This window comes from Bartonella fuyuanensis (assembly GCF_014197255.1).
GTDB lineage: Bacteria > Pseudomonadota > Alphaproteobacteria > Rhizobiales > Rhizobiaceae > Bartonella > Bartonella fuyuanensis.
The window spans coordinates 173,014-230,684 of record NZ_JACIFE010000001.1 but is presented as its reverse complement, the minus strand read 5'-3'; the positions used below and the strand labels follow the sequence as shown (position 1 = coordinate 230,684).

Genomic DNA, 57,671 nt, shown 5'->3' with positions numbered 1-57,671 from the left:
GGACTATGAACACGAATAGCTTCATGCACTGTTTTTGTATTTTCTGCCGAAACCCCTTTATAGTTTTCTGGTGATTCAAAAACAAGATCAACGCTTTTAAGAACATCCGCTGTAGAGCGAAAAGAGTAATGCAATTGTATTTTTTCAAACTGCTGATTTGTTTGCTGCACTTTTTTTTGAATGATTCGTCCATTTGCAGCAAAATTTTCTGGAGCAGCGCCTTGAAAAGAATAAATCGATTGCTTCTCATCTCCTACAGCAAAAAGAGTACGTATATTTGTTCGCTGGCTATAGCCTGAAAAAAACTCTTGTACCAACAGTTGAATAATTTGCCATTGCTCAGGGTTGGTATCTTGTGCTTCATCAAGTAGAATGTGATCAAGCCCATGATCAAGTTTATAATGCACCCATTGGCTTGCACCTTTGCGCTGTAACAAATGAAGCGTACGTTCAATAAGGTCGTCAAAGTCTAAGAAACCATTGGCCTTTTTTAAATTTGTATAGATTTTAAGATAAATAGCACATAGCTGAAAAGCAGCCATATTGAGAGTGGCGACTTTTGCGCACTGATATTTCTCTAAAAGAATAGAAAGCTTTCTTTGTTTATCTTCAAACGTTTGTTGAATAAAAGGCCAAATTTCGTCTGATTTTTTACGAGATAAATGTGAAAAATTCCGCGGCTCACCTTTGGTTGTAAAATAAACATCAGAAATAATATTGAGAATTTTTGTCTCATCACGCATTTTTTCTAATTGGGAAAGTTTTGCCACCATATCCTTGAAGCTTTGACTGCCTTCTGTTTTACAATGTGTAAGAATATAAAGAGGAAGGCGCGCTGTCTGTTGAATTTGTTCCAAAAGGCTTTGGTTTGTTTCATCAGGCGTTAAGTTAAAAAACGCGCGTAATTTTCCTTCTCCATTGTCACATAAAAGAAAAGATAAAAAATCAGACAGTTTATGTTGCTTTTCCGTTGCTTCATAGAGTAATTGATTAAACGTATGTTCCCCGATAACTTTAAATAACTGTTGTAAAACAGGTTTTACATCATGACGAGCTAAAAGTTGGCGGCGAGATTCTTGTAGTAATTTTTTTCGACTGATATCATCAGGAATTTCGAAATGCCCTGCAATATTGGCTTCTAACATAAATTGATGCAAAAGAGATTCACAAAAAGCATGTATCGTTTGGATTTTTAAGCCACCAGGCGTTTCAAGAGCACGAGCGAAGAGTTGTCTTGCATAAGTTAATTTTTGCGCATTGACGGGCTTATTTTCAAACCGTGCTAAGGTTTTTTGAAGCTGGGCATCATTGAGTTCATTCCAACTGGAAAGCGTATGAACAATTCGTGATTGCATAACAGCAGCGGCAGCCCTTGTATAAGTAAGGCATAAAATACGTGCTGGAGGCGTCCCGTTTAAAAGCAAACGTATAACACGTTCACTTAAAACATGCGTTTTTCCAGATCCAGCATTCGCAGAAACCCACACGTTTTTTTGAGGATGTGTTGCCGTTGCTTGTGCATCAAGAGCTGCTTTAGGAATAGAAAAAAAAGTCATGATTTCTCTGCTTTATGAAGATCACTTGACCATTCCCATAACCGTGCCAAATGGTCGTAATCACCTTCAGATCGTTTTAACATTGGGACAGCATGTGAAAGATAGCCTTGTTGTGGATTTTGATAATAAGTTATGAGTGCGATAAGTTTTTCCCACGCAATTTTACCAAAATTAACAGCATTTAAGTGAGTTTTTACTTCCTTTTTCTTTAAAAGAATGGATTGGGATTTAATTTCACCTTTTTCGTTAAGAGGAATATAAAATAAATTTGAGGGAATAAGATCTTGAAAATCTGGAAAAGCCCCTTTTATAAGCAAAGCTGTTTCTAAAGCCAACTGTGGAAACAATAATTTACGAATCTGTTTTGATGAAGGAAGTGTACTGGTTTTAAAATCTAAAATTTCAACTGTTTTATCTGGCAAAATATCAAATCGATCAGCACGCCCTGAAAGGGTTACTCCTGTTGTACCTATAGGAATTTTTTGTGATACAATTTCAGCATATCGCTCTCGCGGTCCTAAACTTTGTTCCCATTGAATCAGGCGTGGAGCAAGATCTTCAAAACTAGTCCACCAAATTACTTCAATATCGGACGGAAAATTGCATTTATCAAATTCCTTACGGCCAATAGCGAGAAGCATATTTAATGCATTTGCAGCATTTGGATTTTTTATTTGTGTGCAAAAATCTGCAAGAATAGCGTGATAAAGTATTCCACGTTCAGTAGCACCAGGATCATGAATAAGTGCTTTAAGTGGTTTGAGCCTTAAGATTTTTTTTGCATAAATAGCATAAGGATCATACCGCAATGTTTCTATTTCAGTGACTGAAAAATGACGTGGGCGCATCTCAAGGGGTGGTACAGGGCAAGGACGCTCAACCCCTGAAATCAAGCTCGTATGATCAAGCAGTTTTGCCCAATGGAGTAGTATTTCACCTCGCGCACGAATTTGTTTCCAAATTTGTTTTCCTACAACTGTTTCTATGCGTTGTAGCCAACGTGAAGGAATGGAAGGCGTATGATTAACGCGCAATGCGCGACTCATAACCACTTTATCCATTCCCATCGCCCATTGAAAATCATGTGCGGAAAGACCAACGCGCTGCTCTGCTGGTTCCAAAGTTAACATCATTTTCATTGATCGCGATAAAAAGGCATCATTTCGGGTTGACATCGGCCAGGATTCTTCATTAAGACCGCCGATAACCACTGTATCAACCGTTTGCAAACGTGATTCCAAAGTACCCCAGATGAATAAACGCGGATGTCCTCCAGGAGAAGGTGTGACAGAACGGGTAGCTATTATGGCAGAAAACATAGCAGGCCATTCGTAAAGATGAAATGTTAATCCTGATTGATCACTGACCAATTCACGCAAAAAATTTGATAAGGCTTGCCCTGCTTCGTGTTGATAAAGATGTGCAAGAGAATTATCCTCATTGCGACCAAAATTTTCAAAAACCTCAACAGTTGCTATTGCAGCCTCATTGATAGTACATTCTTTCTCTTGTTTTATAAGAAACGTTAAAGGTTCAACAGCTTTCTTTAAAAGATGACAAAGGAAACGTGCTTCTTCATATTTTTGCTGATCAAGGGGGTTGATTTCAGAATCATGATGAGTATATGTCTCAATCCATTTTTCAAGAAATTGATCACATTCGCAAAGACTGATACGCCCCGTATTCCCTCGAAGAACAAAAAGTTCAAAATTTTCTGCCATTTCCCGTAAACGATAACGGTTTTGTTGGAGTGCTGTAAGTGGATGTTTGAGAAGAGAAAGAAAAGCTATAGGATCATTAGGCTGCAACACATTTTCTAAGATAAGTCGTAAGAGAGTTACAGGCAATGTTTGTGCAAGCGGTATTCCACCCGAATCATTTGCTTCAATTCCAAACCGCTGTAATTCTGCAGAAACACGGCGTGCTAAATTACGATCATTTGTAATAAGAGCTGCAGTCTTTTTTGGTTCTTCAATAGCTTTGCGTAAAGCAACAGCAATAGCCAGAGCCTCTTCATGTTCGTTTATAGCTTCAATAAATGACCAATCTGCACAAAGACTCTCATAATCATCACGGACAATTTGTATCCATTTATCTGTCGTAGAAGCCGGTCGGAGTGCTTCTGATAAAAGAGCCATCCGCCTTTTCTTTGTTGCACTTTGTTGGCCAATTTCGCAAACATGATGACGTTGACACTCCATAAGAGTAAGGAGCTTTTTTAAATGATATTGAGGATGGCTAAAGACATTTTCTGCATGATCAAAAAAATTACAAGCTGTTTTTTCTTTATTGCTACTACTTAGTGCATCCCACTGCTCTTCATCCATATGAAAATCAAGTCCAGGAAGAACAACAGCCCCTTTTGGCAGAGAGGATATAACCTTTAAAAGATGAGAAACTGCAGGAATAGAACCTGACACACCAGCTGCAATGATAGGCTTATCAGGTTGTGTTCGTCGTAAAGTTTCTGCATGCATGGTGAGTACTTGATTACGCCATTCTGCGGGATTACTTCGTTTCCTTTCTTGTAGGATTTGTGGCCAATTTTGCGTAACAATAGTTAAGAAATCGAGCGTTATTTGCCACCATTCAGCGACCATATCAGGAGCAATATCTTTAAGTTTTGACCAATCTGCTCCTTCCGTTTCGATTTCATCCATCAAATGTGCTAAATCTTGAGCAAGCCAAATCGCATCAGCACTATGAGCTGGAATAAGCACATCTTCTGTATCAAACATAGCACGTAGATGCGCAGGCAAATTTTCACGCCATGGACGAATAAGGCGCGCTAAAAGAAAAAGACGTTCACTTTCTCCAATGGGTGAATCTAAAGCATTAATCTGATTTTCGATAAAAAGAAAACTGTCTTCATCTACATCTCCCAAAGCACGAATGGTTGGCAAGAAAGTTGATTGTGTATCGCTTCTTTCAACAAAAGCTAAACGCAAAGTACGAGCAGCACGACGTGTCGGCACATAAATAAGGCTATCAGCAAGGGCAGTCTGAATGTCTCCATTGGGAGCAAAATTATCAATAAGCATACCAGAAAGCAGTGCATCAACAAAATGAGGCAAAAAAGCAGTTCCTGAAGAAATAGAAAAGACACGCGGTTTATAGGCCATATGATCTCGTATTTGGGATAACAAATTTCAGCTTATTAATTATGTGCATAACTATAAATGTATACAATATTTACAAAAGGAAAAACTGAAAAGCTATATTTATACAGAAGATTTTTAGCTTAGATTAAAAAATCCTGAAATACACTACATGTCTTAAATAACCGCGAAAACATAGATAAATTTTTCCTGATACTTTTTAACGAAGAATTGATTATAGTTTATTATCTAATTTAAATAGGTAATATAATAAATTTATCGTATTCTTTATATAGTGCAATCTGAAAATACCTTTTACATACTCTATCATTTTCTTTACAATTGCTCGTTTTTTGGTGAGACTTGGCTATGTAGAAGCTTTATAAGTTTTTTTATTTAAGTGTTTTTACACATTCCAGTAATTATATTTATGATGTGCAAATAAATGATTTTGATTGCTTTAAGATGAGAAGCTTCTAGTATTCAAATCTCTTAATTATGTAAAAAGTAATAAATTATCATTACAAATCAAATTATTGCAGAAAAAACTTTTCTTTATTTTTAAGAGCGTATTTGATAATTTTTAAAAGTAGAAAATTTTATTTTAGGTGCCCTTTCTGCTTCATAATTCAGCGAAAAATGGTTCTCCGCTAAAAAAACTGGATCACCTTCTAAATCATACGCAATAGAAGAGCGGTGATTACTGAGAAACTTTTGCAACTCATCTTTACTCTGCGCTGAAATCCAACGGCATAAATTAAAGCGTGCAGACTCAAAATTAACTGGTAAAGAATATTCTATTTTCAATCGTTCTTTTAAAACATCAATTTGCAAAGCACCAATAACACCAATGAAAGAAGGTCCTCCATCATCAGGAATAAACAATTGAACAACCCCTTCTTCAGCCATTTGTTGCAAAGCTTCTTTGAGCTTTTTAGCTTTCATTGGATCCCTCAAACAAACACGACGCAAAATTTCTGGTGCAAAATTTGGAACTCCCTGAAAGAGGATATCTTCTCCTTCAGTCAAAGTATCACCAATACGCAATGTTCCATGATTAGGAATCCCTACAATATCACCAGCATAAGCTTGATCAGCAATTTGGCGTGAACGCGCAAAGAAAAATTGTGGAGTCGAAAGTGTTATCGATTTTCCTGTTCGGACTAACTTTGTTTTCATACCACGTTTAAGTGTTCCTGAACATACCCGAAAAAATGCAATACGATCACGATGATTAGGATCCATATTCGCTTGAATTTTAAAAACAAACCCTGTCATTTTAGATTCAGTTGCTAGGATATTGCGTTGATCTGCACTTTGATCACGAGGACTTTGACCAAAATCAATAAGCGCATTGATCAAATCACGCACACCAAAATTTCTCAGAGCTGAACCAAAATAAACCGGAGTCATATGACCTTCACGGAAAGCTTGAAGATCAAAATCTTTGCAAACACTTTGAGCGAGTTCTACTCCTTCAATAAAAGTTGAACGTTGATATTCAGGAAGTAAATGGGCAACCTCACTGGGATTTGAAACTATACGCTGTATTATTTCATCATCTTTTTGTCGAAAACAATTATGATCAAGGTCATAGGTACCAATAAAATCTTTCCCCAGACCAATCGGCCATGTTATCGGCGCAGTATCAAGCGTAAGTTTTTCTTCAATTTCATCTAAAAGCTCTATAGGATCACGTACCTCACGATCCATTTTATTGATAAAAGTGACAATAGGAATATTTCGCATTCGACACACTTCAAATAATTTCAGTGTTCTAGGTTCAATTCCGCGGGCTCCATCCAACACCATGACAACGCTATCAACAGCTGTGAGGGTGCGATAAGTATCATCTGCAAAATCTTCATGGCCTGGAGTATCTAAGAGATTAAAAATATGATTTTCATATTCAAACGTCATCACCGAAGTCACAACCGAAATACCACGATCACGCTCAATATTCATCCAATCAGAATGGGTTAGAACACGACCTTCTTTGGCTTTTACTTCTCCAGCAAGTTGAATAGCCCCACCCAATAATAAAAGTTTTTCTGTTAATGTTGTTTTCCCAGCATCTGGGTGAGCAATAATCGCAAATGTGCGACGTCGCTTTACTTCTTGCCCTCTTCGTTCCATTATTTCTCCATAGGTCGGGCAAGCACTTCAGCAATCAGTGTACGCATTTCTTTAATCCCATAAAGCGCTATAAATGATCCCCACCGTGGACCTCGCTCTTGTCCCAGAAGAATTTCATACAACATTTGAAAAAAACCATTGGAAACACCAGGACCACCTTTAGGGCTTTGTTTGCTATGATCCTGATAACGTTCTGTTAATCGCGCAACATCAAGAAGCATATTTTGTAGCGTATCTCCATCAACAGTCTCAGGTAAATTGGCTAATTTTTCGTAAATTTCTGCTAATGTTGCTCGTTCGCTATCATCTGGTATACGAAATTTCTTGTTTGGTTTAACAAAAACATCAAAATATTTAATGGCATACTTCACCAGCTGATCAAGTTCTGGATAAGTTTGTGCGTTTACTCCTTTAGCATAACGAGAAATAAAACCCCAAAGAACCTCTGCATTCTCTGCATTTGAAGCACTTACCAAATTTAAAAGCATCGCAAAGGATACAGGCAAATCAACTCGTGGTGGACAACCACTATGTATATGCCATACAGGATTATTAAGCCGTTCTTGCCACTTTTGACGACCATAAGCTGAAAGATGTGCATAATATTCATCCACAGCTTTGGGAATAACATCAAAATAAAGTCGTTTTGCTGTTTTGGGCTTTGAAAACATATAAAGCCCTAAACTCTCTGTTGGAGCATAAGTAAGCCATTCATCAATAGTTAAGCCATTTCCCTTAGATTTGGAAATTTTCTGCCCCTTTTCATCTAAAAAAAGCTCATAGTTAAATCCCTCTGGAGGTTTTCCACCCAAGACTTTACAAATTTTAGAAGAAAGATTTGTGGAATCGATAAGATCTTTTCCTGCCATCTCATAATCAATGCCAAGCGCTGTCCAGCGCATTGCCCAATCGACTTTCCACTGACACTTTACTTTGCCCCCTGTGACTTCCATTTCTATAGCTTCTCCTGTTTCTGGCTCAATATAAGTAATTGTACCTTTTTCAACATTACGCGCAATCATCGGTACCTGTAATACTTTCCCAGAAAAGGGAGAAATCGGTAAAAAGAGAGAATAGGTTGCCTGTCTTTCTTCACCCAATGTTGGTAAAATAATTTCCATCACCTTGTCATAACAGGCAAGGATTTTTAAAAGCGTTGCATCAAAACGACCAGAACTGTAATAATCTGTAGCACTTGCAAATTCATAATCAAAACCAAAACGATCAAGAAAAGCGCGTAAACGCGCATTATTCGCCGCTCCAAAAGAAGGATAATCACCTCCAAAAGGATCAGGTATACGGCTCAGTGGTTGACCAAGATAATATTCCATCTGCTCGCGATCTGGTATATTTTCAGGAACCTTGCGTAAACCATCCATATCATCAGAAAAACAGAGCAGTTTTGTTTTTACTTTATTCTCTGTGAGAATATGAAATGCATGACGCACCATAGTTGTACGTGCAACTTCTCCAAAAGTTCCAATATGCGGTAAACCAGAAGGCCCATAACCTGTTTCAAATATCACAATATCTGGATAACCGATCTTTTCATACCGTTTGATAATCTTACGCGCTTCTTCAAATGGCCAAGTTCTCGATTGAATAGCCACCTCTTTTAAATCAACCGTAAAGCTAAGGGCATCACACTGATCATGCATCATTATTTATCCTAAAAATTATATTCTTTCAAAATAAGGTGTATGATTCTTGAATTCATCCGTCAATAATCGTAATCAAAAAGATAATAATTTCTTTATACTTTTAGTTACAAAATAAAAACCCACCTCGCTGTAAACATATTTTATTCTGATAGAAATCATTATAAATTATTTTGCTTATTGAAACCTGCATTTTTATCATTATAGGTATTGCTTACGATATTTATTAAACAAAAGCAAAGTCGCTAATATTGAACGAAAGAACTGTAAAAACAAACAGAAAAAAGTGTTTCATACAAAAGCGCTGCACCGCTATTCCGCTTATCAAAGTAATTTCTATTTTTTTTCCTTATCACCTTGATAACGCATTGCTAATGTACGCAAACGTAGAGCATTTAATTTAATAAAACCAGTTGCATCACTTTGATCATAAGCACCTTGATCATCCTCGAAAGTTACCAATTCACTAGAATAAAGTGACTTTTTACTTTGACGCCCTTCGATGATCACATTCCCCTTATAGAGCTTTAACATAACTTCACCTTCAACATGTTCTTGAGATAAATCAATAGCTGCCTGCAACATATTACGTTCAGGTGAAAACCAAAAGCCATAATAAATGAGCTCTGCATAACGTGGCATTAATTCATCTTTTAAATGAGCTGCACCACGATCTAATGTTAAAGATTCTATAGCTCTGTGAGCCTTTAAAAGAATGGTTCCACCTGGTGTTTCATAAATACCTCGAGACTTCATACCCACAAAGCGATTTTCTACCAAATCTAACCGACCAATACCATTAGCGCGCCCATAATGATTTAATTCTGCAAGTAAAGTTGCAGGAGATAAATTTTTTCCATTGATTGAAATAGCATCGCCTTCTTTAAAACCAAGAGTGATTCTTGTTGCTTGATCTGGAGCATCTTCCGGCGAAAGAGTACGCATATGCACATGTTCAGGAGCAGGAAGTGCCGGATCTTCTAAAATTTTTCCTTCTGATGAAGAATGCAATAAATTTGCATCTATTGAAAAAGGCGCTTCTCCTTGCTTATCTTTTTCTACAGGAATTTGATGTATACGAGCAAACTCAAAGAGATCTGCCCGACTCTTAAAATCCCAATCACGCCACGGAGCAATAATCTTTATATCAGGATTGAACGCATAAGCAGAAAGTTCAAAGCGTACCTGATCATTGCCTTTTCCTGTTGCTCCATGAGCAATTGCATCGGCCCCTGTTTCTTTAGCAATTTCAACCAAACGCTTTGAAATAAGTGGACGGGCAATGGATGTTCCTAAAAGATAACTCCCCTCATAAACAGTATTGGCTCGAAACATCGGAAAAACAAAATCACGCACAAATTCTTCACGCAAATCTTCAATATAGATTTCTTTAACACCTAGCATTTCAGCTTTATGACGAGCAAATTCTAGTTCTTCCCCCTGCCCTAAATCTGCTGTAAAAGTTACAACTTCAACACCTAGCGTACTTTGCAACCACTTGAGAATAATTGATGTATCCAATCCCCCTGAATAAGCTAAAACAACTTTTCTAATGTTTTGCCACTTTTTCATTTCAAAGTTCTATATTAAGTTGCTTTTTTTATTTTCTACCCAAGAAATCAAAATGATGCAAGAAATATAAAAATAAATTCTCTTTACATAACATTAAAAAGACGCAAAAAACGTAGATAAAGGTGGATCCAAAATATATAAAGTGAATAATGCTGTTTTTAAAAATAAGAGGAGATTTACGTGTCATTTCTACCGGAGTGGTCTATTGTTTTACAATTTGCTTTAGCATCGTTGATTTTAGCGCTTATTCCAGGACCTGATATGATGCTTTCTATAGGACGGACCATTACACAAAATAAAAAAGCTGGAATTATGTGCGCCTTGGGAAGTGCAACAGGGTTTGCCATTCAAGTTACCGCTGTAGCACTTGGTTTATCAACGCTTATTTTCGCTGCACCACACACGTTTGTTCTGCTGAAAATTGTTGGCGCCTTTTATCTCTTATGGTTTTCTTTTCAAGCATTACGTAGAAACCAGACTTTTTCCTTTGAATCTAAAACTTCCGCATCTCAAAGTTCTAAACGTAACTATCTTGCTGGTGTTGGAATTAATCTTTTAAATCCTAAAGTCATACTTTTTAATGCAACATTCTTACCACAATTTATCAATGCAAATGATTCTATGGCAACACAAAAGTTATTTTTTTTAGGACTTTCCTATATTCCTATTTCTTTTCCTATTACAATTTCTATCGTTTTTACAGCGCATAAACTTACTAAAATTCTCAAAAAAAACCCTCTTTATATTCGTTTTCTCGATTGGCTTATTGCTGGTGCTTTTACCAGCTTTGCTCTCCATCTCCTCATAGTTCAAGATATTGATTTATAAATGAAATGTATTGTTTTTAATTTAAATAAAAAAACCAGATATTATAAGTTTCCCTTATTTTAAAGCTGTTTAGATTTAATCAAAACTTTTCTCTTGTACCTCACAAGTAAAGTTGAAGTTTTCATGTAGATAAAAACCCCTAAAAAAGTAAAAATACCTTTTATGAATCATCTCAAATGCAAAAAGCTGTGATAACATCGAAAATTGAAAAACAGAATGGTGATACCAGCTTACATCGTTATTAAATGTAAAGGTGGTGGAGTATCAAACATTTCATAGAAACTTTTATATTATATTCCTCATAGACATTGTCGTAAGATGGGGAGCACGTTAAAAGATACTTTGAAAAGCATGTTAATGGACAACATTATGGCCTTTATATAGATCCTCTGTTTTGTATGTAAAGCCTGATCTTAATCAAGAACATAAATAAAAAAGCATGAGGCAATGAACAAGCTCCTCCCTTTTAAAGATATTGCCATAGATGCTTTAAAAAATCACAAAATCGAATTAAATAATACAATAAATAAGGTGGAACTGTTCATCTAGTACTAATCCATCTTAATATCCATCTCATACATGCTATCGCATAAGGGTTTGATATATTAATTTATAAAGCTTTATGTCTCTATAGAGCTGAAAATGACGTTAATTAATGACCAACAGCATCTTCAAGTCGTAAACGTTCAGATTTTCGTAAGCGTTCTGAAGCCGATTTAAGTTGCCCACATGCAGCCAAAATATCGCGTCCACGTGGTATCCGAATAGGAGAAGCATAACCCGCCTGATTAACAACATCAGCAAAACGCTCGATTTGCTCCCAATCAGAACACTGATAATTACTCCCTGGCCACGGGTTAAAAGGAATTAAATTGATCTTAGCAGGAATTCCTTTCAATAACTGAATCAATCGTTTAGCATCATCTAAGCTATCATTAATATCTTTTAGCATAACATATTCAAATGTGATTCGTTTTGCATTAGAAAGACCTGGATAATTACGGCAAGCATCCATTAATAAAGCAATCGGATATTTTTTATTAATAGGAACAAGCATATCCCTTAGTTTGTCGTAGACTGCGTGGAGTGAAATCGCCAACATAACACCAATTTCTTCTCCAGTTCGGATAATTCCAGGAACAACCCCACTGGTTGAAAGCGTAATTCGACGTTTTGATAAAGAAAGTCCATCGCCATCAGAAGCAATCAATAAAGCTTTTTTTACCGCTTCAAAATTATAAAGAGGTTCCCCCATTCCCATCATAACAATATTGGTAATTTTGCGCCCTTCAATAGGAATAATTGCGCCATTAGAGGTATTCTTATCAGGAAAATCACCCAAACAATCACGTGCAACCAATAATTGTGCCAAAATTTCTTCCGCGGTCAAATTGCGAACAAGCATCTGCGTTCCCGTATGGCAAAAAGAGCACGTTAACGTACACCCTACTTGCGATGAAAGACATAAAGTACCGCGTCCTTCTTCAGGAATATAAACCGTTTCAATTTCAACAGGCCTTCCAGCTCCACGTGCAGGAAAACGTAAAAGCCATTTACGCGTACCATCTTTTGATATTTGCTCTCCAACAATTTCTGGGCGCGAAATAGAGAAATAACACTTAAGCATTTCCTGCATTGTTTTAGAAATATTCAGCATCTCATCAAAATTTGAAACGCCACGCACATAAAGCCAATGCCAAAGCTGACGTACACGCATACGCGTCTGATGTTCTGGTACACCAATTACCCTTAAAGCTTGCACCATTTCATCTTGCGATAAACCAATTAGAGAAAGCTTAGAACTCTCCTTAATGAACACAGTATCGGTTTTTCGTGCTGAACATGAGTCAACAGATCTAAGGTCATAGGAAATGGCCATTTTTTTCCAATTTATATCACTATTTTAGAAGTTATCAAAACCTTAACGGCACTTTTGCACTGCGTTTAATGCAGCAGTGATCCCTTTTAAGGAATAGGTATAAGTGGTATGCGTTCCCCGTTTTGATATCGCTTGCACTGTCATATTATATCCTGCACGCATAGCAGAAACAAGCTGCTTTTCTAGTTCTGATGACGCCAACCAAGCTGAAGAATCTTTCGTGAAAAAATCAAAGTCCTTATCTCCAATGGTCACTGTCACTCTTGACCCTTCTTGAAGCCTATAACCAGCCATGAACTGTGGTTCAAACGAAACAGGTGAATGAGAACGCTTAGTAACTAAAAAAAAGTTATCGCCATGATTAACGGTCGTTGGAAGAGCCTTCAAAGGTACTGACAATACATAGCAAATCGTATTTTTTGGTGATTTATAAGAATAGGCTCCCCATGCTTCAAATTGGTTTAAACGATTTGGTGTTTGTGCACACGCTGCCCCTGCTGTAACTAGAACAATTACAGATGCAGTAATAACAGTCTTTTCAAACATTTTAATTTAGCCCACTTCTTTTAATCTTTAACAAGATTCTCTTCATTGAAAAAGTTTAATTAAAATTCCCCCATACATATACGTATTTCTGTCCTTATTCCTAAGGGAAATATTTTTAAACCAATCAGAATAGACTCTTATGTTTCATTGTAACCCTTTAGTCGTTACCAAAATATAAACTTCTTATTCAATAACCACATTTAAAAATAATATTGTCATTTTACGCTACTTATTTCATTTTCATACAAAAATGATTTTTAAAACAATAGAATCTCAAAAATAAGATAAAAATACACCACCACTCTGTTAAGAAATAGATCAAACTCTCTCTATCACAAGAAATCTACTGCAAAATTTTGAAACCACTCTCTATACTCTCTAAGAAATCTCACAGCTTTGTGACTAACATTTCTCAACTTTACACACACCCATACGCTTATGTTTGTAAAATCGGAAAATACTCGATCATTTATCCATTATAGTACATTCATATTTAGTATTCAATATCATCCCGAAATTACATTTTCATAATCTTCAAAATATCTTGTAAAAATAATAAAATATTATCAATATATTAACTATGGAACATAGAAAATTTAGATTCTGTTTCAACAACTACATACAAATGTGTTTCTTTTGTTCCTATATCTTTTATCTTTCTTCTCCAATTGTTAATTTCTAAAATGGTTTTAAAAGCTTATAATAAATTAAACACAATATTTTAATTATATTAAACAAGACCTTTATTTCTGTTATCAAAAAATTCTTAAGAATTTTTTGATAAGTTTTTTCGTCCTATTTAAGTGATTTATAAAAAAAAAGATAAAACTTTTTTCTATAGCAGTTCTAACATTATCGTGTTTTCAAAAACATTTTAATCAATTAAATCGCACTTATAAATTTTCTCATACACAAAAATCCTTCACCCAACCTAAAGGTATAACTTTCATTCTTACCGTAAAAAATTATTTTTTAGCATGAACTCTATACAACAGCAGACAGTTAAACCATACCTATTAAAATAATTGATCTCATCCTTTATGAATAAGCAAGCTGGTACCATCATTATATTTGCCAGCCCCCAATGTTGCAACAGACCTTGCATTAAGACGGTTCATAAGAGCCATTTTTACTCCTTTCTTATACAAATTTGATCCACACACTCATTCCACCTGTTATGTGCAAATGAGTGGTTTTAATTGATTCAACATAAACAGATTTGAAACGAGAGAACCTTACAATATTCATGCCCCCCCATTCAACATACAAAACAATTAATTATCTTTATAAATCATTATCTTAATACATACATAGAACACTATTTTTTCTTGAAACTTAATAGTATTATCCTTAAATACTCGAACTCAACTTACTAAAAAATTCAATGCACAAATAAACTTTTCTGTTGATTTTTTCCCCACTCTCAAAAGATAAGGATTTTTAACCTAACCTGTCAACAATTCAGATCCTTGTTAAGAAGGCTCTTCTTGCCCTCCAAGTTATGTGTGCACTTCATTAAAGACTCCACAAGAAAGTTCTCCTTCAGAATATTTACTCCACATTCTAAAAGCATTTAACATCTTAAGAAGACGATAACCCTTACCTTACCACACCTCAAATGATAATATTTTACAGCACAACAGAATAAATAAATCCACAAACATAATAACTGAATGTTTTAATATACGAAAACAAGAAAAGATAAGTACTGCATTTTGTTTCCTGCTTTTTTAAAAAGGTTTGTTTAGAAACAATTTTTCAAAATCGTATGACACAACCTTTTATTATTAATTTTTTAAGACACAAATTATATTATCTTCTGTGCTCCGTGGCATATACCTCATAACCCATATACCTACATATTTTTTAAGCCGCATTTGTTTCTGAAGTTTGAATTAATAAAGCATAAAGCGCATTAGCATTGTGCGTATTGCGCAATTTTTGCACAACCTCAGCATGACGCAAAACACGTGCAATCTGTGATAAAGCTTTTAAGTGATCTGCACCAGCATTTTCAGGCGCTAAAAGGAGAAAAACTAGATCTATAGGCTCGTCATCAAGAGCTTCAAAATCTATAGGACTTTCAAGCCGTGCGAATATACCAATAATCCTATTAATATCAGGTAATTTCCCATGAGGAATCGCAATACCACCACCTAAACCCGTTGAACCGAGCTTCTCACGTTGCAAAACAACATCAAAAATTATATGCTCACTAAGACCTGTTAGCTTAGAAGCCTTCTCAGCTAAAATTTGTAGAACTTGTTTTTTCGAATTAGCCTTAAGAGCTGGAATAATTGCTTCCGGTGCTATTAACTCACTCAAATTCATCCTTTAATTTTCCTTTTACACGCTCAAATGCTCACCAATAAAACTTATAAACGATATAGATACTTAAAGTTCTTTAACTTTCGTGCATCATCGCATGTATTTTTATTTTTTAATTTATAATGGATGATGACTTAACACATGTCATAATCACTTTTAACACAACAATAAATCATATTTATCTCCTCATTAACAGCATGAGAAAAGAAAGAAATGAAATTGTTCATAAAATCAATTTCCTTAAATCTCTATAAAAGGTCATTATTCATAAATTTATTAAACTTTTCACAAGATTTAATGTATAGTTCCCAATTAGATTTTTCTTTCTTTTAAAACAGACTCTTAATAGAATGAGAAGCATACTGAACAAAAGATATCTTTACTTTGACGATTATTGGATAAATTGAACATCGCTTTAGAACAAGAATATCAAGGCTTTTAGAAATTTAATGATTACTTTAAAAGATTTATAAATTCAGCCTGATACCCACAACCGCGTTCCTATCAAAATACCTGAAATAGCATCACCGATATGTTATTTGATTCGACAGAGGAAAATATGATGAATAGCCATACCTTTCAATAACACACACATTTATTTACAGCTTCATTTATCACTCATTATTAAGTTAATCCAGTGATATCTTTTCTATGATATAATCATGAGGAAGCCAAACCAGTAAAATAACAAACTCATCTTATAGTGATTAAATATTTTTCACTATTCAATAGCTTTAAGATTATAGTGATAAAAAAAGTTTTGGCATAAATAAGGAAAGTTTCAGTCATAATGTTCGATTAAACTTACTGGAAACTCATGAAAGCTGTAAAATCAAAGAGAAAACTGATTTCCCAAATAAATCCTGCGGACATCAACGTTGTTGATAATATCATTAGGACAACCGTGAACTAACACTTGACCTGTGTAAATAATATACGCACGATCAACAAGTTCTAATGTTTCGCGGACATTATGATCTGTTATTAAAACACCAATGCCACGTTGTGTTAAATGACGAATAAGTTGCTGAATATCGGAAATAGCGATAGGATCAATTCCTGCAAATGGTTCATCAAGCAACATAAAATTGGGACGAGAAGCTAAAGCACGCGCAATTTCAAGCCGCCGACGTTCACCTCCAGATAACGAAAGTGCAGGCATTTTACGTAAATGATCAATTTTAAATTCATATAAAAGGCTGTCTAATTCTTCACGTTGTTTAAGGCGATCTTTTTCAACCACTTCTAAAACAGCTTTAATGTTATTTTCTACTGAAAGACCACGAAAAATTGAGGCTTCCTGCGGAAGATATCCAATACCTAAACGTGCACGGCGATACATCGGAAAATGCGTAATATCAAATCCATTAATTTTAATGGATCCTCCATCAGATTTTATGAGCCCCGTAACCATATAAAAACAAGTTGTTTTACCAGCTCCATTGGGACCTAAAATGCCAACAGCTTCTCCTGTATGAATGCCAAAAGAAACACCATTAACCGTTCGTCTTCCTTGATAAACTTTAATCAAATGACTGGCAATCAAGGTCCCTTTTAAGCGTTTTTTTGACTCTTCACTTATAAAATCATATTTATCAATCTGCTTTTCTCTTTTGATTCCAAACATGAAATCTTAATGACCATTCTTTTGATTTTGTTTTAAAATAATAGAAACACGGCCTTTTTTCTCAGGCGTCTCACAACCTTCTAAAAAAGCCTTTCCGCTTTCTATATTTGCCGTTAGTTTGCACCCCGTTGCCACATTGTCACCATCCATTAACACAACACGGTTCCCTGTCAAACTCATCATTTTTGACTTTCCATCAAAAACACCTTTATCACCCGTAGCAACTTGCGTAGCAATTTTTATATAGACGTTTCCTAAAGCTTCCATTTTTTCTATGCTTGACGAACCAAATAAAACAACAGGTGACGCTTTTGTATATTCCTTGCTTCTACCAGTTTCTTTATATGCTTTATCGTAGTAAACAACTAATTTTTCCGTTCGTAAAAGACGTTCACCTTGCACTACGGAAACATCACCCTTAAATAGCGCTATCCCCTCTTTATCACGTATTTCTAAAGAATCTGCATAAAGTTCTACTGGTTCTTTATTGTTTGATAAATTTATTCCCAAATGAGCCACTTCAGCATATCCTAAAAGCACCCCGCCTTTTAACATTCCCATGCTAAAAGCTAATGTCATACTTATCCATTTTTTGTATGATCTCATCCTTTATAATTCTTCTGTTTATATATAACCATATTTCTCTTTAGATCCACTTTAAAGATTCGTATTGATATCCGTCATTTCTTTTTAAGCACTAAATGCACACCACCATGAAGATATATGTTTTTTCCTTTTTCTCGAATTTGCAAGGCATTTGCTGCAAGATGTAAACCGGCTCGTTGAATATTAACACGTTGATCTGTTTTTAACTGTCCCTCGGATAAATCAATACTAGCCGACATAAATTGTACCATTATTCCATCATTTGTTGTAACGGTAAATGGCTTATCCAGCTGTAAAAAACCATTAATGTTATCGTAAACTCCCCTTTGCGCTGCGAGAAAAACCTGCCTTTGTTGGCCCATAAACGCTTTAGCTGTAATGTTTTTCAACCCAATTATCCCAGAATGCGTAGGATCTTGAAATGCCTTCTCTGCTTTAAGCCAATAAGGTTCATGAGCACGTGCATATCCTTCCAATTTTGGATTGAGCATTGTCAAATTCATCACTTCATTCTCTTCATTATTCAAAGACATAGAATCAGAAGTAGCGGGAACTAAGAAAAACGTAAACCAGCAAAAAACCAGCGCTGAAACCAACGCCAAAAATGGTAAAAAAATTTTTAATATGCTAATGCGACGCGAATGGCGGGATGCTTTTTTAAAAACATCTCCAAAAGATGATTGCATGGAAAAGACTTCAGAATGTTTGCGTACGGACATACTCTCCTAATCTCTTATACTGTTCTACATTTTTAATCTGTATAACCTTTATAAGAGGTATTTTCAAATTTTGTTTCTTGCAATTTGTTTTTTCTTGGTTTTATTTTACTTTTATCCGTCTATATAATGTAATATGCATGGAGTTTATAATTATAATAAAGTTTTTTGTATATAAAGTGAGGATATTGTGGTTAAATCAGAGCTTGTGCAAATTATTGCTCGTCATAACCCACATCTTTTTCAAAGAGATGTGGAAAACATTGTAAATGCTATTTTTGAAGAGATTTCAACAGCACTTGCAAATGGCAATCGCGTTGAGCTTCGTGGATTTGGAGCTTTTTCTGTAAAAAGCCGTTCAGCCCGTAATGGACGTAATCCACGAACCGGTGAAGCTGTTGCTGTTGAAGAAAAGTGGATTCCCTTTTTTAAAACTGGCAAAGATTTACGCGATCGTCTTAATCAGTGAGAAACTTATGATAATTAAACGTATCCTTTTAACAATGATCTGTGTGATTCTCACAGTGTTTTTAATTGGTTTTATTGTAGCTAATCGTCAAGTGGTCACGTTAACGCTTGATCCTTTTCGAGAAAATTCTGAAAGTTTTACTTACCAAGCTCCCCTCTTTATATGGCTCTTTATTTTTTTTGGTTTTGGTATTTTATTAGGAAGTTTGATCAAGTGGTTGTCCTATCTGAAATGTAAAAAAGCCCTAAAAAAAAGCAATGCTGAACTTGAAAAGTTAAAAATATCAATCACAAATATAGTGTAGTGATATTTTAAAGAAATTCCTTTCTCTCTATATTTTATATTCGATACAGAATTAGAAATGCTTTTTTTATACATGTTTTAATTGATTTTAATTCTTTTGCGCTTTTACGAAACAATTAAGAGCTTTATAATATTTTTATACATAATGTACCACGATAAAAAACATGCCTGTACAATACTTTCAATCCTCTCAAAACAATAGATATATACAGGAAAAATTACCTCTTATCTTAGAAACAACGATAAGTGAAAATTATGCTCTCATTGATTCTGGTTATGGACAAAAGTTAGAGCGTTATGGGACCTATCGAATTATTCGACCAGAAAGTCAAGCACTATGGAAACCCGCTTTATCGCAAAAACAATGGGCTAATGTAGATGCTATTTTCACAGGAAACCGTGATGAAGAAGGGGTTGGTCGTTGGCATTTTCCTAAAAAATCACTGAATGAAACGTGGCCCCTTTCTTGGAATGGGCTGTCTTTTCTAGGCCGTTTTACTTCCTTTCGTCATGTGGGAGTTTTTCCTGAACAAGATGCTCATTGGCGCTTTATGGAAGAACAAATTGTTAAAGCAGCGCGACCTATAAAATTGTTGAGTCTTTTTGGCTATACAGGTGTTGCCTCTTTGATTGGAGTACGTGCGGGTGCAAGCGTTACCCATGTTGATGCCTCTAAAAAAGCTATTATGTGGGCAAAAGCTAATCAGGAAAGAGCAGGGTTACCAGATCATTCTATTCGCTGGATTTGCGATGATGCTGTGAAATTCGTCGAGCGTGAACTGCGTCGCAAGAAAAACTATGATATGATTCTCCTTGATCCCCCTGCTTATGGGCGTGGACCTCACGGTGAAGTTTGGCAGCTGTTTGATCATTTACCAGCTATGATCACAAATTGTCGTAAACTTCTCTCTGATAAACCACTCTCTGTTATTCTTACAGCTTATTCTATTCGTGCTTCCTTCTTTGCACTTCATGCTTTAATGCGTGATACATTTGCAAGTCTTGGCGGTACAATCGAATCAGGAGAACTCATTTTGCGTGAAGAAATTGCAGGACGCGCTCTTTCTACTTCTCTTTTTAGCCGTTGGATTGCTTGAATATGTGTAGACCTAAAACTGGTAGAGTAAAAGAAATTACGTCCCTTAGCAATCCGATCATAAAAGATCTTAAAGCACTTAGCCAAAAGAAAAACCGCAATAGAGAAGGTCTTTTCATGGCGGAAGGATTAAAATTGGTAATTGATGCTCTCAATCTCGGCTGGACAATACAGACGCTTATTTTTTCTAAAAGCAAAATCGGTAATGCTGCTATAGAAAACACTGCTGCACGAGCTGTAGCTAATGGTGGTTTTGTTATTAAAGCCTCACAAAAAATTATGGAAGCACTTACCCAACGCGATAATCCACAAACAGTTATTGGTATTTTCAAACAAAAATGGCAACCTCTTGAAATGATAACTGAACAAGTTAAAGATGTTTACATCGCGCTTGATCGTGTCCGTGATCCTGGAAATCTTGGTACCATTATTCGAACTGCTGATGCCGTAGGTGCTAAAGGTGTTATTTTAATTGGCGAAACAACAGATCCCTTCTCGCCTGCAACAGTTCGAGCAACCATGGGATCAATTTTTTCTATACCACTTTATCGTTTTGATGAAAGCGCTTTTTTAAACTGGTCTTCTCATTTTAAAGGCATGATCATTGGCACACATCTCAAAGGATCTCTAGATTATCGGACACTTGATTTCAAAAATGGCCCTATCATCCTTTTAATGGGAAATGAAAAACAGGGATTATCAGATATTCTTAAAAATCGGTGCGATAAACTCGCACGTATTCCACAAAATGGACGCGCTGACTCGCTTAATCTAGCAATAGCAACAGCCGTTATGCTTTATGAAATCCGTCGTCCTTATTTAACACTGCAACCATACAAGGAAAAATATGATACGTAAAACTTTCCCTTTTCTTCTCCTCGGATTGGCCTTTACAGTAGGGCTCGATCAAGCTGTCAAGTACTGGATTATGCACAATATGCCTTTAGGAACAGAGATCTCACTCCTTCCTTTCTTCTCACTTTATCATGTGCGCAATTCTGGTATTGCATTTTCGTTTTTTTCTTCCTTTTCTCATTGGGGAATCAGCACTATCATAATCTTTGTGATTATCTTCCTTTTATGGTTATGGAAAAATACTGAATATAATAAATCTTTTATGCGCTTTGGTCTGATCTTTATTATTGGAGGAGCAATCAGCAATCTTGTTGATCGTATTCGCTTTCATCATGTCACTGATTATATACTCTTTCATATTGATGATGTATTTTATTTTGCTATTTTTAACCTTGCAGATAGCTTTATCACTCTCGGTGTTATTGCCATCCTTAGTGAAGAATTGCGTACTTGGATGAAAGCAAAACATCCTGCCAACCGTACGTCTTCTCATTGATGTTTTCATTACCTTAAAAATCAGAGATTCTTGATCACTAGAAGTCTGATTCTAGATTGATTTTTCTTGATTTGTTCTTGCTATGAGATATTTCAGATGTTTCTCTTTATGAGATTTTACTTTTCTACACTTGGTCAGTGTAAAAGAAATTAATTCAAATAAAAATTAATATTTTTCACCCATATGTCTGAAGATCACATTCTGAAGAGAAGTATTTTACAGCATTTAAAGTTTTTTTCATTTGCTCAAAATAATTTTTTTCGTATGTTTTTTAGTTTTTTCAAGTATCATTTCTTACAGTAGTTTTCTTAAGTACTTCGTTTTTAAACACTTTAATTGTTTTATTTTTATATAATTTTTAATAAAAAGTATTTTAAAACTATTTTCAATGTTGTTTTTGTAAAACAACATATTGATTTATAATTATAATTTACTATCTTGCATATTGAAGCAATTCAAACCTTGTCTCCTCTTGCACGCCAATCTTCTTTGTATTATTCAAGCAAATGAAGACTCTTTATTGATTTAATAATAAGTAGATTTATAAACAGAGAATCTTACGCTATTCGGAGTGCCATTTAACATACAATATATAAAAAATTTCAATTCAATAGATCTTCTTCCCCTATAAAACTAGGTGTAATATTGGCGGTTGAAAATGGTATGATGATGTTTGCCTCTATCTTTACCAACACAAATATAGGGGATTAGATTATGTGATTTTTTAATATAGCCTTTGTTATATGATAAACATAAAACTATTTTTTATCAAAATAAACTATTTTCTTACCAATTTGTAAGATTCCTTCGGCAGATAAATCTCTTGTAATTTTAAAATAAATCTCCATAATTAAGAGAAGATATGTTGGAATTCTGCTAGTGATTCTTAGGGGAGTTGTATTAGTCAGTTTAAGGCTTAGAGGAGGTTTATGTATGTAATGACAGAGATGCTTTGAAAACCAAATATCTGACGAAACATATACTAAAGGATTTTATATTATGGCTAATTTTAAAAATTTACGTTCGGCGCCTACTTCTCATGCCGACGCATCAATTGATCAAGGATTGCGCGACTATATGTTGGGTGTCTACAATACAATGGCTATAGGTTTGCTCATTACAGCTGCTGCCGCCTACGCAATTGTATCATTAGCAACAACAACAGATATGAGTCAGGCAGCAGGTCAGATCAATAATAGTGTTTATTTAACATCTTTTGGAGTAACATTTTATACATCACCATTTTCTTATGTTGTTATGTTTGCACCACTTATAGCAGTTTTATTCCTTAATTTTAAAATTAATACATTGAGCACTGATGCTGCTCGTAGCCTCTTTTTTTGTTATGCTGCTCTAGTTGGACTTTCGCTGTCTTCAATCTTTTTGCGTTATACAACAGAAAGTGTTGTGCAAACTTTTGTTATTTCGTCTGCAGCTTTTGGAGCTCTTTCACTTTATGGATATACAACAAAACGTGATCTTACAGCTATTGGTTCATTCTTGTTCATTGGATTGATTGGCTTGTTTCTTTCTACAATTGTAAACATTTTTCTTGGATCAAGTGCTTTGCAATTTGCTATTTCTGTAATTGGTGTTTTTATCTTTGCTGGTTTAACAGCTTATGATACCCAGAATATTAAATTGATGTATTATGAAGGAGATGGAAGTGACACTCGAGGGCGTAAAGTTATTATGGGTGCGTTGAATCTCTATCTTGATTTCATCAATATGTTTGTCTTTTTACTACAGTTTCTTGGCTCAAATCGTGATTGAGTGCAGAAAATAGCTTAATTTGAAAACCTTGTTTCTTTTAGAAACAGGGTTTTTTGTTTTTAGTGTGAGTTTTTACCCTTTACCTCTTAGGTACTATTCTTTCTGCAAAATGATAAAAATACCTTACAAGCAAAAGTTTCCTTGGTTTACTGATTTTATCCAACAAAAACTTCATAACTCTCTTTTAAATGCAATCTATAACCATTATCATTATCAACCGAATGTCATTAACCAAAATAATAATTATGACCTAACCGTTGCTTCCTATAATGTGCATAAATGTATAGGTGTTGATAAAATTTTTAATCCTACACGTATTGTACGTGTTATTGCTGAATTACAAGTTGATATTCTTGCTCTTCAAGAAGCTGATAGACGTTTTGGGGAACGCATTGGTTTGATTAATCTGCAGCTGTTAAAATCTGAAACCGGTTTGTTTCCTGTTCCTCTCAACACCATGTCACCTCATGGTCATGGTTGGCATGGTAATGCTCTTTTTTTGCGAAAGGGATATGTATACGACACTTTACAAGTCACTCTTCCTGGTCTTGAACCACGTGGAGCTGTAATTGTAGAGTTGGAAATGGCAACAGGACCTATTCGTATTATTGCAGCTCATTTTGGCTTATTACGTTATTCTCGTAAACAACAAACAAAAATGCTCCTTGCAATTTTACAAAAACGCTCCCTTATGCCTACACTCCTCATTGGAGATTTTAATGAATGGCGAATGGGAAAAAGCTCATCCTTAAACCATTTTTCGCCCTATTTTGATAATACACTTGAAATTGTACCAAGTTTTCCCTCTCGTCTTCCCTTTTTAGCTCTTGACAGAGTTTTTGCTTTTCCCCACCAATTGGTAACAAGGATTGAAAACCATCATTCTCCGCTTGCGCGCATTGCCTCAGATCATTTGCCTATAAAAGCTTATCTTAATCTTGCAAACGCAATGAGCGCCCTTAAAAATAAATGAAAAAATTAATGTGCCTCATCCCAATTTTGAGCCGTCATGACTTTTACTTCAAGTGGTACAGACAAAGATAAAACTGGCATTGTAGCATTTTCCATAACATTTTTAACAACAACCATGGTTTCTTTACTCTCTTCTTTGGGTACTTCAAAAATCAGTTCATCATGCACTTGTAGCAACATTTTTGCCGATAGATTTTCCTCTTTTAAAGCATCTTCCATCTGTATCATAGCACGACGAATAATATCTGCAGCAGAACCTTGAATTGGAGCGTTGATAGCTGCTCGTTCATTAAGAGAACGAATTTTTACATCCTTTGCGTTTATTTCTGGATAATAAATACGACGTCTAAAAATTGTTTCTACATAACCATTTTCACGGGCAAAGATTTTTGTTTTTTCCATATAATCTTTAATTCCTGGAAATCTTTCAAAATATAACTGAATATAACGACCCGCTTCTTGACGTGAAATTCCCAATTGATTAGCTAACCCAAAAGCTGAAATACCATAAATAATCCCAAAATTAATTGCTTTTGCACGCCGTCGTATATCTGAATGCATTCCCTCTACTGCAACACCAAACATTTGTGATGCCGTTATAGCATGAATATCATGCCCTTTCGCAAAAGCTTCTTTTAATGCTTTTATATCTGCAATATGAGCAAGAATGCGCAATTCAATTTGGCTATAATCAGCAGAAAGCAATACATATCCTTTGGGAGCAATAAAAGCTGTTCGGATTTTACGTCCTTCAGCAGTTCTTACTGGAATATTTTGTAAATTTGGCTCTGATGATGATAACCGCCCTGTTGATGTTATTGCTAAAGAATAATTCGTATGAACACGCCCTGTTTTTGGAAAAATATAAGAAGGCAAAGTATCTGTATAAGTAGATTTTAGCTTTGTAAGTTGACGCCACGCAATAATTTTACGCGGTAAAATATGACCTTCAGCAGCTAACTCTTCCAAGGTCTGTGCAGAAGTTGACCATTGTCCCCCTTTAGTTTTAGCACCTCCAGGCAATCCCATTTTGCCAAAAAGGATATCACCTAATTGTTTTGGCGAAGCAAGATTAAACTTTTTATCAGAAAGTTGATAAATTTCCTGTTCTAGAATCAAAGCAGTTTGCGCCAATTCTCCTGAAAGGCGCAATAAAATTTGCCTATCAACAAGAATCCCGCGCTCTTCCATTCTTGCAAGAACTTCTACGAGTGGTCGATCAAAGCGTTCATAAATTTTCACCATGCCTTGAGCGACAAGTTGCGGTTTCAAAATTTGCCAAAGGCGGAGTGTTATATCAGCATCTTCTGCTGCATAAAGAGTTGCTTGTTTTAAATCTACTTGTGCAAAAGAAGTAATTTTTTTTCCTTTATGCGTTAAATCCTTATAGGCAATTGGTTTATGTCCAAGCCAACGTTCAGACAAATCATCCATATTATGAGTTAAAGTTCCAGCGTCCAGAGCATAGGACAAAAGCATTGTATCATCAAAAGGATGTATAACAATATCGTATTGCTTCATCACCAACCAATCATATTTTATATTCTGACCAATTTTTAACACCCCTGAATCCTCTAGAATCGGTTTTAAAAGTTCTACGGCTTTTTTTGTCTCAATCTGCAAGGCAATGCGTCCGTCCCTTAAAAGGTCATTTTTTTCTTCAAAATGTTCAAGAGGTATATAAGCTGCTTTTCCCGGCTGTAATGCAAGTGAGAAACCAACAAGCTTTGCTTGCATCGGATTAAGAGATGTTGTTTCAGTATCAAAAGCGAAAAAACCCTGTTCTTGTGCTTGCCATAACCACTCTTTTAAAACTTCCGTATCAAGAATTGTTGTGTAAGTATCTCTTGTAATTTTTTGAGTTAGTGCTTGATTTTTACGTTTTTGTGCAAAATATTGTGGCGAATTTTCAGAAAAATTATTACAAGATGCGCCTTCAGTGTTTTTGATATCAGAATCATGCCCATAACTAGTTTTTTTCCATTCAACATCTATATCGAGAGCATCAATAACAGCTGCATCACATTTCGTTGCCTCTGCCACGCGACGTGTTAATGTTGAAAACTCCATTGCTTTCAAAAAAGCAATTAAGCGTGGCCCATCTTGTGGTTCTAAAATAAAGTCATCTAAATTACTATCTATAGGAACATCTGTTCTAAGCCTAACAAGTTCACGAGAAATTTTAACTTGTTCTTTATAAGTTTGAATGTTTTCACGTCGTTTGGTTTGTTTAATTTCCGTTACGTGTTGAAACAAAAGATCAAGAGAACCAAATTGATTTAACAACTGAGCTGCAGTTTTTGGACCAATGCCGGGAATACCTGGTACATTATCTGTTGAATCTCCAATCAAAGCTTGTAAATCAATCATTTTTTCAGGGGTAACACCCCATTTTTCTATAACTTCTGATATGCCTATATGTTTATCTTTCATTCCGTCATATAAGGATACACGTGTATTTACGAGTTGCATAAGATCCTTATCAGAAGAGATAATAGTCGTTTTTACTCCAACCTTTGTTGCTAATTTTGCATAGGTAGCAATTAAATCATCTGCTTCAAAACCTTCCTTTTCAACACAAGGCAAATTAAAAGCCTTGGTTGCTTGACGTATCAAAGAAAATTGAGGAATTAGATCTTCTGGAGGTTCAGCGCGATTCGATTTATATTGAGGATAAATTTGTTTTCGAAAAGTATCAGATGAATAATCAAAAATAACAGCAAAATGTGTTGGAACAATCCCTGTCGTTGTATTACGAGCATCACAAAGTAATTTCCATAGCATATTACAAAAACCAGCTACTGCCCCTACAGGAAGTCCATCTTTTTTGCGTTTTAAAGGCGGCAAAGCATAGTAAGCACGAAAAACGTAGCCTGATCCATCGACCAACAATAGATGATCTGTTGTTTTCATGACAATTTTATTTCTCCATTTCAGCTAAAAAACAAATTACTTTTATATATTTTTTTCATTTTTATTTTAATTTTTTCATTTTGCCTCTAAAAAGCCATTTTTTCTTTTCATAAAGCACGGTGTCGTTGCACTTTATGTTAAGTACCTAGAGCTTTTCTTTGCTGTTACAGGATTAATAGCTTTCATTTTGCTCCTCCTATGATAGCTGAGGTACAATGTAGCGACAGGGTCGTTGTGGTGTTCCCCTCCCCACAACGGCCATTTTTTTTTCATCCATATTTTTATCTAAATCTTCAAGTAACTTTTTTAGCGAAAAGATAAGGTATATTATTCATAAACTTTGTAGTTATTCCACAGAGCCTTTTTACCAATTTTATTGACAAAATCAGCATGCAACCTTTTTTCTTGCACACTCAATCTTGAAGGTAAAGCCTGGGGGCGAAATTTAACTGCATAAGACGTATCTTTGTTACTTTGTATATATTGTTCATCAATACTCTTTCTGTTATCAAAACCCAATACGCCCTGCTTTCCACCAATTAGTTCAATATAAACGTCGGCCAAAATCTCTGCATCAAGTAAAGCACCATGAAGAACACGATGGCTGTTATCAATTCCAAAGCGTTTACATAAAATATCAAGAGAATTAGGACCCATAGGAAATTTACGACGTGCTATAGCCAATGTATCAAGAATATTATCAATACTGATAAGCGGCCTATTAACGCGCTTTAATTCTGCATTAATAAAACCAATATCAAAACTCGCATTATGTGCAACCATTGTTGCACCCTTAATAAATTCCAAAAATTCATCGACAATATCACTAAAACTTTTCTCGTTTTTCAGGCGTTCATTAGTTAATCCGTGAATTGCCGCAACTTCATCAGGAATAATAACACCTTGTGGATTTAAATAAACATGGAATTGACGCCCCGTAAGGTAACGATCAACCATCTCTACACAACCAATTTCGATTATGCGATCTTTTTCTTTATCTAAACCTGTTGTTTCTGTATCAAAAATAATTTCCCGCATGATTTCAATTCTTTAGTAATTTTTTTATTACATCAAAAACCTGTTGACGTGTATTCTCCAAATCTTTCCCTGTATCAATAATAAAATCAGCGCGTTCACGTTTTTTTTCATCAGGTATTTGTTGAAAATTGATAAAGGCAAATTTTTTCTCATTCATACCTTGGCGAATCATTGCACGTTTTTTTTGTATTTCTGGTGGTGCAGAAACAACAATAACACTATCTACACGGCTTTCACCATTCTTTTCAAAAAGAAGTGGAATATCAAGAATAATTAATTTTTTCCCTTGCTTGCGGGCCGTATCAATAAACTCTCTTTCTTTTTCTCGTACCAAAGGATGAATTATTTTTTCTAATGTTTGTAACTTTTTATTATTATCAATCAAAATTTCAGAAAGTTTTAAACGGTTAACTTCATGGTCTTCAACAACACCGGGAAAAACATTTTCTATGAGTGATAAAGCTGGTTCGCTTTTGTAAAGTTGTTGTACTATCTCATCAGCACTAAAAACTGAAATACCCATTTGCTTGAAAAAATTAGCAACTGTTGACTTTCCCATAGCAATTGATCCGGTCAATCCTACAATCTTCATTCTCTTTCTTCACTCATATCCTCTAAAATGGCTGTCCGTAATGCTTCTGTTACCTCTGGTCTTATTCCAAACCACCGTTCAAACCCTAAAACAGCCTGATGTAGAAGCATTCCAAGACCATCAACTGTCTTTAGGCCACAAGCTTTTGCCTGTTGTAAAAAAGGAGTTATCAATGGTGTATAAACAATATCTGTTACCAATGCCGTTATTTTTGCTTTATGGAAATCCCAAAAGAAAGAATCACTTTTTTCTTCTAGATTTTTTATGCCTATAGAAGTTGTATTAACAATCAAATCAGCTTGATAAAGTATTTCGTGAATCTTACACCAATCATAGACTTTAATATTTTTGCCAAAATGCTGAGCTAAATTCTCAGCGCGTTCTTTTGTGCGGTTAAGCAAATAAATATGTTCAAATCCGCGTTTTTTTAAGGCATATAAGATCGCTCGTGCAGCGCCCCCTGCTCCAAAGACAAGAGCTGTTTCTCCTCCCCAATCCGGTGAAAAATCATCAAGGTTAGCATTAAAACCATAGGCATCAGTATTTGTGGCACAAAGTTTATCTCCTTCATACCAAAGCGTATTAGCAGCACCTATCATTGTTGATATCTCATCTTTATAATCTGCTAAACGAAGGGCTTCCTGTTTATAAGGCAAAGTAACATTTCCTCCACAAAAACCCATTTCTTTTAAAGAGCCAATGAAATGTCTAAATTCTTCAAACGTTACTTCTTGTGCAAGATATTCTCCTTGTAAACCATATTGTTTAAGCCAAAAATTGTGAATTCTTGGCGATTTCGAATGGTGAATAGGAGAACCAACAACAAAAGCACGAGGATACTTTATCTTTTTTTCTTTTGTTATTAAGTCAACCATCAATAATACCCAAATGACGTAGTTTTACGAGTAGAGGAAGCAAAGGTAAACCAACAATAGTAAAAAAATCTCCGTCAATTTTTTCAAAGAGATGAATTCCTTCCCCTTCAATTTGATATACTCCTACACTATTTAGAACATCTTTTCCTACACGTGCTAAATAACGTTCAATAAATTCTGACGAGAGAAAACGTACGGACATATGTGCACTAAAAGCTTCAAGCCAAATTTTTTGCCCATTTCTAAATAAAGTTACTGCGCTATGAAGAGAATGTCTTTTTCCTGACAACTCATGTAAACGTTGATGTGCTTCATTAATATTTGTTACTTTATGAAAAACTTTACCTTCTAAATCAAGCACTTGATCACAACCAATAACGAAAGCATCAGGAAAACGATCTGAAACATTTTTTGCTTTTGCACTCGCGAGAAAACAGCTGAGTTCTTTAGGTGTTTTTTCTTTTCCTGTTTTTTCTACTACTCTTTCATCAAAAGAAGCCCCTTCAATGAAGAAATTTAAACCTGCCTTTTTCAATAATTGTGCACGATAAAAACTAAGAGATGCTAAGATTAATGTATTTTCGCCCATGAAGATTTCTTTCATTTTTCTTCACGAAATCGTGATAAAAGTTCAAATACTGCAGCGGCAGTTTCTTCAATAGAACGTCTCGTGACATCAATAATAGGCCAACCAAAACGTTCGCAAATGCGTTTTGCGTAAATTAATTCTTCGGCTATGTTAATACGATTAGTATAACTTTCAAGAGAAAAACCTTCTCCCAAATTCCTATTTTGGCGAATATGTGAGATTCTTTCAGCTGAAGCAATTAAACCAATAATTAAAGATTTTTTTGCCTTTAAAAGGGATTCTGGTAAATCAATATTAGGAATAAGAGGAACATTAGCCGTTTTTATTCCTCGATTTGCTAAATAGATACTTGTTGGCGTTTTAGAGGTTCTCGAAATTCCTACAAGAATCACATCTGCTTCGGTTAAGCTACTGGAAGATTGTCCATCATCATGCTCTATTGTAAAATCCAAAGCCTTAATACGACGAAAGTAATCTGCATTGAGATCATGTTGTGCACTAACACGTAAATGAGTTGGCATTCCAAGGTAAGACTGAAAAGCATTTAAAACAGGATACAATATATCAATACAGGGAACCTTTATTTTTTTACATCTTTTTTGAAGGAGAAGTTTAAGTTCTTCATCAATCATTGTGTAAAGAACAATGCCTGGCTCTTGTTGTATCTCATCAAGAGCTTTTTGTAACTGGATTTTATTACGAATCATAGGATAAATATGCTCTATTTCCTGACTCATTGCATATTGGGATGCTACAGCTCTTCCTAAAGAGATTAAGGTTTCTCCCGTTGCATCAGAAAGCATGTGTAAATGAAAGGATTTTTTTTCTTTTATCACAAAAATTTTAACTCCTTGTTAAGACATGTGTATATATTTTTGATGGTTTTTATAAAAATAAAATTTAAGAAAAATCTTTTATTATTATGCACAAATTAAACACTTTTGATAATCAAATGCCTATTGTAAAAAAAGAGGGGATAATATCTTTAAGATAGTGTTATCTTTATTATTTTTTTTTCTCTTTTGTGGATAAACTTGAGGATAAATAAGGTATGAATAATAATTCACATTAAACACAGTTTTAAATAAAAAGAATCCTCTTTTTTTAAAAATATATTAATAAGGATTTTGTGAAAAATACTTTTTTCATACTATAAATTTAAAAAATAGTTAAATACTGTTCAGATTTTACGTTTTTTCAAATTTTTCATATAATTATTTAATATTACACAAATAAATTTCATATAAATGGCACTTGCAGATTAACAAAATTGAGTGTAAAATGGTCCTTTCTTAAAGAATATTCCATTCACAAAAATCTCCATAAATTGTTTAGGGTGATCCTCTCCTTAATTTAAAAGAGCATATTTCATGCAGAAAATGAAACTACAAGAACTTAAAAGTAAAAATCCAGTTGAACTTGTTTCTTTTGCTGAAACATTAGAAGTTGAAAATGCTTCTCTTATGCGCAAACAAGAATTAATGTTCGCAATTTTAAAAAAACTTGCTCTACAGGATGTAGAAATTATAGGTGAAGGTGTCGTTGAAGTTTTGCAAGACGGGTTTGGATTTTTGCGTTCTGCTGATGCTAATTATCTTCCTGGACCTGATGATATTTATCTTTCACCTGCACAAATTCAGTCATTTTCTTTGAAAACAGGTGATACTATTGAAGGTCCTATACGTAGTCCAAAAGAAGGAGAACGTTATTTTGCTCTCCTTAAAATTAATACAATTAATTTTGAAAGACCTGAAAAGATTCGTTATAAAATTCATTTTGATAATCTTACGCCTCTTTATTCAAATGAACGTTTTCAAATGGAAATACAAGATCCTACAGAGAAGGATATGTCATCACGCGTAATTGATTTAATATCTCCTTTGGGAAAAGGACAAAGAGGATTAATTGTTGCGCCACCTCGAACAGGAAAAACAGTTTTACTTCAAAATATTGCTCATTCTATTACTACTAATCATCCTGAATGTTATCTTATTGTTCTTTTAATCGATGAACGACCAGAAGAGGTTACCGATATGCAGCGTTCAGTAAAAGGAGAAGTAGTTTCTTCTACTTTTGATGAACCTGCAATACGTCATGTACAAGTAGCAGAAATGGTCATTGAAAAAGCCAAACGTCTCGTTGAATATGGACGCGATGTTGTTATTCTTCTCGATTCTATCACACGTCTTGGGCGCGCATATAATACGGTTGTTCCGTCTTCAGGTAAAGTTTTGACAGGTGGGGTGGATGCAAATGCTTTACAGCGTCCAAAACGTTTTTTTGGTGCAGCGCGTAATATTGAGGAAGGTGGATCTTTAACTATTATTGCGACGGCTTTGATTGATACAGGAAGCCGCATGGATGAGGTTATTTTTGAAGAATTTAAGGGAACAGGTAACTCAGAAATTGTGCTTGATCGTAAGGTTGCTGATAAGCGTATTTTCCCTGCTATGGATATTTTAAAGTCAGGAACGCGTAAGGAAGAGCTTTTGGTAGCACGACAAGATTTACACAAAATTTTTGTTCTTCGTCGTATTTTAGCTCCTATGAATGTAACAGATGCCATTGAATTTTTGATTGATAAATTAAAACAAACAAAAAATAATATTGATTTTTTTGATTCAATGAATACGTAGAATCATTAAACTTTTATTAGGAAAAAACCTGTGGATACAATCTTTGCTATTTCGAGTGGATTGTTACCTTCAGGGGTTGCAGTGATTCGTCTTTCTGGTCCTCATGTTGTGGATATAATCAAAACGCTTTGTGGTTGTTTGCCTAAAGCTCGTTTTATGCATTATGGGAATCTTACTGCTCGTGATGGTAGTTTTTTAGATTCTGCTTTAACTGTTTTTTTTCCTGCTCCTCATAGTTTTACGGGGGAAGATTGTGCAGAATTTCATTTGCATGGAGGAAAAGCTGTTGTTAATCGTTTTCTTGATGAATTATCAACATTTTCTGGATGCCGTATTGCAGAGGCAGGTGAATTTTCACGTCGTGCATTTATGGAAGGAAAACTAGATCTTGTTCAAGCAGAAGGTCTTGCTGATTTAATAGAGGCTGAAACGGAAAGCCAGCGTCGTTTAGCAGTTATGGGGGCACGTGGACACTTAACAATGCTTTATCGTGATTGGCGCCATAAGCTGATAAAGGTTCGTGCTTTTATTGAGGCAGAACTTGATTTTGTTGATGAAGCAGATATTCCCCATGCAATATCTGATAAGGTTTGGAAAGATGTGGAAGAACTTTGCACTTCTCTTCGGGAACATATTGCTGAGGGAGAACGTGCAAGTATTTTACGTGACGGATTAAAAATCGTCATTGCGGGTGCTCCAAATTCTGGAAAATCAAGCATTATAAATCGTCTCTCAGGAAAAGCTGTTGCTATTGTGACAGAAGAAGCAGGGACAACCCGCGATGCTTTAGAAATTAGACTTATTCTTGGTGGTTTACCTATTTTTTTAACGGATACTGCTGGTCTTAGAAAGACAGAAAACAAAATAGAACTATTGGGAATAGAAGTTGCTAAGCAGCATATTAGGGAAGCTGATTTGGTTATTTTGGTTTATGATATAGGAAATCCTAAGAAAGTTGATTTACCAGAAACGTCAGCTGAAATATGGCACGTTGGTAATAAGCTTGATCTTTATGAAGAAAATAATCGGTTTTTATCTATACAATTTTCTGCATTAACTGGTCTAAATTTTGATTATTTTATTAAAGAACTTGAAACATTTTGCCATCAACGCTTTTCTGAAATTGGTAATCTTGTTCCTGTCCGTAAAAGGCAACTTCAATTATTAAAGGAAACTGTTAAAGAACTTGAATTTTCTCTTAATTTCCATTCGATTGATCTCAGTTTACGTGCAGAACATCTTCGTCGTGCAAGTGATTTTCTTGGAAGAATTACGGGAGATATTGATGTTGAAGATTTGCTTGATATCATTTTTTCAGAGTTTTGTGTTGGTAAATAATGATTCACGTGAAACATTGATTATTTCATAGACAGATTATAAAAAATATGTAAATTATCTTCTGTTTCACGTGAAACTTTAGAGTATTCTCTATGGAATGAATTAAATGCAATCATATGATGTTGTCATTGTTGGTGGTGGTCATGCTGGATGTGAAGCAGCTTCGGCTTCAGCACGTGTAGGAGCACGAACAGCGCTTGTTACACACAAAATATCAGCGCTGGGAACTATGTCTTGTAATCCTGCTATTGGTGGTCTTGGAAAAGGACATTTAGTTCGTGAAATAGATGCGTTGGATGGTCTCATGGGAAAAGCGGCAGATGCTGCTGGAATTCAGTTTAAATTACTTAATAGACGTAAAGGACCAGCAGTGAGAGGTCCACGAACACAAGCGGATCGAAAACTCTATAAAGAAGCAATCCAGAAATTCTTAAAAGAACAGGAAAATCTTTCTCTCATTGAGGATGAAGTTGTTGATTTAATTGTTAGAGATGATTATGTATCGGGTGTTGTTTTAAAAAAACAAGGAGAAATTTTTTCTGGTGCTGTTGTTTTAACAACAGGTACATTTTTAAATGGTTTTATTCATATTGGTGATAAAAAATGGGCTGCTGGTCGTATGGGAGACCAGTCTAGTGTGAAACTTGCTCAACGTTTGAGAAATTATCATATAAAATTCGGGCGATTAAAAACAGGAACACCTGCTCGTTTAAGCAAAAAAACAATTGCTTGGGAATCTCTTCCAAAACAATTAGCAGATGAAAATCCTGTTCCCTTTTCTCTTTTGACAGAGAAAATTGAACAGCCACAAATTGAATGTGCAATAACACGTACAAATGCACGAACACATCAAATTATCCGCGAAAATATCTGTAGTTCTGCTTTATATTCTGGAAATATTGAAGGATTAGGGCCACGTTATTGTCCTTCAGTTGAAGACAAAATTATTAAATTTGGGGAACGTGATGGACATCAGATTTTCCTGGAACCAGAAGGATTAAATGATGATACTATTTATCCGAATGGTCTTTCTACTTCTCTTCCTGAAAATGTACAAATTTCTCTATTGAAAACCATTGAAGGATTAGAAAATGCTACAGTTTTGCAGCCTGGTTATGCTATTGAATATGACTTTGTTAATCCACAACAATTAACAAGAAGCTTAGAATTACGCTCTTTACCAGGTTTGTTTTTAGCAGGCCAAATTAATGGCACAACAGGATATGAGGAAGCTGCAGCACAAGGTCTTTTGGCTGGATTGAATGCTGCACGTAAAGTAGGTAAATTAGATGAAATATTTATAAGTCGTTCTATCGCTTATATTGGTGTTATGATTGATGATTTGGTTTCACGTGGCGTTTGTGAGCCTTATAGAATGTTTACATCGCGTGCGGAATTTCGTTTATCCTTACGATCTGATAATGCTGATATGCGTTTAACACCCTTGGCGCATGAGTGGGGGATTGTGAGTAAAATACGTTGGGAGTATTATCAGAAAAAACAACAACGTCTTGATCAAGCACGATCAATATGTCAAAATCTCTTTTTTACACCTACTGAAGCTTCTGCTCATGGATTACACGTTAATCATAATGGAATTCGGCGTTCAGCTTATGATTTTCTTGCTTATCCTCATATGACTTTAAAGCGTCTTTCACATTTTTGGCCACAATTAAAAGAAATTGACTCTAAAACAGTAGAATCTTTAGAAATTGAAGCACAATATGCAGTTTATTTAGATAAACAAGCACAAGATATAGCCTCTCTTCAGAGAGATGAACGTTTAGAAATTCCTTCTTCTCTTAATATTCAGGCAATTTCAGGTCTTTCAAATGAGCTTAAATCAAAAATTAAAGAAATATCACCTCGTTCAATTGCTGAGGCACAAAAAATTGATGGCATGACACCTGCTGCATTATCGCTTATTATGACATATATTCAACGTCAACGACGTGAAAAGGCTAAAACAGCTTAATGGATTTTTCTACAGAAAAAAAATATCAACAATTGTTAAGTATTGTTCCTTCTGTTTCACGTGAAACGATGGAAAATTTAATTCAGTTTGAGTCTTTAATTATTCAATGGAATGCGCATATTAATTTAATATCTGCTACAACAATAAAAGATTTATGGAAACGACATATTTTAGATTCAGCACAAATTTTTCCTTTGTATGATCATTCTTTACACTGGTGTGATTTAGGATCGGGAGGAGGTTTTCCTGCAATTGTGATTGCTATTTTTCTGAAAGAAAAAAAAACAGGTCATATTAATCTTGTTGAAAGTAATGGGAAAAAAGCTGCTTTTTTGCGAACAGTCGTTGCCCAGCTTAATCTTCCAGCAACGGTTTATCATGCTAGAATCGAAGATTTATATCAAAAAATTCCCATATCTGATATTATCACAGCACGGGGATTAGCACCACTCAATACTCTTTTTCAGATTATTTTTCCTTTATTAACAGAAAAAACAATAGCCCTTTTGCAAAAAGGTCGGGATTACGCTACTGAAATAAAAAATGCCTCTGCCAATTGGCAATTTGATCTGCTAAAACATAAAAGTAAAGTTGATGAAAATTCTGTTATTTTAGAAATTTCTCATATTCGATCATATAGAGGGTAAAGCAAAATGAGCGAAACACGAATTATCGCTATGGCAAACCAAAAGGGTGGAGTCGGAAAAACAACCACAGCAATTAATCTCGCAACAGCTTTAGCAGCTATTGGTGAAAATGTTCTTATTATGGATGTTGATCCACAAGGTAATGCGAGTACAGGTTTAGGAATTGATCGTAATAGCCGTCCTTTATCTTCTTATGATGTTTTAGTTTCGGGAGTTTCAATTACACGAGCAGCTTTAAAGACAGCAGTCCCTAATCTTTATATAGTTCCTTCTACACTTGATCTTTTAGGTGTGGAAATGGAAATTTCTTCGTCGCAAGATCGCATACAACGCTTACGCAAATCTCTCTATGATGATCTGGAAATGGAAAAAAAATTCAATTATATTTTAATTGATTGTCCACCATCTCTTAATCTTCTTACACTTAATGCTATGGGGGCTGCAGATTCCGTTCTGGTTCCCATGCAATGCGAATTTTTAGCACTTGAAGGTTTGAGCCAATTACTTGAAACAGTAAAACAAGTGCGATCCGTACTTAATCCATCTTTAGAAATACAAGGCATTGTTTTAACAATGTATGATGGACGTAATAATCTTTCAAATCAAGTTGTTGAAGATGTACGCTCTTTTATGGGAGATAAAGTTTATCGTACTGTTATTCCACGAAATGTAAGAGTATCAGAAGCTCCCTCTTTCGGTAAACCTGTATTGCTTTATGATCTCAAATGTGCTGGTAGCCAAGCTTATTTGCGTCTAGCATCTGAAATGATTCAACGTGAAAAACAAGCACGCGCTGCTGCTTAGAAATATAAAAATAATCTAAAAACTCAAAGAGTAAAGTTATGAATGATGATCTATCAAAAAAAAGATTAGGACGTGGATTGGCAGCATTGATTGGAGATATAAATTTAAAAAACGATCTTGCTCGTTCACCAAGTTTTGATAAATTGACTGTATCAGGTAAAATTTCTGAACAATTTGTTCCTCTTGAATCTATTTCATGTAATCCTCATAATCCGCGACGTTATTTCACTGAAGCAGAGCTTGATAATTTAGCACAGTCAATTCGTCAGCATGGTGTAGTTCAACCTGTCATTGTAAGACCTTTAAAAGATCATCCTCATCGGTTTGAATTGATCGCTGGTGAACGACGTTGGCGAGCTGCACAACGTGTAAATTTAAGTCAATTGCCGGTTATTATTCGTGATGTGGATGATAAAACCGCTTTGGAATTGGCTATTATTGAAAATGTTCAGCGTGCTGATCTTAATCCTATCGAAGAGGCAAAAGGATATGAGATGCTTTTAAATGAACATGGTTATACGCAGGTAGATTTAGCACAAGTTATAGGAAAAAGTCGTAGTCATGTTGCAAATACGCTTCGTTTGTTAAAACTTCCAGAAAAAGTACAACAACTTTTAACCGATGGGCAACTTTCCGCAGGTCATGCGCGTTGTCTTATAACCGTTGATAATCCACAAAATTTGGCTGAAAAAATTATCCGTGAAGGGCTTTCAGTACGTCAAACAGAAATACTTGCATATGAGCAAGCTGATCATAAAACTAAAAAACGTACTATTATAGAAAAAGATGCAGAAACAAAATCTTTAGAAAATTTACTTGCAGATGTGATCGGAATGAAAGTTATTATTCGGCATAATAAAAAAGGTGGAGATTTAAAAATACATTATTCTTCATTAGAACAATTAGATGAAATTTGTCGACGTTTACAAAATTAATCAGTTTTTCTAAAAAGAATTTTTAAACAATTAGCTTTATTATGTAAAAGTAAAATGTTTTTTTAATAAGTGGAATTTTCTTCATCTGCAAGAATGTTTAATGTTTCTTAAAGTGCCAAGTAAGAAACAATAGAATCTTTTTGTGTGAGATTATTCTCTTTTTTAATATTTACGAGTTTTTGTTTACGAAAAATGTAGAAGGATGACTAAAAATTATCTTTTCTTTTTCGAATTTCAGCAAAAACTTCTTCATCTGTAGCATTGTTCATTGAAAGTTTTTTTCTTATTGCGTGATTATCCCAACGAAGAAAGGGATTTGTTGTTTTTTCTTTCCCTAGAGTGACAGGTAAAGTCATGGCGTTTTCTGCACACAATAAAAAAACATCTTCGACTCTTTGGTGGAGTTTTTTATTATGCGGATCAATTGTTAATGCGAAGAGAGCATTGTTTTTTGTGTACTCATGTCCACAATACAGGAGTGTTTCATCGGGAAGTTTACGAAGTTTTTTTAGAGAATTTAGCATTTGTGCAGCTGTTCCTTCGAAAAGACGTCCACAACCAAGTGAAAAAAGTGTATCTCCTGCAAACAGTAATTTTTTTTCAGGAAAATAATAGGATAGAGCTCCTAGCGTGTGGCCAGGTGTTGAAAGAGCTAAAATTGCATGAGAACCAAAAAAGAGCTTTTCATCAGGTTGAAGTGTTTGATCAAGATGATGAATTTTTTCTTTTTCTTTTTCTGGTCCGATAATTATAGAATTGTAAACTTGTTTTAATTCTGCTAAAGCTTCTACGTGGTCGTGATGATGGTGAGTCACAAAAATAGTGTTAAGTGTCCAATTATGATGCTTTAAAATATTGTGAATTGCTTTGCTTTCAGGAGCATCTATTGCGGCTGTTATCCCGCTTTTTTCGTCATGAATAAGTACAGCAAAATTATCTTCTCGACAAATAAACTGTTCAATCAACATATTTTTCTCCTGAACAGGGCTTGGTGATAAATTTGTAGAAACAATCTATAGTGGTGAATTTTTTAAGAATTAGATTTGTCCTTTTCTGTCAGAAGTTCTTTTGAATGTTTTATGATGAGAGGCATTTGGGTAAGCATGAAAAGGATTGTTATAGGCATAACACCAAATACTTTGAAGTTTGTCCAAAAATTATCGCTGAAATTTCGCCAAATAATTTCATTCAAAAGAGCGAGAAAAACGAAAAAAAATGCCCAACGATAAGTAAGTTTTTTCCAGCCTAAATCATCAAGTTTTAAGGTAGAATCAAGAGCATAACGTAAAAGTGATTTTTTAAAAAACATTCCACTAAAAAGTATAAAAGCAAATAAGCTATTGATGATTGTTGGTTTCATTTTTATGAAATTTTCATTATGAAGCCAGAGAGTTAGAAAACCAAAAACTAAAACAAATATTCCTGAAATAAGAGGCATAATAGGAATTTGTCTTGCAAGAATCCATGATAAGCTTAGAGAAATAATAATCGCTACCATAAAAATAGCTGTTGCAGGGAAAATAGGTTTGTCAAAGTTTTGAAAAAATTCAACGTTTTTTATCAACCATTCTCCTTTATAATTGGCAAAAAAGAAGGTAACCAATGGACCCATTTCCAAGAGAAACTTAAGTGTTGGAGAGATAGGGATTTTTTTATTATCATTCATATTTTTTTCAGAATTATTGTGTGAATTAGGATTAGATAAAGGCAATTTCATGCATGTTTTCCTGCTATAGTTTCGGCAAAGTCAGAAGCAGAAAAGGGTTGAAGATCTTCAACATTCTCTCCTATACCGATAAAATAAATGGGTAATTTATATTTTGCTGCGATAGCAACAAGAATTCCTCCTCGTGCGGTTCCATCTAGCTTTGTCATAACTAAACCATTAACACCAGCAATATTACGGAAAATATCCACTTGGTTGAGTGCATTTTGTCCAGTGGTTGCATCAAGCGTTTGAAGGATTGTATGGGGTGCTTGAGAAGTGTGTTTTCTTAAAACGCGAATAATTTTTGCTAATTCATCCATCAATTCAGATTTATTTTGTAGACGTCCTGCTGTATCAATAATTAATACATCACTGTTTTCTTTTTTTGCTTTTTCATAAGCGTCAAAAGCTAAACTTGCGGCATCTGCACCTAATTTTGTTGAAAAAACAGGAGAAACAGTACGTTCACCCCAAATATGCAGCTGTTCAATAGCTGCGGATCGGAACGTATCACCAGCTGCAAGCATAACTTTTAATCCTCTTTCTTTTAGTTTAGCTGCAAGTTTTCCAATAGTTGTCGTTTTTCCAGTGCCATTTACACCTACCAGTAAAATGACATGAGGCTTATGGTTGAGATCAAGTTCGAGTGGTTTTGCAACAGGTTCTAGAATTTTTTTGATCTCATCAACTACAATAACATGAATGTCGTCTGGGGAGAGATCTCTTTTATAACGATTGGAAGCCAAAGTATTCGTGATATGCATTGCCGTTTCGACACCAAGGTCAGCTTGGATAAGGATATCTTCGAGCTCTTGCAATGTATCTTCATTAAGTTTTCTTTGAACAAAGAGGTTACCAATAGATCCACTTAGACGTTGTGAAGAAAGGGATAAACTTTTTTTAAGGCGTCCAAGCCACGCTATCTTTTTTTGTTCAACAGAGGGGTCAGATAAAGTTTCTTTATTCTTTTTTTCATGGATGGTATTTGTGACAATAATTTTACCAGAAAGGGGAATTTTATCAGAATGGGCTTCTAAAGAAGGAAATTTTTCATTGCATTTTGTGGCTACTGTATTTTGATTTTTTGTTTGTTGCTTTTTTTCTGTAGATATAGAACTTTGGTTGTTTTTTGTTCCTTTATTTTTGTCCTTTATATCACCTTTATCAGCTACAGAAACTTGTTCCATTTCCTGCTTTTTAGATTTATTAAAAGAGAATATTTTTTTTATGAGAGATTTTGCCATAAGATTTTTCCTGCTCAAGCAGCGTTTAATTTTGGAAGGACAGCAATTAATTTATTGCTATCATGGCCAATGATAAGGGCTTGAATAATTGTTCCTGCTTTTGCGCCTTTAACTTGTACAAGAGTATAATCTTCTGTTCGTCCAATTCCATCTTTTTCGACAAGAATTGTTTGTTGACTGTTTTGTAAATTAGCAAGATGATTTTGGTAAGCTTTCTCACCTGCTTTACGCAATTTTTCAGCACGTATCTTAACTATTTTACGGTTGATTTGTGGCATTCGCGCTGCAGGTGTTCCTTCTCTTGGACTAAATGGGAAAACATGGAGATGGGTTAAATTACAGTCTTTAATCAAAGCAAGACTGTTTTGAAACATCTTTTCTGTTTCTGTAGGAAAACCAGCAATTAAGTCGGCACCATAAACTATTGCAGGACGTTTAGCACGCAATTCTTGGCAAAATTGAATGGCATGTTCACGCGAATGTCGCCGTTTCATCCGTTTTAAAATCATATTATCACCTGCTTGCAAGGATAAATGTAAATGTGGCATGATCTTTTTTTCGTAGGCTAAAAGATTTATGAATTCTTCGTCTGCTTCAATAGAGTCAATCGATGAAAGGCGTAAGCGTGCTAAGTCAGGAATATGATGCAAAATAGCTGAAGTTAATTTTCCTAAGTTTGTTTTTCCAGGTAAATCGTGACCATAACTTGTAAGATCAACACCTGTAAGGACTACTTCTTGAATACCCTCATCTATCAGCTTTTTAATTTGTTCTATAACAGCACCCATAGGAACAGAACGAGATGGTCCACGTCCATAAGGAATAATGCAAAATGTACAGCGATGATCGCATCCATTTTGTACCTGTACAAAAGCGCGGGTGCGCTTTTGCATTGCACTCACCATATGTGGAGCAATTTTTCGCACTTCCATGATATCATTAATATGCACCTTTTCGGAATGGTTAATACCAAAATCAGGAAGTTGACGATAAGAATAGGCGTGAAGTTTATTTTCGTTTCCTAAAACAAGATCAACTTCTGTCATTGAGGAAAAATTCTGTGCTTCTGTTTGGGCTGCACATCCTGTTACAATAATACGCGCATGGGGATTTTTACGTCGCGCTTTTCTGATAGCTTGTTTTGCTTGTCGTACAGCTTCGGCAGTGACAGCACAGGTATTAAAGATAATAGCACCACCTTTGAGCTGTCCTAGCCCTGAAGTGGCGCTTTCTTTGCGAATGATTTCCGATTCGTAGCTATTAAGTCGACAACCAAAAGTTACAATTTCTATTGCCATAAAGAGTGATCCTTTTTGTAGCATCCTGTTAAAGGGTTTAAGAAACCACTAAATTGATATCTTATTGGTCCTGTCATGATAATATGATCGTCTTCTCGGTAAAAAATATTAAGTACTCCCTTCGGTAGGTTTACATCAATATGGCGTTGCGTAAGACCACGTCGATAAGCAGCCACCGCACTTGCACAAGCAGCACTCCCACATGCTTGTGTTAATCCCACTCCTCGTTCCCATGTGCGTAAATTTAGACTTTTCTTTGACGTTATGCAAGCAATGGAAATATTACACCGGTCTGGAAATAGGGGATCATGTTCAAGTTTTGGTCCATATTTTTCTAATGGAAGACATTGAATATCGTTTTCAATAAAGAAGATAGCATGAAGATTGCCAATAGATATAAGACAAGCATCTTTTAAAGGACCTGCGATAATTTCTACGTGATTGGTATCAAATATTTCACGTGAAACAGGCATATCTTTTGCATTAAAATTTGGACATCCCATGTCAACAGAGATGAGATTGCCATTTTGACGTTTTCCTTCAATAATTCCAGCGGAAGTTTCCAAACGAAAATTTTCTCCAAAATTGTAGTCGGTAAGCCATGCAATGACACAGCGGGTACCATTGCCACAAGCTTTAGCTTTTGAACCATCAGCATTCCATATTTCAAGGCGGAAGTCAGCTTCTTTCTGGGTTGGTGTGTGGATAGCCATGATTTGATCAAAATGCATTTCGGGATTTGCCGATAAAGAAAGGATTGCTTGTAGTGTAAGAGCATGTGTGCTTTCACGCATATCAACAACAATAATTTGATTTCCAAGACCATCCATTTTGCTAAATGGCATTTTCATGAAAGTTCTCTATTTCTAATGATTAATTATTAAGAGATATATGACTGAAAATCTTATAAATTTCTAGTGTTTAATAAATATAAAACTAGGGATATAAATTATTTTGTTTAAAAATAAGTAATTTAAAGCCTGTTTTTTTTAATTTGTTAATTTATTTTTGTAACTATAACATATGTTTGCTTGAGTTTATTGTTGTGGGAGAGAGGATAGATATGTCGGTTTCAAAAATTTCGTTTTTCATTGTAATATTAACGGTAATGTTTTTAGAAGGATGTTCCACAACGCGGTTTGATAACAATGACAGTAGTAACGTATTAGAAGTTTTTTATCCATCTCGACAAATAACAACATTGGAAGTTTCTGATCTGTCATCTCCTTCTTCGTCGATATCTGAAAATGCAAGCACTTTGATGGATGAGAAAGGAGATTCTCAAAGTGATGGACGAATGGCTAGTCTTGAATTACCGAGCGATGCCACTGATTTATTTCCTGCAAGTGTTGCTGGGGTATGGAATCTTTCAATGGGGGGTAAAGTTTGTCGGATTGCAACACCACAAACAAAATTTGGACAAGGATACCGTGCTGGTCCTTTACACTGTCCAGGAATTGTTTCTCAAGTGAGATCGTGGGCTGTTAAAGGAAAAAGATTATATTTTTATAATAACTCTGGACGCGTTATCGTTGTTCTTTATTCTGCAAGTGCTGGTCGATTTGAAGGGCGTACACTTGATGATCGTCCAGTTGTTTTAAGCCGTTAGATCATTTTTAATTATTTATGAAAATAAGATATGTGAATGGATTCGTGAAAAGAATTTGTATTTTTGATTGAGAGCGGTTTGAAAAAGGTTGTTTAAATGGATCTCGTTTCAATACGCTATAAGGAGCTGGTCTCTAAAGGGGAAATTTGTTTTGATCCAGCTCAATTAGCAGTAACAGAGAATTTTGATCATTTATTAAAAAAAATTTTGGAACAAAATGTTTCTCGTCCTTGGTTTTGGATATTTTGGTCTTTTTTAAAAAGAATATTTAAAAGGAGAAAACAAAATTTTGCTTGTATTGCAAAACAAGAGGATAAAAATAGCTCTTTCCAAGGATTGTATATTTATGGTGAAGTAGGACGGGGCAAAACTATGCTGATGAATTTGTTCTTTTCTTGTTTGCCAAAAAGCCATAAAAAGCGCGCTCATTTTAATGATTTTATGGTTGATGTGCATGATCGTATTAATTTTTATCGTCAAGCATCTGGGTGTGCAAAGTCTAAACGTGATAATCCTATTTTAGCTGTGGCTGAAGATCTTGCACGAGAAGTAAAAGTGCTTTGTTTTGATGAATTTAGTGTAACAGATATTGCTGATGCTATGGTGTTGGGACGACTTATTTCTGCTTTGTTTGATAAGGGAGTTTTCTTTATTGCAACTTCAAATGTGGCGCCGGATAATCTTTATTACAATGGTTTAAATCGTGAACTCTTTTTGCCTTTTATTCAAATTTTGAAAGCATATGTTTGTGTTATTAATCTTGATGCAAAAACAGATTATCGTCTTGAAAAATCAAATATACAGCCTGTGTATGTAACACCGTTAGGGAAAAAAGCAGATGAATACATGGATCAAGCATGGGCATTTGTATTGCAAGGACATAAGGAGATATCTGATGAACTTTCTATAAAAGGACGCCTTATTCCTATTCCGCGTTTTTGTGCGGGTTGTGCACGATTTGATTATCGAGATTTGTGTGCAAAGCCTTTGGCAGCAGCTGAGTATTTGGTATTAGGGAAGCATTGTCATACGATTTTTATCGATAATGTACCAATTATGAATGATACATGTCGCAATGAAACAAAACGTTTTATTTTTCTTATTGATATTCTTTATGAACGTCATGTACGATTATTTATGTCGGCAGCGGCAGATGTGGAGAATTTGTATGAAGGGTGTGCGCAAATCGCGGAAACATTTGAGTTTAAAAGAATACAGTCACGGCTTTTTGAAATGCAAAGCCATGATTATTTGAAACTTTGGGAAGAGCATTTTCTTTTGAAGAAGAAACGTTGATTATACTTTATACTTTTACGTAAAATTTAAAAATAATAACTCTTTGAAATTAAATAAATGTAATAATTCTGTTGTATTTTTTTTAAATTCACTTTATCGATACATCATGATAATTTTCTAATAGTTGTTTCTGTGGAGGGTTGTTGTTTTTGGAAGGAGAGAAATTTGTAAATTTCATTTTTTTACTCCTTTTTATGATATTATTTAAATATGGTTGAAGTTAAAAATATTCAGTATACAGGTGTTGGTGAGTGTGCACTGAATTATTTAAAGGTTAGGAAAAAATGAAATGGCACGAAAAAAAATAGCTCTCATTGGTTCAGGTATGATCGGTGGTACTTTAGCACATATTATTGGACTTAAAGAGCTTGGTGATGTTATTTTATTTGATATTGCAGAAGGTATACCACAGGGTAAAGCTCTTGATATTGCTGAATCTTCACCCATTGATGGTTTTGATGTCAATTTAAAAGGTACAAATACTTATGAAGCAATTGAAGGTGCTGATGTTGTTATTGTAACAGCAGGGGTTGCCAGGAAACCTGGTATGAGCCGGGATGATCTTTTGGGTGTTAATCTAAAAGTTATGGAACAAGTTGGAGCTGGGATTAAAAAATATGCGCCTTCAGCTTTTGTTATTTGTGTTACAAATCCCCTTGATGTAATGGTATGGGCATTGCAGAAATTTTCAGGTCTTCCTAACCATAAAGTGGTTGGTATGGCTGGTATTCTTGATTCAGCGCGTTTTCGCCGTTTCTTGGCTGAGGAATTTAAAGTCTCTGTTAAAGATGTAACAGCATTTGTTTTGGGCGGGCATGGTGATACAATGGTACCTCTCGTGCGTTATTCAACAGTTGGTGGTATTTCTTTGCTTGATCTTGTTAAAATGGGTTGGACAACACAAGAAAGAATTAATCAAATTATCCAACGTACTCGTGATGGGGGTGCAGAAGTTGTTAGTTTGTTAAAAACAGGTTCTGCTTATTATGCACCCGCAGCTTCTGCTGTTTCTATGGCTGAAGCTTATTTAAAAGATGCTAAGCGCGTTGTGCCTGTTGCAGCTTATCTTTCAGGGGAATATGGAATTAATGATACTTACGTTGGTGTCCCTGTTGTTCTTGGTGCAGGTGGTGTTGAGCGGGTCATTGAGATTGATCTTGATAAAGAGGAAAGAGACGCTTTTGATCGTTCAGTAAATGCGGTTAAAAAGCTTTGTGAAGCTTGTATTGCTCTTGTGCCTAGTCTCAAATAAATTGAACAAATTTTAGTTCATTTAAATAAAGTATTTAGAATATTGGAATTAGTAATAATCCATAAAAGAAAAGGACAAATGCATGAATATCCATGAGTATCAAGCTAAACGTTTACTTCATGAATATGGAGCACCAATTGCAAATGGTGTTGCTGTTTATTCTGTAGAGCAAGCTGAAAAATGGACGAAAAAATTACCTGGGCCTCTCTATGTGGTTAAAAGTCAGATACACGCTGGTGGTCGTGGCAAGGGTAAGTTTAAAGAACTTGATCTTGATGCAAAGGGTGGTGTTCGGCTTGCACACTCCGTTGAAGAAGTTGTTGCCAATGTTCAAGAAATGCTTGGGAAAATTTTGGTAACCAAACAAACAGGTCCAGAAGGTAAGCAGGTCAATCGTATTTATATTGAAGATGGTGCTTATATTAAACAGGAACTTTATCTTTCACTTTTAGTTGATCGTAGCATTGGTCAGATTGCTTTCGTTGTTTCAACAGAAGGTGGAATGGATATTGAAACAGTTGCTGAAGAGACGCCAGAAAAAATATGCATGTTACCCATTGATGCTGGCGAGGGTGTTACTTCTGCTGATTGTGAAAAACTTTGTGATGCATTGAATTTGCGCGATAGTGCACGGAAAGATGGTGAAAAACTTTTTCCGATTCTTTATAAAGCGTTTTGTGAAAAAGATATGAGCCTTTTAGAGATTAATCCGCTTATTGTGATGAAAGATGGTCATTTGCGCATTCTTGATGCAAAAGTTTCTTTTGATAGCAATGCTTTGTTTCGTCATCCAGATATTGTAGAATTGCGCGATCTTTCAGAAGAAGATCCAAAAGAGATTGAAGCGTCAAAGCATGATCTTGCTTATGTTGCTCTTGAAGGGACAATTGGTTGTATGGTCAATGGTGCGGGGCTTGCTATGGCAACAATGGATATTATTAAGCTTTATGGAGCTGAGCCGGCAAATTTTTTGGATGTTGGGGGTGGAGCATCAAAAGAAAAGGTGATAGCTGCTTTTAAGATTATTACGGCCGATCCAAATGTTAAGGGCATTTTAGTTAACATTTTTGGTGGTATTATGCGTTGTGATGTCATTGCTGAAGGTGTGGTTGCTGCTGTTCGTGAGGTAGGTTTAAAGGTTCCCTTGGTTGTTCGTCTTGAAGGTACTAATGTTGAGCAAGGTAAAGAAATTATCAATGATAGTGGTTTGAATGTTATTCCTGCTAATGATTTAGATGATGCTGCTCAAAAAATTGTTGCAGCCGTGAAGGGAGCTTAAGCGATGTCGATTCTTGTGAATAAAGAGACAAAGGTTCTAGTTCAAGGGCTTACAGGAAAAACAGGGACATTTCATACAGAACAGGCGCTTGCTTATCATGGTACGCAAATGGTTGGTGGTGTTAATCCTAAAAAGGGTGGAGAAATATGGGAGGGTTCAAAAGGTGAAACTCTTCCTATCTTCGCTAGTGTTGCAGAAGCAAGAGACAAAACGGGTGCGGATGTTTCCGTTATTTATGTTCCTCCTGCAGGAGCTGCGGCAGCTATTATAGAAGCTATTGAAGCTGAAGTTCGTTTAATTATCTGTATTACGGAAGGTATTCCCGTTATGGATATGGTTAAAGTGAAGGCGCGCTTAGAAAATTCGAAGTCTCGTCTTATTGGTCCTAATTGTCCTGGTATTCTCACGCCAAATGAATGTAAAATTGGTATTATGCCTGGTTCTATTTTTAGAAAAGGTTCTGTTGGGATTGTTTCCCGGTCGGGAACTTTGACTTATGAAGCAGTTTTTCAAACGAGTCAGGAAGGTCTTGGGCAAACGACTGCTATAGGGATTGGTGGTGATCCTGTTAAGGGTACTGAATTTATTGATGTGTTGGAAATGTTTTTAGCAGATGATGAAACCCAGTCTATTGTTATGATTGGTGAGATTGGTGGTTCTGCTGAAGAAGAAGCAGCGCAGTTTTTGCAAGATGAAGCGAGAAAAGGTCGTAAAAAGCCAGTTGTTGGCTTTATTGCTGGTCGTACGGCTCCTCCAGGACGTACAATGGGACATGCTGGTGCTGTTATTTCTGGTGGTAAAGGTGGAGCAGAAGATAAAATTGCGGCAATGGAATCTGCAGGGATTCATGTGTCTTTTTCGCCATCACAGATAGGTAAGACTTTGATGTCAGTTTTGAAAGGCTAAAAGAAAATTTCACCTGAATTGAGAATGTGTTCTTAATATTCAGGTGAAAAAGCTTGAATATAAAAAGGAAAAAATTTTTTGAATATTCGAACCATCATTTGCTTTGTAAGCATTTAAAGGTTGAAAAGAGATAGAAGGAGATGGAATAGATGTTCGGAGAGGCATATGGCAAGACAGGACGAGATAAATAGTCTTTTTGCACAGACATCGTTTCTTTATGGTGGAAATGCGACTTATATAGATCAACTTTATGCTCAGTATGAAAAAGATCCAACCAGTGTTGATTCGCAATGGCGTGCTTTTTTTGAAGGTCTTCATGATAACAAAGAAGATATTCTTAAAAATGCTGAAGGAGCAACATGGCAACGTGATCATTGGCCATTAAAGGCGGGTGGTGAGTTGGTTTCTGCTCTTGATGGTGATTGGTCTTCTCTTGAAAAATATCTTGGTGATAAATTAAAGGAAAAAGCTGTAATAGGTATTGCACAAAAAGGCAAGATTTGCAGTGAACAAGATATTATTCGTGCAACGCGTGATTCTGTTCATGCAATTATGATGATTCGTGCATTTCGAGCACGGGGGCATCTTCGTGCACGGCTCGATCCTCTTCAATTAGCGGAAAAATTAGAAGATTATAAGGAACTTTCTCCAGAAGCTTATGGTTTTACTTCTGCTGATTACGAACGGCCTATTTTTATTGATAATGTTTTAGGGTTGGAATATGCAACTATTCCACAAATGCTTGAGATTCTCAATCGTACCTATTGTTCAACAATTGGTGTGGAATATATGCATATTTCTGATCCAGTTCAGAAGGCATGGCTTCAAGAACGCATTGAAGGGCGCGATAAAAAACTTTCTTTTACACAACAGGACAAGAAAGCTATTTTGAATAAGCTTATTCAGGCAGAAGGATTTGAACAATTTTTAGACACTAAATATAAAGGTACAAAGCGTTTTGGACTCGACGGTGGTGAAGCGCTTATTCCTGCTCTTGAACAGATTATTAAATATAGCAGTGCTTTAGGGGTGCAGGAAATTATTTTAGGAATGGCACATCGTGGTCGTTTAAATGTTCTTTCACAAGTTCTTGCCAAACCACATAGAGCTATTTTTCATGAATTCAAAGGGGGATCTTATAAGCCTGATGATGTAGAGGGATCAGGTGATGTTAAATATCATTTAGGAACTACCGCTGATTTGGATTTTGATGGGAATAAAGTTCATTTATCACTTTTGGCTAATCCCTCTCATCTTGAGATTGTTGATCCAGTTGTTATGGGAAAAGCGCGTGCTAAACAAGATCAACTTGTGAAATCTATGCATACTGATTCGCTCTCATTAAGTGAGCGTTCAAAAGTGCTACCATTGCTTATTCATGGTGATGCTGCGTTTGCAGGACAAGGTGTTATTCAGGAAACTTTTGGTCTTTCAGGTCTTAAAGGTTATCGTGTTGCAGGCTCACTTCATGTTATTATCAATAATCAGATTGGATTTACAACAGCTCCACGTTTTTCACGTTCTTCACCTTATCCATCAGATGTCGCAAAAATGATTGATGCACCAATTTTCCATGTGAATGGTGATGATCCTGAGGCTGTTGTTTTTGTTGCAAAAATAGCAACAGAGTTTCGTCAGATTTTCCATAAACCGGTAGTCATTGATATGTTTTGTTATCGTCGTTATGGGCATAATGAAGGTGATGAACCTTCATTTACGCAGCCGCTTATGTATAAGGCAATTCGTAATCATAAAACAACTCTTCAGCTTTATAGTGACCAACTGGTAGCAGAAGGAATGATTACTTTAGAAGAGATTGAGCAACAAAAAAAGTTGTGGCACGATAAGCTTGAGGGTGAATTTGAAGCAAGTACTTCTTATAAGCCTAATAAGGCTGATTGGCTTGATGGAAGCTGGACAGGACTTAAAGCTTTTAGTAATGCTGATGAACAACATCTTAGAACAACGGGCGTTGAATTAAAAACTTTAAAAGAAATAGGTCAAAAACTTGTCGAAGTTCCAGCAGATTTTCATGTTCACAGAACCATTCAGCGTTTTTTAAACAACCGTGCTAAAATTTTTGAAACCGGTGAAGATGTTGATTGGGCAACTGCTGAAGCTTTAGCTTTTGGTTCACTTTGTTTGGAAGGAGCACCGGTTCGTCTTTCCGGTGAGGATGTTGAACGTGGAACTTTTTCACAACGTCATTCAGTTCTTTATGACCAAGAGAATGAAACACGCTATATTCCTTTGAATCATTTACAAAAAGGGCAAGCTCTTTATGAAGTTGTTAATTCTATGCTTTCTGAAGAAGCTGTCCTTGGTTTTGAATATGGATATTCGCTTGCTGAACCACGAGGATTAACACTTTGGGAGGCACAATTTGGTGATTTTTCGAATGGTGCACAGGTTATTTTTGATCAATTTATTTCATCTGCAGAGCGTAAATGGCTTCGTATGTCTGGTCTTGTGTGTTTATTGCCTCATGGTTTTGAAGGACAAGGACCGGAGCACTCTTCAGCACGTTTAGAACGGTTTCTTCAACTTTGTGCGGAAGATAATATGCAGGTTGCTAATTGTACAACTCCCGCAAATTATTTTCATATTTTGCGTCGACAAATTAAGCGTGATTTCCGTAAGCCATTGATTTTGATGACACCGAAGTCACTTTTACGTCATAAACGGGCTGTTTCGCTTCTCAATGAAATGGGACCAGAAACAAGTTTCCGTCGTGTGTTGTTTGATGATGCAGAATGTCTTCAAGATTCTGTCGTTAAGTTGCAGAAAGATAATAAAATTCGTCGCGTCGTTCTTTGTACAGGTAAGGTTTATTACGATCTTTATGAAGAACGTGAAAAAAAGGGTATCGATGATGTTTATCTCCTTCGCGTTGAACAGCTTTATCCTTTTCCTGCAAAAGTTTTGGTAAATGTGTTGTCGCGCTTTTTGCAGGCAGAAATTTTTTGGTGTCAAGAGGAACCAAAAAACATGGGGGCTTGGTCATTTATTGAGCCTTATTTGGAATGGGTTTTGACGCATATTAATGCGCAATATTCACGTGTTCGTTATGCAGGACGTCCTGCGAGTGCATCACCAGCCTCTGGGTTAATGGTGAAACATCTTGAACAATTGGCTGCGTTTCTTAAAGACGCGTTAGGTTCTTAATTTATTACTACTCTGAATATATGGAAAAATATTATGACTACTGAAATCCGTGTTCCTATTTTAGGCGAATCGGTTACCGAAGCAACGGTTGGCAAATGGTTTAAAAAACTTGGCGAAGTTGTCGCTATGGATGAGCCTTTAGTTGAATTAGAAACTGATAAGGTAACAGTTGAAGTTCCTTCTCCTGTTGCAGGAAAATTATCTGAAATCATTGCAAAAGCAGGCGATACGGTTGAAGTGAGTGCTATTTTAGGATTAGTGGAGGCTGGTGTCTCCCAATCATTTTCTCCTTCTGCTACACCTATTCCAGTGATTTCATCTGAATTGGATAAGCCTATTTCGAGCAATACAATGCCTCCTTCACCTTCAGCAGCAAAATTAATGGCTGAAAATAATATTGCAAAAAGCGATATTTCAGGTTCTGGAAAACGTGGACAAATTCTTAAAGAGGATGTTCTTGGTGGATTAGAACAAAGGGCAAGTTCTCCTGCACCTTCTTCCTCAGTGGTGAGTTCTGTGGTAACTCCTGTTCAAGAAATACGTGAAGAGCGGGTTCGTATGACGAAATTGCGTCAAACAATTGCTCGCCGTCTTAAAGATGCGCAAAATGTAGCAGCGATGTTAACAACATTTAATGAGGTTGACATGTCGGCGGTGATAAATTTGCGCAAGCGTTATAAAGACCTTTTTGAAAAGAAACATGGTGTTAAACTTGGTTTTATGGGTTTTTTTACTAAAGCTGTTTGTCACGCATTAAAAGAACTTCCTGCTGTTAATGCTGAAATTGATGGAGCAGATCTTGTTTATAAAAATTATGTCAATGTTGGAATTGCTGTTGGAACGAATAAAGGACTTGTCGTTCCAGTGGTGCGTGATGCAGATCAAATGTCATTGGCAGAGATTGAAAAAGAGATCGGTCGTTTGGGGCGTCTTGCACGTGATGGAAAATTAGCTGTTTCTGATATGCAAGGTGGAACTTTTACTATTACCAATGGTGGCGTGTATGGGTCGTTGATGTCAACACCGATTTTAAATGCTCCACAATCTGGTATTTTGGGAATGCACGCGATTAAAGAGCGAGCAATGGTTGTTGAGGGCCAAGTTGTGATCCGTCCCATGATGTATTTAGCACTTTCTTATGATCACCGTATTGTAGATGGTCAAGAAGCTGTAACTTTCCTTGTTCGTGTTAAGGAAAGTTTAGAAGATCCGGAACGCCTTGTTCTTGACTTGTAAAATACAGTTTTTAGAATGAAAGGAGAAGCGGATGTCTTATGATTTGGTTGTGATCGGAGCGGGTCCTGGTGGTTATGTAGCAGCAATAAAAGCGGCACAATTAGGACTTAAAGTAGCGATTGTTGAAAAACGTACGACATTAGGAGGAACATGTCTCAATGTTGGTTGTATTCCTTCTAAAGCGTTGTTGCATGCTTCAGAAGTATTTGCTGAAACCCAACATGGTTTTGAAATGCTTGGTATTTCTATTGGGAAATCTAAGCTTAATCTTGAACAAATGATGGTTCATAAGAAAGCTGTGGTGACAGCCAATACAAGTGGTATTTCTTTTTTGATGAAAAAAAATAAAGTTGATACTTTCTGGGGAGCAGCTAAAATTTTAAGTGCGGGGCATGTGGAAGTTGTTGCAAGAGATGGTAATAAACAAACGATTGAAACAAAAAATATTATTATTGCTACAGGTTCAGAGAGTTCCGGTATTCCAGGGGTGAATGTTGCAATTGATGAAAAGACAATTGTCTCTTCTACAGGGGCACTTTCACTTGAAAAAGTGCCAGCGCGTATGATTATCGTGGGGGCTGGTGTTATTGGTTCAGAGCTTGGATCCGTTTGGAGCCGTTTAGGGGCTAAAGTCACTATTATTGAATATCTTAATAAAGTTCTGGGATCAATGGATGGTGAGGTTTCACGACAATTTCAGAATTTAATGGAAAAACAAGGAATTGAATATAAAATTGGTGCAAAGGTGACAGCAATTACACAGTCTCTCTCAACGGCTCAGGTGAGATTTAAAACTATCAAAGGCGGTGAGGTTGAAACTTTGGAGGCTGATGTTGTGCTCATTGCAACTGGACGTTCTCCATATACGGAGGGGCTTGGTTTACAAGAAGCGGGTGTTCAGTTGGATGAACGTGGTTTTGTTGAAATTAATGCTAATTGGCAGACAAATGTTCCAGGAATTTACGCAATTGGTGATGTTGTAAAAGGTCCAATGTTAGCTCATAAAGCAGAGGAAGAAGGCGTTGCTGTGGCAGAAATTTTGGCGGGTCAGAAAGGCCATGTTAATTTTGATGTTATTCCTAGTGTTGTTTATACAGAGCCAGAAATTGCGAGTGTAGGAAGAACAGAAGAAGAACTAAAAATTGCTGGTATTGAATACAATGTGGGTAAATTTCCGTTTATGGCCAATGGACGAGCACGTGCGATGCAAAAAAGTAATGGATTTGTGAAAATTCTTTCTGATAAAAAAACAGATCGGGTGCTAGGGGGACATATCCTTGGGTTTGGTGCTGGCGAAATGATCCATGAAATTGCAGTTTTAATGGAATTTGGTGGTTCATCAGAAGATTTAGGACGCTGTTGTCATGCACATCCTACCTTATCAGAAGCTGTGCGTGAAGCAGCTTTAGCGACATTTTCTAAACCGCTTCATATTTAAAAGGTGCAGAGGGCAGTAAATATTTGTGAAGCATGTCAACAATACTTTAGAAGGAATAAAATTAATAGTGTGAGATATTTCATAGAATGTTGTATGCTTTCCATTAATTATTGTTTTCGATTTCAGTTGTGTTGTTTTGATTGATTATTATGCGATGCTGTAAAAGCTTATCATTTAGAGTGGTGATATTTTATCTAGATAAAAATTTACATATAAAGGTGTTTTTATAGTGTGATGAAATATTCAGGGCACGGTTTGTTGTGTAAGCTTATTTGTGAGTTTTGTTTTAAGGAAAATCTAAGAGGGCTATTCCGTCGATGATGTTTGTGAGTGGTATAACTATAAAGACCTTCGTGGAGTGTAATAAGATCACTATGCACTATCATCGTTACGTTTAAGAAAAGTGCGTGCTGGCACTATCATATATTTTTCCATTCTTCAGTATTGCTAAAGCTTTTTAATTATTTGAGAGGTTTCATAAGAGAAAATTTTATTTATTTTATCGTTTTTTACTTATATGCTAGCTTTGCTTGTGATTTACAGATAAAAAATTTAATTAATTCAATGTGAGGAAAATTATTATGAGAGGATCTTATAAGATTGGGCGTTATGATTCAAGTTTAAAATATAATTTATCATTATAAATTAATATGTTGTATATGATGATGAAATATGTACAAAAAGGAGTTTTCTCAAAAAAATAGAATTGTTTAATAGTTGGCATAGGTTGAGGATGAAAATAGTCATAAAAAAACTTATAAAACATCACTCTTTTTTAAAGAGTAATATTTTTGTTTATGATACTATTTGATAACAATAGTAAATTATATAGTGTGATTAAATCAATTTTTTATCTTTCTGTTCTTTTGGTAATTTTTTGTAATGTCTTAAAATGATGATGTGTTAATTTTAAAGGTTGTTAAGAAATCGCGTTGCTACTTAAATAGAGTGAATAACTAAAGAGTTTTTGCAAAAACATAATTACGTGAAAATATTAATTTTGTTTTTATTAATTGGTTTTGTGATAACTTAAAAAATCGAGATTATATTCTCTAGGATAAATTTAAAATTGTAATTTTTTATCCTCTTGTTGTTCTCTTATAAAGGTGGGAAGTCCCATATGATCAAGATATTTAAGGAAAGGGAGGGGCGGTAATTCCTCTACGTTAGCCATAGTTTTAATATCCCATTCACCTGTAGCAATGAGAAGGGCAGTTGCAACTGCTGGTACACCAGCTGTATAGGAAATGCCTTGTGCTCTGGTTTCATGAAAAGCTTGTTTGTGATCGGCTATGTTATAGATAAAAATTTCTCTTGATTTTCCATCTTTTTTGCCTTTAATAAAATCTCCAATACAGGTTTTTCCTGTGTAGTTTGGAGCGAGAGAGGAGGGGTCAGGTAAGACAGCTTTTACAACTTTTAACGGGACAACCTGTTGTCCTTCTGCTGTTTTAATGGGTTGTTCGGATAAGAGACCAAGATTTTTCAAAACGGTAAAAACAGTAATATAATGTTCACTAAATCCCATCCAGAAGCGGATATTTTGAACATCAAGATTTTTAGACAGTGAATGAATTTCGTCATGTCCTGTCAAATAGGCTTTTTGTTTTCCGACAACGGGAAGGTCCCATATATGGTTGACTTCAAACATTTTATTAGAAGTCCACTTTTTATTTTGCCATGACCATACTTGTCCTGTAAATTCACGGAAGTTAATTTCCGGATCAAAATTTGTAGCAAACCAACGCCCATGATCTCCAGCATTAATATCGATAATATCGATGTCTGTGATTTTATCAAAATAATATTTGTGGGCTAATGCTGCATAAGCATTAACGACACCTGGATCAAAGCCAGCCCCTAAAATAGCAGTGATACCAGCTTTTTCACATTCTTGACGCCGTGGCCATTCATAATTACCGTACCAGGGGGGCGTTTCACAAATTTTAAGAGGGTCTTCGTGGATGGCAGTATCGATATAAGCGCATTTGGTTTCGATGCAAGCTGAAAGAACAGACATATTAAGAAAGGCGGAACCAACATTAATGACAATTTCGCATTTGGTCTTTTGGATGAGCTCTGCAGTTTCTTCTACATTCATTGCATTGAGTTTATGGCTTTTGAGAACACTTTGTTCTTTCATTGCGTTTTTTTCTCTAATAGAAGCAATGATTGCTTCGCATTTTTTGAGTGTGCGTGAAGCAATATGAATTTCACCAAGAATATCGTTATTTTGAGCACATTTGTGTGCAACAACTTGTGCAACACCTCCAGCACCAATAATGAGAATATTTTTTTTCATTCTAGGTTCATCTCCTTTTTAATACTGTTGTATGACGTCTTTTATGGTTATCTTTATGAAAGACTTTCTTGATAATCGTTAT

At 35.5% G+C, this 57,671-nt stretch carries 46 protein-coding genes (2 of these 46 only partly in view); 22 read left to right on the top strand and 24 right to left on the bottom strand.

The window, feature by feature from the left end:
* From addA to GGR08_RS00875, 5 genes are all read right to left on the bottom strand, one after another.
* Window positions 1–1,556: the 5' end (the start) of a double-strand break repair helicase AddA gene (gene addA / locus GGR08_RS00895; protein ID WP_183193535.1), read on the bottom strand. 1,921 nt of this gene lie to the left of the window's left edge; only the first 1,556 of its 3,477 coding nucleotides appear in the window; the start codon lies at window positions 1,554–1,556; its stop codon lies off the left edge, out of view.
* A complete protein-coding gene (gene addB, locus GGR08_RS00890) occupies window positions 1,553–4,678 on the bottom strand; it encodes a double-strand break repair protein AddB (RefSeq protein ID WP_183193534.1) in 3,126 nt (1,041 codons plus the stop codon). Before addB ends, addA begins: the two co-directional genes overlap by 4 nt.
* Window positions 4,679–5,215: 537 nt before the next feature.
* A complete protein-coding gene (locus tag GGR08_RS00885; protein WP_183193533.1) occupies window positions 5,216–6,790 on the bottom strand; it encodes a peptide chain release factor 3 in 1,575 nt (524 codons plus the stop codon).
* On the bottom strand, window positions 6,790–8,451 hold the full coding sequence (locus GGR08_RS00880; RefSeq protein WP_183193532.1) for a lysine--tRNA ligase: 1,662 nt from the start codon (window positions 8,449–8,451) through the stop codon (window positions 6,790–6,792). The genes GGR08_RS00885 and GGR08_RS00880 overlap by 1 nt, the downstream gene beginning before the upstream one ends.
* Window positions 8,452–8,784: 333 nt before the next feature.
* Window positions 8,785–10,020, bottom strand: coding sequence for an argininosuccinate synthase (locus tag GGR08_RS00875; RefSeq protein ID WP_183193531.1), 1,236 nt, complete (start codon window positions 10,018–10,020; stop codon window positions 8,785–8,787).
* Between the two features lie 180 nt (window positions 10,021–10,200).
* Between GGR08_RS00875 and GGR08_RS00870 the strand changes: the two genes are divergently transcribed.
* On the top strand, window positions 10,201–10,848 hold the full coding sequence (locus GGR08_RS00870; protein WP_183193530.1) for a LysE family transporter: 648 nt from the start codon (window positions 10,201–10,203) through the stop codon (window positions 10,846–10,848).
* A gap of 652 nt (window positions 10,849–11,500) precedes the next feature.
* On the opposite strand, the gene rlmN is transcribed toward GGR08_RS00870, so the two are convergent.
* The 6 genes from rlmN to lptC all read right to left on the bottom strand — a co-directional run bounded on the left by rlmN (window position 11,501) and on the right by lptC (window position 18,553).
* Window positions 11,501–12,727 (bottom strand): dual-specificity RNA methyltransferase RlmN, encoded by a 1,227-nt coding sequence (rlmN, locus tag GGR08_RS00865; RefSeq protein WP_183193529.1) that lies wholly within the window; start codon window positions 12,725–12,727, stop codon window positions 11,501–11,503.
* A gap of 42 nt (window positions 12,728–12,769) precedes the next feature.
* The gene (locus tag GGR08_RS00860) at window positions 12,770–13,273 is read right to left on the bottom strand and encodes an invasion associated locus B family protein (protein ID WP_183193528.1); all 504 of its coding nucleotides are present in this window, start codon (window positions 13,271–13,273) and stop codon (window positions 12,770–12,772) included.
* A 1,866-nt stretch (window positions 13,274–15,139) separates the two neighbouring features.
* Window positions 15,140–15,604, bottom strand: a complete 465-nt coding sequence (ptsN, locus tag GGR08_RS00855; protein ID WP_183193527.1) for a PTS IIA-like nitrogen regulatory protein PtsN — start codon at window positions 15,602–15,604, stop codon at window positions 15,140–15,142.
* Between the two features lie 829 nt (window positions 15,605–16,433).
* Window positions 16,434–17,228, bottom strand: coding sequence for an LPS export ABC transporter ATP-binding protein (gene lptB, locus GGR08_RS00850; protein WP_183193526.1), 795 nt, complete (start codon window positions 17,226–17,228; stop codon window positions 16,434–16,436).
* 6 nt (window positions 17,229–17,234) lie between these two features.
* Window positions 17,235–17,807 carry an LptA/OstA family protein gene (locus GGR08_RS00845; RefSeq protein ID WP_425485744.1) on the bottom strand — a complete coding sequence of 191 codons (573 nt, stop codon included), beginning with the start codon at window positions 17,805–17,807 and terminating at the stop codon, window positions 17,235–17,237.
* Between the two features lie 101 nt (window positions 17,808–17,908).
* Window positions 17,909–18,553, bottom strand: a complete 645-nt coding sequence (gene lptC, locus GGR08_RS00840) for an LPS export ABC transporter periplasmic protein LptC (RefSeq protein ID WP_183193524.1) — start codon at window positions 18,551–18,553, stop codon at window positions 17,909–17,911.
* Between the two features lie 187 nt (window positions 18,554–18,740).
* On the opposite strand from lptC, the gene ihfB reads away from it, so the two are divergent.
* The 7 genes from ihfB (at window position 18,741) to GGR08_RS00805 (ending at window position 24,515) form a co-directional block, all read left to right on the top strand.
* Window positions 18,741–19,019: an integration host factor subunit beta gene (gene ihfB, locus GGR08_RS00835; RefSeq protein ID WP_142416588.1), complete on the top strand. Its 279-nt coding sequence runs from the start codon at window positions 18,741–18,743 to the stop codon at window positions 19,017–19,019.
* Between the two features lie 7 nt (window positions 19,020–19,026).
* Complete coding sequence (locus tag GGR08_RS00830; RefSeq protein WP_183193523.1) at window positions 19,027–19,323, top strand: LapA family protein; 297 nt, start codon at window positions 19,027–19,029, stop codon at window positions 19,321–19,323.
* Between the two features lie 163 nt (window positions 19,324–19,486).
* Window positions 19,487–20,419, top strand: a complete 933-nt coding sequence (locus tag GGR08_RS00825; RefSeq protein WP_183193522.1) for a class I SAM-dependent methyltransferase — start codon at window positions 19,487–19,489, stop codon at window positions 20,417–20,419.
* A 2-nt stretch (window positions 20,420–20,421) separates the two neighbouring features.
* Window positions 20,422–21,276, top strand: coding sequence for a TrmH family RNA methyltransferase (locus tag GGR08_RS00820; protein ID WP_183193521.1), 855 nt, complete (start codon window positions 20,422–20,424; stop codon window positions 21,274–21,276).
* Entirely contained in the window at window positions 21,266–21,769 is a 504-nt protein-coding gene (lspA, locus tag GGR08_RS00815; RefSeq protein WP_183193520.1) for a signal peptidase II, read from the top strand. Before GGR08_RS00820 ends, lspA begins: the two co-directional genes overlap by 11 nt.
* Before the next feature lie 999 nt (window positions 21,770–22,768).
* Window positions 22,769–23,542, top strand: a complete 774-nt coding sequence (locus GGR08_RS00810; RefSeq protein WP_183193519.1) for a Bax inhibitor-1/YccA family protein — start codon at window positions 22,769–22,771, stop codon at window positions 23,540–23,542.
* 109 nt (window positions 23,543–23,651) lie between these two features.
* The gene (locus tag GGR08_RS00805; RefSeq protein ID WP_183193518.1) at window positions 23,652–24,515 is read left to right on the top strand and encodes an endonuclease/exonuclease/phosphatase family protein; all 864 of its coding nucleotides are present in this window, start codon (window positions 23,652–23,654) and stop codon (window positions 24,513–24,515) included.
* 5 nt (window positions 24,516–24,520) lie between these two features.
* Here the strand turns inward: GGR08_RS00805 and polA are convergent, their stop codons facing one another.
* From polA to GGR08_RS00775, 6 genes are all read right to left on the bottom strand, one after another.
* A complete protein-coding gene (gene polA / locus GGR08_RS00800) occupies window positions 24,521–27,427 on the bottom strand; it encodes a DNA polymerase I (protein ID WP_183193517.1) in 2,907 nt (968 codons plus the stop codon).
* 327 nt (window positions 27,428–27,754) lie between these two features.
* A complete protein-coding gene (dnaQ, locus tag GGR08_RS00795) occupies window positions 27,755–28,465 on the bottom strand; it encodes a DNA polymerase III subunit epsilon (RefSeq protein WP_183193516.1) in 711 nt (236 codons plus the stop codon).
* Between the two features lie 4 nt (window positions 28,466–28,469).
* The gene (coaE, locus tag GGR08_RS00790; RefSeq protein WP_183193515.1) at window positions 28,470–29,057 is read right to left on the bottom strand and encodes a dephospho-CoA kinase; all 588 of its coding nucleotides are present in this window, start codon (window positions 29,055–29,057) and stop codon (window positions 28,470–28,472) included.
* Window positions 29,054–29,932 (bottom strand): shikimate dehydrogenase, encoded by an 879-nt coding sequence (locus tag GGR08_RS00785; RefSeq protein ID WP_183193514.1) that lies wholly within the window; start codon window positions 29,930–29,932, stop codon window positions 29,054–29,056. Before GGR08_RS00785 ends, coaE begins: the two co-directional genes overlap by 4 nt.
* Window positions 29,925–30,521, bottom strand: a complete 597-nt coding sequence (locus tag GGR08_RS00780; RefSeq protein WP_183193513.1) for a Maf family nucleotide pyrophosphatase — start codon at window positions 30,519–30,521, stop codon at window positions 29,925–29,927. The genes GGR08_RS00785 and GGR08_RS00780 overlap by 8 nt, the downstream gene beginning before the upstream one ends.
* Before the next feature lie 11 nt (window positions 30,522–30,532).
* Window positions 30,533–31,357 (bottom strand): pyruvate, phosphate dikinase/phosphoenolpyruvate synthase regulator, encoded by an 825-nt coding sequence (locus GGR08_RS00775; RefSeq protein WP_183193512.1) that lies wholly within the window; start codon window positions 31,355–31,357, stop codon window positions 30,533–30,535.
* Between the two features lie 534 nt (window positions 31,358–31,891).
* Between GGR08_RS00775 and rho the strand changes: the two genes are divergently transcribed.
* The 6 genes from rho (at window position 31,892) to GGR08_RS00745 (ending at window position 38,856) form a co-directional block, all read left to right on the top strand.
* Window positions 31,892–33,157 carry a transcription termination factor Rho gene (rho, locus tag GGR08_RS00770; protein WP_183193511.1) on the top strand — a complete coding sequence of 422 codons (1,266 nt, stop codon included), beginning with the start codon at window positions 31,892–31,894 and terminating at the stop codon, window positions 33,155–33,157.
* Between the two features lie 30 nt (window positions 33,158–33,187).
* Window positions 33,188–34,495 carry a tRNA uridine-5-carboxymethylaminomethyl(34) synthesis GTPase MnmE gene (gene mnmE / locus GGR08_RS00765; protein ID WP_183193510.1) on the top strand — a complete coding sequence of 436 codons (1,308 nt, stop codon included), beginning with the start codon at window positions 33,188–33,190 and terminating at the stop codon, window positions 34,493–34,495.
* A gap of 106 nt (window positions 34,496–34,601) precedes the next feature.
* Window positions 34,602–36,470 (top strand): tRNA uridine-5-carboxymethylaminomethyl(34) synthesis enzyme MnmG, encoded by a 1,869-nt coding sequence (mnmG, locus tag GGR08_RS00760; protein WP_183193509.1) that lies wholly within the window; start codon window positions 34,602–34,604, stop codon window positions 36,468–36,470.
* Window positions 36,470–37,117, top strand: a complete 648-nt coding sequence (gene rsmG / locus GGR08_RS00755; protein ID WP_183193508.1) for a 16S rRNA (guanine(527)-N(7))-methyltransferase RsmG — start codon at window positions 36,470–36,472, stop codon at window positions 37,115–37,117. The genes mnmG and rsmG overlap by 1 nt, the downstream gene beginning before the upstream one ends.
* Window positions 37,118–37,123: 6 nt before the next feature.
* Complete coding sequence (locus GGR08_RS00750) at window positions 37,124–37,921, top strand: ParA family protein (RefSeq protein WP_183193507.1); 798 nt, start codon at window positions 37,124–37,126, stop codon at window positions 37,919–37,921.
* A 38-nt stretch (window positions 37,922–37,959) separates the two neighbouring features.
* Window positions 37,960–38,856 (top strand): ParB/RepB/Spo0J family partition protein, encoded by an 897-nt coding sequence (locus GGR08_RS00745; RefSeq protein WP_183193506.1) that lies wholly within the window; start codon window positions 37,960–37,962, stop codon window positions 38,854–38,856.
* A gap of 206 nt (window positions 38,857–39,062) precedes the next feature.
* On the opposite strand, the gene gloB is transcribed toward GGR08_RS00745, so the two are convergent.
* The 5 genes from gloB to dapF all read right to left on the bottom strand — a co-directional run bounded on the left by gloB (window position 39,063) and on the right by dapF (window position 43,957).
* Entirely contained in the window at window positions 39,063–39,824 is a 762-nt protein-coding gene (gene gloB, locus GGR08_RS00740; RefSeq protein ID WP_183193505.1) for a hydroxyacylglutathione hydrolase, read from the bottom strand.
* A gap of 62 nt (window positions 39,825–39,886) precedes the next feature.
* A complete protein-coding gene (locus GGR08_RS00735) occupies window positions 39,887–40,573 on the bottom strand; it encodes a septation protein A (protein WP_183193504.1) in 687 nt (228 codons plus the stop codon).
* On the bottom strand, window positions 40,570–41,808 hold the full coding sequence (gene ftsY / locus GGR08_RS00730) for a signal recognition particle-docking protein FtsY (protein ID WP_183193503.1): 1,239 nt from the start codon (window positions 41,806–41,808) through the stop codon (window positions 40,570–40,572). The genes GGR08_RS00735 and ftsY overlap by 4 nt, the downstream gene beginning before the upstream one ends.
* 14 nt (window positions 41,809–41,822) lie before the next feature.
* Complete coding sequence (gene mtaB / locus GGR08_RS00725; RefSeq protein ID WP_183193502.1) at window positions 41,823–43,106, bottom strand: tRNA (N(6)-L-threonylcarbamoyladenosine(37)-C(2))-methylthiotransferase MtaB; 1,284 nt, start codon at window positions 43,104–43,106, stop codon at window positions 41,823–41,825.
* A complete protein-coding gene (gene dapF / locus GGR08_RS00720) occupies window positions 43,097–43,957 on the bottom strand; it encodes a diaminopimelate epimerase (protein WP_183193501.1) in 861 nt (286 codons plus the stop codon). The genes mtaB and dapF overlap by 10 nt, the downstream gene beginning before the upstream one ends.
* 212 nt (window positions 43,958–44,169) lie before the next feature.
* Between dapF and GGR08_RS00715 the strand changes: the two genes are divergently transcribed.
* The 8 genes from GGR08_RS00715 (at window position 44,170) to lpdA (ending at window position 55,287) form a co-directional block, all read left to right on the top strand.
* Window positions 44,170–44,715 (top strand): AprI/Inh family metalloprotease inhibitor, encoded by a 546-nt coding sequence (locus GGR08_RS00715; protein WP_183193500.1) that lies wholly within the window; start codon window positions 44,170–44,172, stop codon window positions 44,713–44,715.
* Window positions 44,716–44,811: 96 nt separating this feature from the next.
* A complete protein-coding gene (zapE, locus tag GGR08_RS00710) occupies window positions 44,812–46,011 on the top strand; it encodes a cell division protein ZapE (protein ID WP_183193499.1) in 1,200 nt (399 codons plus the stop codon).
* Window positions 46,012–46,300: 289 nt separating this feature from the next.
* Window positions 46,301–47,263 (top strand): malate dehydrogenase, encoded by a 963-nt coding sequence (mdh, locus tag GGR08_RS00705; protein ID WP_183193498.1) that lies wholly within the window; start codon window positions 46,301–46,303, stop codon window positions 47,261–47,263.
* A gap of 82 nt (window positions 47,264–47,345) precedes the next feature.
* On the top strand, window positions 47,346–48,542 hold the full coding sequence (sucC, locus tag GGR08_RS00700) for an ADP-forming succinate--CoA ligase subunit beta (protein ID WP_183193497.1): 1,197 nt from the start codon (window positions 47,346–47,348) through the stop codon (window positions 48,540–48,542).
* A gap of 3 nt (window positions 48,543–48,545) precedes the next feature.
* On the top strand, window positions 48,546–49,448 hold the full coding sequence (gene sucD / locus GGR08_RS00695; protein WP_183193496.1) for a succinate--CoA ligase subunit alpha: 903 nt from the start codon (window positions 48,546–48,548) through the stop codon (window positions 49,446–49,448).
* Window positions 49,449–49,613: 165 nt separating this feature from the next.
* On the top strand, window positions 49,614–52,613 hold the full coding sequence (locus GGR08_RS00690) for a 2-oxoglutarate dehydrogenase E1 component (protein WP_183193495.1): 3,000 nt from the start codon (window positions 49,614–49,616) through the stop codon (window positions 52,611–52,613).
* 33 nt (window positions 52,614–52,646) lie between these two features.
* Entirely contained in the window at window positions 52,647–53,849 is a 1,203-nt protein-coding gene (gene odhB / locus GGR08_RS00685; protein WP_183193494.1) for a 2-oxoglutarate dehydrogenase complex dihydrolipoyllysine-residue succinyltransferase, read from the top strand.
* Window positions 53,850–53,880: 31 nt separating this feature from the next.
* Window positions 53,881–55,287 (top strand): dihydrolipoyl dehydrogenase, encoded by a 1,407-nt coding sequence (lpdA, locus tag GGR08_RS00680; protein WP_183193493.1) that lies wholly within the window; start codon window positions 53,881–53,883, stop codon window positions 55,285–55,287.
* Between the two features lie 1,063 nt (window positions 55,288–56,350).
* Here the strand turns inward: lpdA and GGR08_RS00675 are convergent.
* A complete protein-coding gene (locus GGR08_RS00675; RefSeq protein ID WP_183193492.1) occupies window positions 56,351–57,589 on the bottom strand; it encodes a saccharopine dehydrogenase family protein in 1,239 nt (412 codons plus the stop codon).
* 53 nt (window positions 57,590–57,642) lie between these two features.
* Window positions 57,643–57,671, bottom strand: the final stretch of a protein-coding gene (locus GGR08_RS00670; protein WP_183193640.1) for a carboxynorspermidine decarboxylase. The gene runs 1,069 nt beyond the window's last position; the window shows 29 of its 1,098 coding nt (coding positions 1,070–1,098); the start codon falls outside the window, past its right edge; its stop codon occupies window positions 57,643–57,645.

What these genes read in the sequence shown, in the direction of transcription:
- addB (WP_183193534.1), bottom strand. Translation starts at nt 4,678, where the DNA reads ATGGCCTATAAACCGCGTGTCTTTTCTATTTCTTCAGGAACTGCTTTT.
- GGR08_RS00885 (WP_183193533.1), bottom strand. Translation starts at nt 6,790, where the DNA reads ATGGAACGAAGAGGGCAAGAAGTAAAGCGACGTCGCACATTTGCGATT.
- GGR08_RS00880 (WP_183193532.1), bottom strand. Translation starts at nt 8,451, where the DNA reads ATGATGCATGATCAGTGTGATGCCCTTAGCTTTACGGTTGATTTAAAA.
- GGR08_RS00875 (WP_183193531.1), bottom strand. Translation starts at nt 10,020, where the DNA reads ATGAAAAAGTGGCAAAACATTAGAAAAGTTGTTTTAGCTTATTCAGGG.
- rlmN (WP_183193529.1), bottom strand. Translation starts at nt 12,727, where the DNA reads ATGGCCATTTCCTATGACCTTAGATCTGTTGACTCATGTTCAGCACGA.
- GGR08_RS00860 (WP_183193528.1), bottom strand. Translation starts at nt 13,273, where the DNA reads ATGTTTGAAAAGACTGTTATTACTGCATCTGTAATTGTTCTAGTTACA.
- ptsN (WP_183193527.1), bottom strand. Translation starts at nt 15,604, where the DNA reads ATGAATTTGAGTGAGTTAATAGCACCGGAAGCAATTATTCCAGCTCTT.
- lptB (WP_183193526.1), bottom strand. Translation starts at nt 17,228, where the DNA reads ATGTTTGGAATCAAAAGAGAAAAGCAGATTGATAAATATGATTTTATA.
- GGR08_RS00845 (WP_425485744.1), bottom strand. Translation starts at nt 17,807, where the DNA reads ATGACATTAGCTTTTAGCATGGGAATGTTAAAAGGCGGGGTGCTTTTA.
- lptC (WP_183193524.1), bottom strand. Translation starts at nt 18,553, where the DNA reads ATGTCCGTACGCAAACATTCTGAAGTCTTTTCCATGCAATCATCTTTT.
- GGR08_RS00830 (WP_183193523.1), top strand. Translation starts at nt 19,027, where the DNA reads ATGATAATTAAACGTATCCTTTTAACAATGATCTGTGTGATTCTCACA.
- GGR08_RS00825 (WP_183193522.1), top strand. Translation starts at nt 19,487, where the DNA reads ATGCCTGTACAATACTTTCAATCCTCTCAAAACAATAGATATATACAG.
- GGR08_RS00820 (WP_183193521.1), top strand. Translation starts at nt 20,422, where the DNA reads ATGTGTAGACCTAAAACTGGTAGAGTAAAAGAAATTACGTCCCTTAGC.
- lspA (WP_183193520.1), top strand. Translation starts at nt 21,266, where the DNA reads ATGATACGTAAAACTTTCCCTTTTCTTCTCCTCGGATTGGCCTTTACA.
- GGR08_RS00810 (WP_183193519.1), top strand. Translation starts at nt 22,769, where the DNA reads ATGGCTAATTTTAAAAATTTACGTTCGGCGCCTACTTCTCATGCCGAC.
- GGR08_RS00805 (WP_183193518.1), top strand. Translation starts at nt 23,652, where the DNA reads ATGATAAAAATACCTTACAAGCAAAAGTTTCCTTGGTTTACTGATTTT.
- polA (WP_183193517.1), bottom strand. Translation starts at nt 27,427, where the DNA reads ATGAAAACAACAGATCATCTATTGTTGGTCGATGGATCAGGCTACGTT.
- dnaQ (WP_183193516.1), bottom strand. Translation starts at nt 28,465, where the DNA reads ATGCGGGAAATTATTTTTGATACAGAAACAACAGGTTTAGATAAAGAA.
- coaE (WP_183193515.1), bottom strand. Translation starts at nt 29,057, where the DNA reads ATGAAGATTGTAGGATTGACCGGATCAATTGCTATGGGAAAGTCAACA.
- GGR08_RS00785 (WP_183193514.1), bottom strand. Translation starts at nt 29,932, where the DNA reads ATGGTTGACTTAATAACAAAAGAAAAAAAGATAAAGTATCCTCGTGCT.
- GGR08_RS00780 (WP_183193513.1), bottom strand. Translation starts at nt 30,521, where the DNA reads ATGGGCGAAAATACATTAATCTTAGCATCTCTTAGTTTTTATCGTGCA.
- rho (WP_183193511.1), top strand. Translation starts at nt 31,892, where the DNA reads ATGCAGAAAATGAAACTACAAGAACTTAAAAGTAAAAATCCAGTTGAA.
- mnmG (WP_183193509.1), top strand. Translation starts at nt 34,602, where the DNA reads ATGCAATCATATGATGTTGTCATTGTTGGTGGTGGTCATGCTGGATGT.
- rsmG (WP_183193508.1), top strand. Translation starts at nt 36,470, where the DNA reads ATGGATTTTTCTACAGAAAAAAAATATCAACAATTGTTAAGTATTGTT.
- GGR08_RS00750 (WP_183193507.1), top strand. Translation starts at nt 37,124, where the DNA reads ATGAGCGAAACACGAATTATCGCTATGGCAAACCAAAAGGGTGGAGTC.
- GGR08_RS00745 (WP_183193506.1), top strand. Translation starts at nt 37,960, where the DNA reads ATGAATGATGATCTATCAAAAAAAAGATTAGGACGTGGATTGGCAGCA.
- gloB (WP_183193505.1), bottom strand. Translation starts at nt 39,824, where the DNA reads ATGTTGATTGAACAGTTTATTTGTCGAGAAGATAATTTTGCTGTACTT.
- GGR08_RS00735 (WP_183193504.1), bottom strand. Translation starts at nt 40,573, where the DNA reads ATGAAATTGCCTTTATCTAATCCTAATTCACACAATAATTCTGAAAAA.
- ftsY (WP_183193503.1), bottom strand. Translation starts at nt 41,808, where the DNA reads ATGGCAAAATCTCTCATAAAAAAAATATTCTCTTTTAATAAATCTAAA.
- mtaB (WP_183193502.1), bottom strand. Translation starts at nt 43,106, where the DNA reads ATGGCAATAGAAATTGTAACTTTTGGTTGTCGACTTAATAGCTACGAA.
- dapF (WP_183193501.1), bottom strand. Translation starts at nt 43,957, where the DNA reads ATGAAAATGCCATTTAGCAAAATGGATGGTCTTGGAAATCAAATTATT.
- GGR08_RS00715 (WP_183193500.1), top strand. Translation starts at nt 44,170, where the DNA reads ATGTCGGTTTCAAAAATTTCGTTTTTCATTGTAATATTAACGGTAATG.
- zapE (WP_183193499.1), top strand. Translation starts at nt 44,812, where the DNA reads ATGGATCTCGTTTCAATACGCTATAAGGAGCTGGTCTCTAAAGGGGAA.
- mdh (WP_183193498.1), top strand. Translation starts at nt 46,301, where the DNA reads ATGGCACGAAAAAAAATAGCTCTCATTGGTTCAGGTATGATCGGTGGT.
- sucC (WP_183193497.1), top strand. Translation starts at nt 47,346, where the DNA reads ATGAATATCCATGAGTATCAAGCTAAACGTTTACTTCATGAATATGGA.
- sucD (WP_183193496.1), top strand. Translation starts at nt 48,546, where the DNA reads ATGTCGATTCTTGTGAATAAAGAGACAAAGGTTCTAGTTCAAGGGCTT.
- GGR08_RS00690 (WP_183193495.1), top strand. Translation starts at nt 49,614, where the DNA reads ATGGCAAGACAGGACGAGATAAATAGTCTTTTTGCACAGACATCGTTT.
- odhB (WP_183193494.1), top strand. Translation starts at nt 52,647, where the DNA reads ATGACTACTGAAATCCGTGTTCCTATTTTAGGCGAATCGGTTACCGAA.
- lpdA (WP_183193493.1), top strand. Translation starts at nt 53,881, where the DNA reads ATGTCTTATGATTTGGTTGTGATCGGAGCGGGTCCTGGTGGTTATGTA.
- GGR08_RS00675 (WP_183193492.1), bottom strand. Translation starts at nt 57,589, where the DNA reads ATGAAAAAAAATATTCTCATTATTGGTGCTGGAGGTGTTGCACAAGTT.